Source organism: Trinickia terrae (assembly GCF_005144415.1).
Lineage (GTDB): Bacteria > Pseudomonadota > Gammaproteobacteria > Burkholderiales > Burkholderiaceae > Trinickia_A > Trinickia_A terrae.
In genome coordinates, this window is record NZ_SWJE01000029.1 from 1 (window position 1) to 51,564 (window position 51,564).

Annotated in this window: 43 protein-coding genes; 34 read left to right on the forward strand and 9 right to left on the reverse strand. The window is 65.0% G+C overall.

The window, feature by feature from the left end; genetic code table 11:
* Both FAZ69_RS33510 and FAZ69_RS32120 read left to right on the forward strand, forming a co-directional pair.
* On the forward strand, nucleotides 1–851 hold an 851-nt coding region (locus FAZ69_RS33510), incomplete at its 5' end, for a glycoside hydrolase family 19 protein (RefSeq protein WP_369407771.1).
* Nucleotides 852–862: 11 nt separating this feature from the next.
* On the forward strand, nucleotides 863–1,399 hold the full coding sequence (locus tag FAZ69_RS32120) for a hypothetical protein (protein ID WP_136899370.1): 537 nt from the start codon (nucleotides 863–865) through the stop codon (nucleotides 1,397–1,399).
* A gap of 163 nt (nucleotides 1,400–1,562) precedes the next feature.
* Here the strand turns inward: FAZ69_RS32120 and FAZ69_RS32125 are convergent, their stop codons facing one another.
* The 6 genes from FAZ69_RS32125 to FAZ69_RS32150 all read right to left on the reverse strand — a co-directional run bounded on the left by FAZ69_RS32125 (nucleotide 1,563) and on the right by FAZ69_RS32150 (nucleotide 6,231).
* Nucleotides 1,563–1,826 (reverse strand): hypothetical protein, encoded by a 264-nt coding sequence (locus FAZ69_RS32125; RefSeq protein ID WP_240702554.1) that lies wholly within the window; start codon nucleotides 1,824–1,826, stop codon nucleotides 1,563–1,565.
* Nucleotides 1,827–1,854: 28 nt separating this feature from the next.
* On the reverse strand, nucleotides 1,855–2,307 hold the full coding sequence (locus FAZ69_RS32130; protein WP_136899372.1) for a hypothetical protein: 453 nt from the start codon (nucleotides 2,305–2,307) through the stop codon (nucleotides 1,855–1,857).
* 57 nt (nucleotides 2,308–2,364) lie between these two features.
* On the reverse strand, nucleotides 2,365–3,147 hold the full coding sequence (locus FAZ69_RS32135) for a COG4705 family protein (protein ID WP_136899374.1): 783 nt from the start codon (nucleotides 3,145–3,147) through the stop codon (nucleotides 2,365–2,367).
* Between the two features lie 102 nt (nucleotides 3,148–3,249).
* Entirely contained in the window at nucleotides 3,250–3,588 is a 339-nt protein-coding gene (locus tag FAZ69_RS32140; RefSeq protein ID WP_136899376.1) for a hypothetical protein, read from the reverse strand.
* Between the two features lie 14 nt (nucleotides 3,589–3,602).
* Nucleotides 3,603–4,376 carry a DUF6566 family protein gene (locus FAZ69_RS32145; RefSeq protein WP_136899378.1) on the reverse strand — a complete coding sequence of 258 codons (774 nt, stop codon included), beginning with the start codon at nucleotides 4,374–4,376 and terminating at the stop codon, nucleotides 3,603–3,605.
* Nucleotides 4,377–5,124: 748 nt separating this feature from the next.
* Nucleotides 5,125–6,231, reverse strand: a complete 1,107-nt coding sequence (locus tag FAZ69_RS32150) for a LacI family DNA-binding transcriptional regulator (protein WP_240702555.1) — start codon at nucleotides 6,229–6,231, stop codon at nucleotides 5,125–5,127.
* Between the two features lie 396 nt (nucleotides 6,232–6,627).
* On the opposite strand from FAZ69_RS32150, the gene FAZ69_RS32155 reads away from it, so the two are divergent.
* From FAZ69_RS32155 to FAZ69_RS34285, 3 genes are read left to right on the forward strand one after another with little or no spacing between them, the layout of a single operon-like run.
* Entirely contained in the window at nucleotides 6,628–7,950 is a 1,323-nt protein-coding gene (locus FAZ69_RS32155; RefSeq protein WP_136899380.1) for an MFS transporter, read from the forward strand.
* Between the two features lie 46 nt (nucleotides 7,951–7,996).
* Nucleotides 7,997–8,992 (forward strand): dihydrodipicolinate synthase family protein, encoded by a 996-nt coding sequence (locus FAZ69_RS32160; protein WP_136899382.1) that lies wholly within the window; start codon nucleotides 7,997–7,999, stop codon nucleotides 8,990–8,992.
* Nucleotides 8,992–9,123 (forward strand): hypothetical protein, encoded by a 132-nt coding sequence (locus FAZ69_RS34285; RefSeq protein WP_255451597.1) that lies wholly within the window; start codon nucleotides 8,992–8,994, stop codon nucleotides 9,121–9,123. Before FAZ69_RS32160 ends, FAZ69_RS34285 begins: the two co-directional genes overlap by 1 nt.
* 56 nt (nucleotides 9,124–9,179) lie before the next feature.
* Here FAZ69_RS34285 and FAZ69_RS32165 read toward each other — a convergent pair whose 3' ends face one another.
* Nucleotides 9,180–10,988 (reverse strand): sensor histidine kinase, encoded by a 1,809-nt coding sequence (locus FAZ69_RS32165; RefSeq protein ID WP_240702556.1) that lies wholly within the window; start codon nucleotides 10,986–10,988, stop codon nucleotides 9,180–9,182.
* Entirely contained in the window at nucleotides 10,988–12,097 is a 1,110-nt protein-coding gene (locus FAZ69_RS32170; protein ID WP_136899384.1) for an ABC transporter substrate-binding protein, read from the reverse strand. The genes FAZ69_RS32165 and FAZ69_RS32170 overlap by 1 nt, the downstream gene beginning before the upstream one ends.
* A gap of 438 nt (nucleotides 12,098–12,535) precedes the next feature.
* Here FAZ69_RS32170 and FAZ69_RS32175 point away from each other — a divergent pair, with 438 nt between their 5' ends.
* On the forward strand, nucleotides 12,536–13,957 hold the full coding sequence (locus tag FAZ69_RS32175; protein ID WP_136899386.1) for a DNA-binding protein: 1,422 nt from the start codon (nucleotides 12,536–12,538) through the stop codon (nucleotides 13,955–13,957).
* A 79-nt stretch (nucleotides 13,958–14,036) separates the two neighbouring features.
* Here FAZ69_RS32175 and FAZ69_RS32180 read toward each other — a convergent pair whose 3' ends face one another.
* Entirely contained in the window at nucleotides 14,037–14,810 is a 774-nt protein-coding gene (locus FAZ69_RS32180) for a YkgJ family cysteine cluster protein (protein WP_136899388.1), read from the reverse strand.
* A gap of 275 nt (nucleotides 14,811–15,085) precedes the next feature.
* Between FAZ69_RS32180 and FAZ69_RS32185 the strand changes: the two genes are divergently transcribed.
* The 28 genes from FAZ69_RS32185 to FAZ69_RS32320 all read left to right on the forward strand — a co-directional run bounded on the left by FAZ69_RS32185 (nucleotide 15,086) and on the right by FAZ69_RS32320 (nucleotide 51,360).
* Nucleotides 15,086–15,517, forward strand: a complete 432-nt coding sequence (locus FAZ69_RS32185; protein ID WP_136899390.1) for a hypothetical protein — start codon at nucleotides 15,086–15,088, stop codon at nucleotides 15,515–15,517.
* 210 nt (nucleotides 15,518–15,727) lie between these two features.
* Nucleotides 15,728–18,067: a UDP-forming cellulose synthase catalytic subunit gene (bcsA, locus tag FAZ69_RS32190; RefSeq protein ID WP_136899392.1), complete on the forward strand. Its 2,340-nt coding sequence runs from the start codon at nucleotides 15,728–15,730 to the stop codon at nucleotides 18,065–18,067.
* A 4-nt stretch (nucleotides 18,068–18,071) separates the two neighbouring features.
* Nucleotides 18,072–20,375, forward strand: coding sequence for a cellulose biosynthesis cyclic di-GMP-binding regulatory protein BcsB (locus FAZ69_RS32195; protein WP_136899394.1), 2,304 nt, complete (start codon nucleotides 18,072–18,074; stop codon nucleotides 20,373–20,375).
* Nucleotides 20,356–23,010: a cellulose synthase subunit BcsC-related outer membrane protein gene (locus tag FAZ69_RS32200; RefSeq protein WP_136899396.1), complete on the forward strand. Its 2,655-nt coding sequence runs from the start codon at nucleotides 20,356–20,358 to the stop codon at nucleotides 23,008–23,010. Before FAZ69_RS32195 ends, FAZ69_RS32200 begins: the two co-directional genes overlap by 20 nt.
* A 132-nt stretch (nucleotides 23,011–23,142) precedes the next feature.
* Nucleotides 23,143–23,880, forward strand: a complete 738-nt coding sequence (locus tag FAZ69_RS32205) for a FadR/GntR family transcriptional regulator (RefSeq protein WP_136899398.1) — start codon at nucleotides 23,143–23,145, stop codon at nucleotides 23,878–23,880.
* 328 nt (nucleotides 23,881–24,208) lie between these two features.
* The gene (gene garL / locus FAZ69_RS32210; RefSeq protein WP_136899400.1) at nucleotides 24,209–24,994 is read left to right on the forward strand and encodes a 2-dehydro-3-deoxyglucarate aldolase; all 786 of its coding nucleotides are present in this window, start codon (nucleotides 24,209–24,211) and stop codon (nucleotides 24,992–24,994) included.
* A 46-nt stretch (nucleotides 24,995–25,040) separates the two neighbouring features.
* Nucleotides 25,041–25,934, forward strand: coding sequence for a 2-hydroxy-3-oxopropionate reductase (locus FAZ69_RS32215; RefSeq protein ID WP_136899402.1), 894 nt, complete (start codon nucleotides 25,041–25,043; stop codon nucleotides 25,932–25,934).
* 239 nt (nucleotides 25,935–26,173) lie between these two features.
* The gene (locus FAZ69_RS32220; protein WP_439654818.1) at nucleotides 26,174–27,508 is read left to right on the forward strand and encodes an MFS transporter; all 1,335 of its coding nucleotides are present in this window, start codon (nucleotides 26,174–26,176) and stop codon (nucleotides 27,506–27,508) included.
* Between the two features lie 40 nt (nucleotides 27,509–27,548).
* Nucleotides 27,549–28,898, forward strand: coding sequence for a glucarate dehydratase (gene gudD / locus FAZ69_RS32225; RefSeq protein ID WP_136899406.1), 1,350 nt, complete (start codon nucleotides 27,549–27,551; stop codon nucleotides 28,896–28,898).
* A gap of 51 nt (nucleotides 28,899–28,949) precedes the next feature.
* Nucleotides 28,950–29,867, forward strand: coding sequence for a 5-dehydro-4-deoxyglucarate dehydratase (kdgD, locus tag FAZ69_RS32230; RefSeq protein WP_136899408.1), 918 nt, complete (start codon nucleotides 28,950–28,952; stop codon nucleotides 29,865–29,867).
* Between the two features lie 405 nt (nucleotides 29,868–30,272).
* The gene (locus tag FAZ69_RS32235) at nucleotides 30,273–31,562 is read left to right on the forward strand and encodes a quaternary amine ABC transporter ATP-binding protein (protein ID WP_136899410.1); all 1,290 of its coding nucleotides are present in this window, start codon (nucleotides 30,273–30,275) and stop codon (nucleotides 31,560–31,562) included.
* Nucleotides 31,559–32,443 carry an ABC transporter permease gene (locus tag FAZ69_RS32240; protein ID WP_136899412.1) on the forward strand — a complete coding sequence of 295 codons (885 nt, stop codon included), beginning with the start codon at nucleotides 31,559–31,561 and terminating at the stop codon, nucleotides 32,441–32,443. Before FAZ69_RS32235 ends, FAZ69_RS32240 begins: the two co-directional genes overlap by 4 nt.
* A 151-nt stretch (nucleotides 32,444–32,594) precedes the next feature.
* Nucleotides 32,595–33,476 (forward strand): glycine betaine ABC transporter substrate-binding protein, encoded by an 882-nt coding sequence (locus FAZ69_RS32245; protein WP_136899414.1) that lies wholly within the window; start codon nucleotides 32,595–32,597, stop codon nucleotides 33,474–33,476.
* 154 nt (nucleotides 33,477–33,630) lie between these two features.
* The gene (glyA, locus tag FAZ69_RS32250) at nucleotides 33,631–34,944 is read left to right on the forward strand and encodes a serine hydroxymethyltransferase (RefSeq protein WP_136899416.1); all 1,314 of its coding nucleotides are present in this window, start codon (nucleotides 33,631–33,633) and stop codon (nucleotides 34,942–34,944) included.
* Between the two features lie 48 nt (nucleotides 34,945–34,992).
* Nucleotides 34,993–35,880 (forward strand): dihydrodipicolinate synthase family protein, encoded by an 888-nt coding sequence (locus FAZ69_RS32255; protein ID WP_136899418.1) that lies wholly within the window; start codon nucleotides 34,993–34,995, stop codon nucleotides 35,878–35,880.
* A 5-nt stretch (nucleotides 35,881–35,885) separates the two neighbouring features.
* Nucleotides 35,886–37,217, forward strand: a complete 1,332-nt coding sequence (locus FAZ69_RS32260) for an NAD(P)/FAD-dependent oxidoreductase (protein ID WP_136899420.1) — start codon at nucleotides 35,886–35,888, stop codon at nucleotides 37,215–37,217.
* Nucleotides 37,218–37,234: 17 nt separating this feature from the next.
* Entirely contained in the window at nucleotides 37,235–38,728 is a 1,494-nt protein-coding gene (locus tag FAZ69_RS32265) for an aldehyde dehydrogenase (protein ID WP_136899422.1), read from the forward strand.
* A gap of 11 nt (nucleotides 38,729–38,739) precedes the next feature.
* Nucleotides 38,740–39,510: a pyrroline-5-carboxylate reductase gene (locus tag FAZ69_RS32270; protein ID WP_136899424.1), complete on the forward strand. Its 771-nt coding sequence runs from the start codon at nucleotides 38,740–38,742 to the stop codon at nucleotides 39,508–39,510.
* 184 nt (nucleotides 39,511–39,694) lie between these two features.
* The gene (locus tag FAZ69_RS32275) at nucleotides 39,695–40,696 is read left to right on the forward strand and encodes a LysR substrate-binding domain-containing protein (RefSeq protein WP_136899426.1); all 1,002 of its coding nucleotides are present in this window, start codon (nucleotides 39,695–39,697) and stop codon (nucleotides 40,694–40,696) included.
* 31 nt (nucleotides 40,697–40,727) lie between these two features.
* The gene (locus FAZ69_RS32280; RefSeq protein WP_136899428.1) at nucleotides 40,728–41,762 is read left to right on the forward strand and encodes a GlxA family transcriptional regulator; all 1,035 of its coding nucleotides are present in this window, start codon (nucleotides 40,728–40,730) and stop codon (nucleotides 41,760–41,762) included.
* A 75-nt stretch (nucleotides 41,763–41,837) separates the two neighbouring features.
* Nucleotides 41,838–42,239 carry a cupin domain-containing protein gene (locus FAZ69_RS32285; protein ID WP_136899430.1) on the forward strand — a complete coding sequence of 134 codons (402 nt, stop codon included), beginning with the start codon at nucleotides 41,838–41,840 and terminating at the stop codon, nucleotides 42,237–42,239.
* 62 nt (nucleotides 42,240–42,301) lie between these two features.
* Nucleotides 42,302–43,180, forward strand: a complete 879-nt coding sequence (locus FAZ69_RS32290; protein ID WP_169708839.1) for a LysR substrate-binding domain-containing protein — start codon at nucleotides 42,302–42,304, stop codon at nucleotides 43,178–43,180.
* 168 nt (nucleotides 43,181–43,348) lie between these two features.
* Entirely contained in the window at nucleotides 43,349–44,620 is a 1,272-nt protein-coding gene (locus FAZ69_RS32295) for an aromatic ring-hydroxylating oxygenase subunit alpha (protein WP_136899432.1), read from the forward strand.
* Nucleotides 44,617–45,774, forward strand: a complete 1,158-nt coding sequence (locus FAZ69_RS32300; RefSeq protein ID WP_136899447.1) for an FAD-binding oxidoreductase — start codon at nucleotides 44,617–44,619, stop codon at nucleotides 45,772–45,774. Before FAZ69_RS32295 ends, FAZ69_RS32300 begins: the two co-directional genes overlap by 4 nt.
* 86 nt (nucleotides 45,775–45,860) lie before the next feature.
* Complete coding sequence (locus tag FAZ69_RS32305) at nucleotides 45,861–47,105, forward strand: M24 family metallopeptidase (protein WP_136899434.1); 1,245 nt, start codon at nucleotides 45,861–45,863, stop codon at nucleotides 47,103–47,105.
* A gap of 297 nt (nucleotides 47,106–47,402) precedes the next feature.
* Nucleotides 47,403–48,554: a porin gene (locus FAZ69_RS32310; protein ID WP_136899436.1), complete on the forward strand. Its 1,152-nt coding sequence runs from the start codon at nucleotides 47,403–47,405 to the stop codon at nucleotides 48,552–48,554.
* Nucleotides 48,555–48,623: 69 nt separating this feature from the next.
* The gene (locus FAZ69_RS32315) at nucleotides 48,624–50,186 is read left to right on the forward strand and encodes a methyl-accepting chemotaxis protein (protein ID WP_136899438.1); all 1,563 of its coding nucleotides are present in this window, start codon (nucleotides 48,624–48,626) and stop codon (nucleotides 50,184–50,186) included.
* A gap of 85 nt (nucleotides 50,187–50,271) precedes the next feature.
* Complete coding sequence (locus tag FAZ69_RS32320) at nucleotides 50,272–51,360, forward strand: zinc-binding dehydrogenase (protein ID WP_136899440.1); 1,089 nt, start codon at nucleotides 50,272–50,274, stop codon at nucleotides 51,358–51,360.
* Nucleotides 51,361–51,564 lie beyond the last annotated feature (204 nt).

Here is a 51,564-nt window from a genome sequence, read left to right on the forward strand (position 1 = left end):
TGCGGCGCGTGGCGAAGGAGCCGTATCACGATGCGGAGATCGAGCGGGTCAAGAAGCTGGTGTGGTGGGATGAGGTGCGCAACGCGGTGAAGGGGGAGTTTCCGGCGAGTCCGGATGTGTTTCATATTCACCCCGTCGCGATGGTGGGGAATTTTCCACGAGTAACCGGAAAAATAACCGTTGAAATGTTGCGGCTGATTTTTGATCTGGCATCGACTGATCAATTGCAAACCATTGCTGACGAGCTGAATCCGCGCCTTGCTGACTACAAACTTGATTCGAAACTTCGCGTCACCCATTTTTTCGCCCAAATTCGACAAGAAGCAGGTCGTCACCTTAATACCTCGGAAAATTTAAACTACCGGTCGGACATTCTGACGCAGAAATTCTCCTATTTCTCCACCCATCCCCACGAAGCAGATCTGTATGGCCGAACAGTGTTGCACTCCGCGCAACCCGAGGCAATTGCTAACCGAGCCTATGCAAATAGGATCGGCAATGGATCTGTTGAAAGCGGTGATGGCTGGAAATATAGGGGTAGAGGATTAAAACAGCTTACGGGAAAATCTAATTATTCTAGATTTCAGAGCTTTTACCCCACCTTATGGTCGAATGGCGATGTAAATTTCCTAGGGAATCCAGATTTGGTTTCAGAAATGATCTACGCCGTTCGATCTTCAATTTATTTCTGGATCTCTCACCAACTTCCAGCAATCGCTGACGAAGGGGCTACCAATGCAGCGGTGGATAAAATTACAGCTGTTATTAATTTTCACACGGATAGCTATGGCGCCAGGAGAGATAACTTCCACTCGATCTGGAACTCTGGAATTTTTGACAAATTAAATTAACGACAACCCACATGAAACTCAACCTATTTCGCAAGTCGATTCTGCTGATTTGCAGCTTGACTTTAGTTTTCACTTGTGAAGTTTGCTGGGCAGCAACAAAGAGCGTAACCATTTCGTTCCTGGGAGAGCAAGTTTCAGTCAACCTTGAACCAAGGCAATCCCAAGATGGCGAGGGGGTGGAGCTGTACCTGACAAATACGCCGGAAAATCAGAAAATCTACGTCGACTTTTACGAACCCGAAGGCGGTGCAACTCCGGAAATAAAGAGCATATTCGTCAGCGGCAAGAATCCGAAGAAGCTATTCGTGATTGTAGCGTGGAATGGCGATGATTCGGCCATTGGTACCGGAGGCAGCATCTATGAAGTATCTGCTTATGATGAATTGATTGAGCGAAGTGAAACACAAATTCGACTACATCAGGATACGACACTAACCAAGCGATTCGGCGTCGGCTTCGACGGTGTTCGAGAAGGTAAGCGCTTGAGATACAAGTATAAAACAGCGTCATCTGTAAGACATCAGCTTATTGAGTGGGGATACCGGTAGGTTATAACGGCTAACATACCCATAAATTTCGGATCAGGATATAGCACAATTGGCAGATATTGATTTCGAGGCCCATGACAGCAATCCGAACCCGCATGGGCAGTCTTAAGAGGTTCGAGCGGTTCGAAAGAGCTGTTCACTCCCCCGCGCTTCGCGTGACCGATCAACGAGTGACAAGCAAAGCCGCCTCGTCAACCCCCTCGTGTTTGCCCCGCACGCGATAAATCCAAATGCTCGCCACGAGCGTCACCATTTCCGTCGCCGCAGCCGTCATCCGGATGCCGCGCTCGCCGAGCCACAGCGTCAACAGCCACAGCAGGCCGAGCAGCAGCACCCAGCTGCGCAGCAACGCGACGATCATCGACGCAAGCGGCGCTTCGATCGCGGTCAGATAGCCGCTGATGCTCAGGTTGAGCGGGGCGGGCACGAAGGCGAGCGCGCACCAAGGCAGCGCCTCAGGCCTTGCCTTGCAGCGTATCGAAGGTTTTCATCAGCGCCGTCATGGCCGCTTTGCAATCGGTCTGCGTGGGCGCATCGGCACGCAAGGCGGCCAACGCACGGTCGATGGCTTTGTCGAGCACGTGCCAGTCATCGGCCGCGCGCGGCTTCAGGCCCGCTTCGGCCGAATCCCATGCGACTTCGAGATCCTTGATGCGCGTCTTCGCCGCGGGCAGGTCGCCCTTGTCCACGGTGGCGGCGACGTCGGCAGCGATGTTGCGGAACGGAGTCAGGTCGCCGAGCTTGGAGGCCGCTTTGGCCGGTTGCGCCGTGGCGGCGGGAGCCGAGGCCACAGGTGCCGCATTGGCCGCCGCTGAATCGGCAGGCTTGGAGCAGCCAGCGGCCAAAGCGAGGAGCAAGGCTGCGGAAACGGCAGCGGCAGGGCGAGTGAGCGAGTGAAGATAACGCATGATTTTTCCTTTCTTGGTGTGTATCGGGCAAATGAAGCAAAGTGGGTGAGCCAAGGCTCAATTGACAGTGCCGCTCGTTCTGCGCATGCCGGAATCGAGCTGCGCAACGGCCACGAGCATGACGATCACGGTCAGGAACAGGGCGCTGGTCCACATGGCTCCCATGCCGAGACCGCCATAGGTCTTGGCCTGCGTGAGCAGATCGCCGAGCGCGGCGCCGAAGGGGCGGGTCAGGATGTAGGCGATCCAGAACGTCAGCACGGCGTTGCCGCCCATGCGCCAGATCGCCCAAACGAGGCCGATCGATGCGCCGAACGCGACGGCGCCCCAGGTGAAGCCGAGCCCCAGCGCTTCGGTCGCCAGATCGCCGGCAGCGGTGCCGAGCGCGAACGTGCAGAGGATGGCGGCCCAATAGAACAGCTCGCGGCTGCGCGTCGTGATGTCGTGGATGGACAGCGTGCGTTCGACGCGATGCCAGACCATGAAGATGACGGCGAGCGCGGCGGCGAACACCGGCGTGCTGACGTACAGGCTGACGCCGAGGCCATCGGTCAGGAGATCCGTGATCTGCGTGCCGACGACGCTCACCAGCACCACCGTGAGCCAGTAGATCCACGGCGTATGGCGCCGGGTGCGCAATTGCGCGAACAAGGCGGCGGCGAGCAGCGCACCCATGATTGCGCGGGTCGCGCCTTGGCCCCAGCCCGCATTGACCGCCAGGAAGTCCGCACCCGTTTCGCCCACCGTGGTGGACATGATCTTGATGATCCAGAACGCGAGCGTGACTTCGGGGACTTTGTTGAGCCACCGGGCGGACCCGGCGGCAGGCAATGTGTTCAAGGCGCCTCTCCAAGTGAGCGCAGGAATTTGCGCAAGGGAGAGGCTACGCAGGCAGACTTAGCTCGTGCTGAGCTTGCCGGCGGGTTTTATCGAATCGGCGAATCAGTATTCGCGGCGCACCGTCATGCAGAGGGCCGCGCGCTCGCGCATTTCGTTTTCGTAGTTGGAGAGCACTTCGGTGAGACGCCGGCCGATGTCGCGCGCTTGCGCGACTTGTGGCGACTGCGCGGCGCGCAAGAGGAAACGATGTTCGCGCGCATGCTCGTCGAAACGCATCCGCAACTGGCCGCTCTCGACCATCTGGTCCAGCAGGCGCCGCACCTCCTTGCTGCTCACGCCCAACGACTGCGCGATGAAGCCGGCGCGGTAATCGCGATCCGGGCGCATCGCCGCCAGAATGCCTTCGGCCGAAAACTCGGTGAAAGTCCGTGTACGTGACATGCGATCTTCCTCGTTCAACGCACCCCGAGCCGGGCTTCTTCTTCGAAGCGGCTCGGCGTGCTCTTGCCGCTATCGTCCTCGATCCATTGCTGCGCCCACTCGAGCGCGTATTGCTGCGCGGCCGCGAGGTCCGTGAACGGCTGGCCGATGAGGCCCGAGCGCGCCACCCGCTTGCCGTGCTTCATGATTTCCGCCCAGGCGCGATACATCCTTCCGCCGATCAAGTCGGCCGCGGTGTAGATCACGTAGCCGCGCTCGTCCGTCACGCTCGTGCCGTGGGAGGCGAGGCCCATCCACAGCGGCCCCGATGCGTGCTCGGTACGCCGGGGCGCCGCCGTATGCCGTTGGGGCGCTCCCGTATGCGAGGCCGGCGCGGGCGATGGCGCGCGCCATGAATCGGGGTTGCTCCAGAACACTTGCGGCGCCGCGGCAAGCCGGACGCTGTCCGGGCCGGCGGGGTCGCGCGCGGCGACTGGCGCAGCCCGGCCCGACTGGCTGATGCGCTTGGGAAACTTGCGTCCTGCATGGGTGAGCAGCTTGATCGCTTGGTCGAGCGAACCGCTTGCGCGCCACTCCTCGTAGCGGCCGCGGCAGGTCGGAATCGAGGGCGAGCCTTGCGGCAGGCGCGTCCAGGGCCTGCCCGTCGCGATGACCCACAGCACGGCGTTGGCGACCTCGCGCGGCTCAGCGCGCGGCCTGCCGCGCTGGCTGAGCCGCACGGGCAGGGTGTCGGAGAAAAGCGGAGCCACCATCGCCCATTCCTCGTCGGTCAGAGTTTCGAATTCCATGCGCCTTCCTACAAGGCACAGGACGAACTGTGCCGTCGAAACCCCGAGTTCATCGAATCTTGATTTATCGTCGCACGTCGGTCATTTACCGACGGATCCATCGTAGGCGCACGATTTACCTGTCGCACTCGGGAAGCGCCGAACGTGTGATCGGCGTGACCTGATTCGAGCGTCGGAAAATCCTTAGGGCGTGCAGAGGACTCGAAAAAAGCGGCCCGGTATCGCGGGAGACCGGGCCTCAACGCTAGAGATTTTGATGCAAAAACAGACTGCGTCACTGCACTTGCTTACTACACTTGCCTACTGCTGCCACCACTACCCCCCCTGCTCACTGCGCCTGCTGCCTACCTTCGAGAAAACCGCACGACGCGAGGCTGCCTGGTGCGGATGGCGCGATGCGTTGCGCCATGAACGTCACGATACCGCTCATGGGGCACGGACAATTGGGCAAAGAGAGGCAGGATTGCCGCCAACTTCAGCAATTGGCGCGCCTGGGCGAAGGCCGCTGCGCGAAGTTTCGCGAAGCCGCCGCTGACGAAATTTTCAGGAAATCCCGACAGGCTCCGGACTAGGATCGGGCTCGCCTCTCGACGTACACTCGTGCCGTGTACAGGCGATAAGCGGGTGCGCTCCAACGGACGGAAGCATGAGTGGCTTCCGGCTCGCGCTCCATCGTCACGTCCTCTCAATCTCTGGTGCCCTGGAAGCCAGAGTGCTTAACGCGTCGTGCTTGCATGACGCGTTTTTTTTAGGCTTTGCCATGGCGGACGGGAGAAGGCGCACGCGCGGCCGATTCTCGCAACGTCAGCGCCGCCTTCACTTCATGACCCGTCATGCCGCGCTCCGCGCCGCCGCTGCCGTTCAGCGTGTCGACGAGGCGCTGCGCGGCGAGCCGGCCGATCAGCTCCGTATCGACGCGCATCGTCGTGAGGGCGGGCCGGATTTCCTTCGCAAACGCGATGTCGTCGAAGCCTGTGACCGAAAGCTGGCGCGGCACGTCGATGCCGAGCGCGTGCGCTTCGAGGAGCACGCCGATTGCCAGCAGGTCGTTGCCGCAGACGATGGCCGTCGGCCGCGCGGACGATTGCTGCCAGATCGAGCGCAGGCTCTCGCGGCCGAACGCAATCGAGGGAGCGCCTTCGCGCACGTTGTCCGGGCGCACGGCGAGGCCATGCCGCTCGAGCGCCTGCCGGATGCCGAGCAAGCGCGCCTGCACGCGGTCGTTATCGCTGGCAGGCGGCATCACGACGCCGAAGTTGCAATGGCCGAGCTCGACCAGATGGCTGGTGAGATCGAAGAACGCTTTGCGGTTGTCGAAACCAACGCACGGATGCGGGCTGTCGGGCCGGTAGGCATACGTCACGACGTAGGGCACGCGATATTGCCGCAGCGCATCGAACAGCTCCGGGCGATGCGCTTCCCCAACGATGGCGATCGCCTCGACGCCGCGCGTGAGCATCGCGCGGACCTGCGCGAGCGCCTGCTCGGGGTCGTAGTTCGAGACGCCGAGAAAGAGCGTGATGCCTGCTTCGGCGAATACGGTCTGCAGGCCCGCGACCTGCGAGGCGAACACCTGGTCGTCGAGTGTCGGGATGACCGCGCCGGCGATATGGGTGCGCTTCGAAGCGAGCGCGCGGCCCGCCGCGTTCGGAATCCAGTTCAGCTCGCGCGCGGCCTGGCGCACGCGCTCCTGGACTTCGGCGGACACTTTCTCCGGCTCGTTGTAGACGCGCGAAACGGTCGCCGTGGACACGCCGGCGCGCTTCGCGACATCGCCGAGCACGGCGCGGCCCGTGGCGCGGCGCGCACGGGCTGAGAGCGGCATCGAAGGAGAGGGGGGCGGGGAACGGCTCATCGGTGCGTCGGGTCTCGAGTGCCAACGGATCGTTGGTTGCGGTCAGTGAAAGGCGCTGTTGTTGTAAGCGCGCGACATCGCGAGCGCGCCGCCGCCATCTTACAGGCGATGCAGACGAAGCGCGCCGCAGCGTCGGCGCGGGCCGCCGGCGGGTTTTCCGGACCTCGGGATCCGGCCATCGTTTACCCCGAATCATGCCGGACCGGCTTGCGCAGAGATTGCGATCTCGTGAAAATGTAAGCGCTTTCATTTTAGCGCGACACAAGGGCGCGTGGGGCGCGTGCGGGATGCCCGTGAAAGGCGTGCTAAAAGACGACATGTGAAAGGGCCAGTTAACGAATTTGGCTCGGTCGCCCGCTTTTATGTAAGCGCTAACAAATACGGAGACAAACGAGCATGAGCGAAATCCGCAAGCAAACGGTCCCGCGCCGCATCCGCCGCGGCCAGACCGTCGCGATGGCGCTGTTGATGGTGAGCGGCATCGTCAACTATCTCGACCGCGGCACGCTTGCCGTCGCCAATCCCGCGATACGCGAGAGCCTGGGGCTCTCGCTCGGGCAAATGGGCCTCTTGCTATCGGCCTTTTCGTGGAGCTACGCGCTGTGCCAACTGCCGATCGGCGGCCTCGTCGACCGCATCGGGCCGCGCCGCCTGTTGGGCGCGGGCCTGATCGTATGGTCGCTCGCGCAGGTCGCGGGCGGTCTCGTCGGCACGTTCGGCGCGTTCATCGTCGCGCGCATCGTGCTCGGCATCGGCGAAGCGCCGCAGTTTCCGTCCGCGGCGCGCGTCGTCACCAACTGGTTCCCGCTGCGCGAGCGCGGCACCCCGACCGGCATCTTCAACTCGGCCTCGCCGCTCGGCACGGCGCTCGCGCCGCTGTGCCTGTCGGTGCTCATCGCCTCGTTCAACTGGCGCTGGGCGTTCATCTCGACCGGCGCGCTCGGTCTCGCCGTCGCGTTCGTCTGGCTGATGCTGTATCGCGATCCGCACAATCTCGAGTTGACCGGCGAGGAACGCCGCTATCTGCAAGGCGACGGTGAAGACGTTGTCGCCGTCAAACGCAAGCTGACCTTCGCCGAGTGGCGCGCGCTGTTCTCGCATGGCACGACCTGGGGGATGCTGATCGGCTTCTTCGGCTCCGTCTACCTCAACTGGGTCTACCTGACCTGGCTGCCGGGCTACCTGACCATGGAGCGGCACATGAGCCTCGTGCGCACGGGCTTCGCCGCTTCGGTGCCGTTCTTGTGCGGGTTCGGCGGCGCGCTCGCCGCCGGCTGGCTCTCGGACCTCATGACCAAGGACAGCCGCAATGCCGTCGCGAGCCGGCGCAACGCAGTCGTGCTGGCGATGCTCGGCATGGTCGCGTTCACGATTCCGGCCGCGCTCGTGGAAAGCAACGTGATCGCGCTCGCCTGCATCTCGGTGGTGATCTTCCTCGCGAACGCGGCGTCCGCGTGCTCATGGGCGCTCGCCACGGCCGCGGCGCCGGCCGACCGCGTCGCCTCGCTCGGCGCGATCCAGAACTTCGGCGGCTTCCTGGGCGGCGCGCTGGCGCCGATCCTGACGGGCTTCATCGCGCAGCGGGCGGCGTCGTTCGTGCCGGCGCTCCTGACGGCGGCGGGGCTTGCATTTGTCGGCGCGATGGCCTACCTGCTGCTCGTGCGCAAGCCGATTCCCGAACAAGACGCGGCCCAGGCCAGCGACGCCTTGCCTGCCTGAGACCGCGCTCATCGTCACTAGAGAGATGCATTGAGAAGGAGAACACATGACTGACCTACCGAACTCCGGCGCCGTGATCGAAGGCATCGTCCCGGTGATGCTCACGCCGTTCGACGAGGCGGGCGCGATCGACTACGCCGGCCTCGAGCGCCTGATCGAGTGGTATCTGGCGCACGGCTCGGACGCGCTCTTCGCCGTCGCGCAATCGAGCGAGATGCAGTTCCTGAGCCTCGCGGAGCGCCGCGCGCTGGCGCGCTTCGTCGTCGAGCGGGTGGCGGGGCGCGTGCCGGTGGTCGCGTCCGGCCACATCAGCGCCGACCCCGACGCGCAAGCCGAAGAGCTCAACGCCGCCGCCGAATCGGGCGCGCAGGGCGTCGTGCTCGTCACCAACCGGCTCGACCCCGAGCGCAAGGGCACCGAAGCCTTCCTCGCGAACCTGAAGCGTTTGCTCGCACGCCTGCCGGCGGACCTGCCGCTCGGCCTCTACGAATGCCCCGCGCCATACCGGCGCCTGTTGAGCGACGACGAACTGAAGGCCTGCATCGACACGGGCCGCTTCGTGATGCTGAAGGACGTGAGTTGCGACCTGCCGACCGTGAAGCGGCGCGTGAAGCTGGCCGAAGGCTCGCCGCTGAAGATCCTCAACGCCAACGCGGCGATTGCCTGGGACGCGATGAAAGCCGGCTCGGCCGGCTTCAACGGCGTGTTCACGAACTTTCACCCCGATCTCTACCAGTGGCTGCGCACGGAGAGCGCGACGGATCCGGCGCTTGCCGAGGAGCTGTCGACGTTCCTCGTGGTGGCCGCGGTGTCCGAAGCGCTCGGCTATCCGGCGCTCGCCAAGATTTACCACCAGCGGATCGGCACGTTCGCGTCGACCCGCTGCCGCGCGATCGATTACGACGTGCGCGAGCGCTTCTGGGCGCTCGACGCCGTGCTCGACAGGATCGTCGCGGGAACCGAGCACTTCCGCGCCCGCATTGCGGCGCGGCGGGCAGCTTCAGCCGCGGCTCGACCTGGAGCGCCGCGGCGCAATACCTGATGGGGCCGTTCGGCATCGCGGCGGGCTTCATGCGCATCAACAACGCGACGGAAGGCGACGGCAACAACAGCACGCCGTCGTCGGGGCGCTCGCAGTTCGCGGCCGGCGCGGGCATCATCCACAAGTTCTAAGCGGAGCTCCGGCGCGCGCTTCACTGGCGCGCCGGTTTATCCCGCGAATCCCGCGATCAGCCAGGCAGCACCGGCTGGCCGTTGCGGATCAGCACGCGAATCACGGAGCCGGCGTTCTTGCGGCTCTCGATCTGCAGCTCGGCGTCCGCCATGCGGGCGCGCTCGGTCATCCCGAGCAGTCCATACGAGTATCCCTGGCGCGCCGCACCGACGTCGAAGCCGCGTCCGTCGTCGCTGACGATGAGCTCGAGGTCCGTCTCGAGGTTGTTCAGCGTGACGTCCACGCGCGATGCGCCCGCATGGCGCGCGACGTTCGTCAGCGCTTCCTGCGCGATCCGGAAAATCGCCGTGGCGCGCGTTTCCGACAGTAAAGGCTCCGCTCCGCGCATCTCGAAGCGGCATGCGATCGGGCTGTGGCGGCCGAAGTCTTCGGCGAGCCATTCGAGCGCGGAGGCGAGGCCGTAGTTGAGCGCCGCGGGCCGCAGGTGGCTCGCGACGTTGCGCACGATCTGAATGGTTCGATCGACCAGCTCGCCGATCTGGTCGGCCTTGGGCCTTCCGGGCGTCCCGGGCGGCAGCGTCAGCTTCAGGAGCGACACGTCCATCTTCACGGCGGTCAGCAGCTGGCCGAGCTCGTCGTGAATCGCCATCGCGATGTGCTTTCTTTCCTCTTCGCGCACCGCCTCCAGGTGCGCCGTCAACTCGCGCAACTGCTCGCGCGAAGCGAGCAGGTCGCGCTCGGTGCGCTTGCGTTCGGACACTTCCTGCTCGAGCTGGTCGCGATGGCTGCGCAGGCTCTCGACGGCCTCCTTGCGCGCGGTGACATCGGTGAGCAGGCCCTCCATGCGCTGCGCCCGGAAGCCTTCGCGCAGCGCGCCGCGGGCGTTCAGCTGCACCCAGATCGGCGTGCCGTCGAGCCGCTGCAATTGCAGTTCGAGCGCGGCGATCACGCCTTCTTGATCGAGTGTGGCGAACAGGTGCGCGGCCTGCTTCGCTGAAAACGCGGGGCGCGGGATCCCGTCGAGCAGGTCCGCAAAGCTCGCATAGCCGAGCAGCTTCGCCATCGCGGGGTTCGCTTCATCGATGCGTCCGTCGCGATCGACGATGAAGATCCCTTCGGGCGAGTTCTCGACGATGCCGCGGTATTTTCTTTCGCTCTCGCGCAGCGATTCGGTGGATTCGCGCAGCCGTTGCGCCATGGCGTTGACGCGCATGGCGAGCCGGCCGAGCTCGTCGCCCGATTCGACCGGGCAGCGCGCGTCGAGGTCGCCGCCGGCGATCCGGTCGACCATCTCCTCGAGACGCGCGATCGGCCTGCGTACGATATGCCGCACCAGGAAGAAGGTCGCGCCGTACAGGGCCACGAGCGCCAGCGCCATCGTCCCGAGCACCGCCTGGCGCACGCTGGCGATGTCCCGCATGGCGACGGCCCGGGTCAGCACGATGCGGACCTCGCCGATCTTTTCGCGCGGCGCGGCGCCGGGCGGGTCGTATTCGATCGGCCGCACGCGCACGACATTGTCCTGGTCCGCCGCGTCGACGCGCTTCCTGATGTTCGACACGACGCCATAGTTGGCCGCCGTCACCGTGAACTCCACGACTTCGGGGTTCGGCGCGAGCGCGGCGAGCTGGTTGTCGATCGCGCCGCGATCGACGTTCCAGAGCGGCTGCGCGAGCGAGCGGCTGTAGAGCTCGGCGATGCGCGTCGCGCGCTCCTCCAGCACGGCGTAGCGCCGCGCGCGCTCGCGGTCCATCAGCTGGTACGCGGAACTGCCGGCGACCAGCGTGATCAGCACGATGAGCGACAGCATCAGCTTGGTATGCAGGCCCGGCGGCCAGAGCATGGGCTGGAAGGGCAGGCGCATCAGGACACCTTTGTGCGTGTGTTCAGCAGGCGCTGGAGATCGAAATCGTAACGCCCGGCCCGGGTGTGCCGGACGCGGGAGTATTGGGCGAAGTCCAGCATCGCGTCGCGCTTGAAAACGATTTCGTCGAAGCGCTCGGCGTTGCCGCGATGGATCACCTTCAGGAAGTCGAGCTTCTGGCGCGCGCCGCCGGCCGCGGCGAAATCGTTGCCCTGGTGATAGTCGTGGAGCAGCACCATCGCGAACGCGCCGATGAAGTAGTCGCCCGCGACCATCGCCGACAGATCGCCGCCGATCACGTCCCGCACCGCCTCCGGCAGCGCGCCCAGGCCGCCGACGAGGACCGGCGCGCGACGCTCCTTGACCGCCTGGAGCGCGCCGAGCGTCATCGCGTCGTTGGCGGCCCAGAGGATGTTCGCTTCGGGATAGCGCGCGAGCAGCACGCTCGCCTTCTCGTAGGCGTCTGCGTGGCTCCAGTCGCTGTTGACGAGCTGGAAGGTCCGGCCCTGCCCGGAGCCGGACAGCCACGCCTCGACGCCCGCAGCCCGCTCGTTCGACACCGGCGTGACCGGGTCGCCGGTGATGCCGAGCACGCGCGCGGGAGTCGGGCCGTGGGTGGCGCACAGGTATTGCATCAGGCGGCAGGCGCCGCGGCCGGCGTCGGCGGTCAGGGTGCCGATCCAGTTCGCGATCCGTTCGCGCTCGTTGCCGATCTGACCGCGCTGCTCGATCGTCAGGTCGTTGTGCATCACCAGCACGCGCGCGGGCGACTTGGCGAGGCTCGTCAGCATCTGCGCCGCCGTCATCTTCTCGTTGACGATCACCACGTAGTCGGGCGGATCGCCGCGCTGCGCCACCTGCTCGGCCTGGCGCAGCATCAGCAGATGGTCGCGCTCGGCGTACAGCACTTCGAGCTGCATGCCGAACGAGCGGGCCGCCGTCAGCATGAATTTCGACACCAGCTGCCATTGCTGTCCGGTGCCGCGCTCGACCGCCTCGCCCGGGTTCAGGAACACGACGCGGGGCGGCCGCTCAGCGGCGGCCACGGGCCGCACGACGGCCGACAGCACGGTCAGCGCGCCGGACAGCAGGGCGTCTCTGCGTTTCATCGTTGGGCTGGAGACGGCGGCGGCAGCCTGAAGCCGGATCGCACCTCGGACGCAGAGGTCCAGGCGGCGATGTCATCGGCGGTGAAATCCATGGAGCCTCGTGAAAAGGAGCGGGACAGGCGCAAGGTCCGTGAAAGCAACGCGCGGGCGACGGGCGCTCCCGTTCGCGGCAGGATAGCGGCGAAGAAATTCCCTGACAACGGGCGTCGAGCGGCGGCTAGAGGGCATGGGAGGGGAGCGGTGGCCGAACGCATCGAGAGACGATGAACGAACTTTGCACGCGTCCCGCGCGAATCAAATTCGCGAATTACTACCGTTAAATCAGGTTTTTCCGACGTTTGACCATCCTTGAGGTGACCGACAATCTGTAGTTGCGCGACGTGGGTCGCCGCATCGAACGCGTATTCGCCAACACTCCCGCCTTGCCGAGGTAGACACATGTCAAGCAGCGTAACCATCACCGACGAAATGGTTGCCGAAATCGCCAACCGGATGGCCGAAGAGGGTCAGAAGGTTTCTCCAGTCGCGATCTGGTCCGAAGTGCACTCCGGTTCGGTCGTCGCCGTGGCCGCCGCCCTGCGCAAGTGGCGCGAAACCCGCGCCCTGCGCGCTCCGCAGGTCGCCGAGCGCGCGGCGCTGCCGGAAGTCGTGACCGACACGATGCGCGACGCGCTCGACCGCCTCTGGACCGCGGCGCAGGACGAGGCCGAACGCGGGGTCAATCGCCGTCTGCTCACGCTGAGCCAGCGCCTCGAGGACGCGAGCAACGAGCGCGACGATGCGCTCGCGGAGCTGCAGAGCACGGTCGAGGAGCTCGAGACGGGGCGCCGGCAGCTGTTCGAGATGACGGAGGCCAGCCGCGCGAAAGCCGATGGGGCGGAGCGTCTGGCGGAAGAGATCACGCAGGCGATGGCGCACGCTGACGCGGCCGAACTGCGCGCGCAGGAGCTCGAGCAGCGCGTCGCGGCGCTCGAGGCCGAGCTGGAGCGCCTGGGCGCGGAGCTGGCCGACGAGCGCGAGGCGCGCACGCGTCTGGCCGCCGAGCTCGAGGCGGCGCTTGCCGCGGCGAGCGAGGCTGCCGCGGCAGCCGCCGCCGCGGCTGAAGCCGAGCCGGCGCCGTCGGCCAACGAGCTGGCGCAAGCGGAAGCGGTGGGCCGCCTCGAAAGCGAGCTGGCCGCGATTCGCGCGGTGCTGGAGAGCGAGCAGCAGGCGCACGCGGCCCGCACGGAAGAGGCGGCCGGCGCGCGCGCCGGCCTGGACGCGGCCCAGCGCGAACTGCAAGAAGCGCAGACGCAGCTCGCGAGCCTCGCCGAGGCGCACAGCGCCGGTGCGTCGGAAATCGAGCGGCTGTCGACGGATTTGTCGGCGGCACAGGAGCGTGCCGATGTCGCGGAGCTGCGCGCCGCCGAGCTCGCGCAAGCGCAGACGGCCGTGGCAGGCGAAAGCGCCGACGCCGCCGACGCCGCCCCGCCCGCAGCCGCCGACGCGCAGGAGCTCGAGGCCTTGAAGCTCCAGATCGCGCGCGATGCTGAAGCGCATGCGGCGGCGCTCGCCGAAGCCCGCACGAACATGAAGAAGTGGTCCGAGTACGCGAACGGCCTCAAGCAGCAACTGACGCAGGTCACCGAAAAGATGATCGTGATGAACGCGCGCGCCACCGGCGAAGCGTCGCTTGCCCGCCGGCTGGCCTCGGAGCTGAGCCAGCTGCAGCCGGAGCACGAGCTGCTGCGCCGCGAAGCCCAGCAGCAGCTGATCACCGACTCGATCAGCACCCAGCTCGAGCAGCAAGGCTACCGCTACAACGCGCAGACCGGCGCGGTGTCGAAGGCGGGTGCGGAGGGGCAGAGTCAGGCGGCTTGATCGGCGCCTCGCCCCGGCGCATCCGCGGCTACGCCCCGGCATGGCGCCGGGGCGCTCGCTCGGGTGCTGCGGACGGCCTCTACTCGGATGCCTCGAAAAACCCCAGGTATTCGAAGCCCGCGGTACCGGTCGCAGGAGCGAGAGACCCGAGCGCTCCAACCGACATCAACGTATCGACCGTCTTCCGGCGGTTGGATACGAAGCCCCATGCCGGAGGCTGCGCGGGCGCGGCAGGTTCGCTGCCGGCTTGACGCAGCGCTGCAAGCAGCCCGGCCCGATCCGGCGAATAGGCAGCAAAGCCCTCATTCCACACGGCGGCGCGATCGATCCCCAGCAGCGCACACACCCGCTGCTTGACGGGAACCTCCCTTGCATCGGTATCGCGCGACTGCTGGATCAGTGACAGCATGCCCGCGTCGGCCAGCTTGCCGCCGCGCCGCAGCGGCGGCAATCCAGGCGTCCACGCTTCAGGCGGACAGGCCTTGTGCGCGGGCGTCAGCTCGATGAACGGATTGATTTCCGCCGGATAGATCCGGCACACCAGCGGCCGTTGCTCATAGATGCCGCAGCGCATGTCGGGCTGCAGGTTCGGGCATGGGCCCGCAAACGCACCCGCCAGAATGACCACGACCCGCGCGGGCAGCGACCCGCTCAGCGCGGCAAAGGAGCGGCGGCGCCGATGCGCGGCCTGGATGTTGTCGGCGGGCGGCTCCTCGAGCCACGGCGCGGCGTCGCAGAGAATCTGCACGTCGTTGCCGCGCTCGAGCCAGACAACCGCCTCCGTCACGGTCAACGGCAAACGCAGATCGTGGCAGCACTTGCCGCACATCGTGCACGCGAAATCGAGATCCATCCTTAGTAGCCCCTTGTTCAAGTAACCAGCGGGGCTTAGTCGTTTGGATGGCGCGGATATTACGGGCAAGCCGCCTTTTCTTTCCGATTCTTACCTGTTGCGCGCCAAGCCCGTGGCCACGAATCGCTGAATGGTCAAAAAAAGACAAATCATCAGAAAAAAGATCAAGTTGGCGAGCACCGTGCCGTTAATGCACTCGTTGCCTAGCGGCTCACTGTTATTCCCTCTTAATGTCAACGCACACCCTTAAGCGATCGCAGAAGCGCCGTCAGCCCGTGCAGCTCTTCGACGGCGCGAGCCGCTTGCGTCCGATACCCGCTCAGGAATCGCAGCGTCTTCTGATCGGCTACTACTGGCAGCTCGACGAGCTGAAAGCCGGCCGGGGCGACGCGGCGATGATGGGCGCGATGGCGGGCGTGGTCGTCGCCACGTGCCTCCTCGTGAACGCCGGGTGGGGCGCGGCGCAGCCCGACGGCATGGACGAAGTGCAGGCGCGCCTCGTCGAGTGCAACGTCTGTGCGGCGCGCACCGGCCGCTGGAGCATCGATTCAGAGACCTACGCGCTCCTCTGCGAAGTCCTCCAGCTGCACGGCGATCAGCTGGAGACCGCGCCGCTGCACGAGGTCATCAAGGTCAGCCGGCATCTCGAGCGCATGCGGACCAGCGCCGCGCCGGGATCGGGCCAGCGCATGCTCGCCGCCGCTTGAGCGCGCCGCCCCGCAAACGTTTCACCGCCTATCTTCTGTGATCTCACTGGCGTTCGTCGCGAACGCCGCGTGATCGGGCTCAATTTTTCCTTCACGCTGCCGTTAAACAACCGTTCATCTAGAAAAGGCAGCGGGCAGGGGCGCTTTACCGCCTCCGACCTTCCGCACCGCTTCCTCGTCCGCGATTCTTTTCGCGGCCCTGAGAGCACTATGGAAAAACTCATCCGATCGACCTTGGGGGCATCTGCGGCCTCGACCGCGGGCGGCGGCCGCGTGGGCGCCGAGGGCCTCGCGGCGCTTGGGCGGCGCTTCGAGCTGCCACCCTGGGCGGCGGTGCTCGCATGGCTCGCGACGCTCGCGGCCGTGGCGATAGTCGTGACCGTCAAGATCGACCTCGCCGCGCAGTTCTGCCTGTCGTTCTCGGTGGTGGGCGCGATGATCCTGCTGCGCCGCACCCGCAACTACGAGCTCGCGCGCCTCTTCTTCCTGCTGTGCTCGGGCTTTCTGACGTTCCGCTACCTGTACTGGCGGACCACCTCGACGCTCACCTACTACGGCGTCGCCGACTTCACGTTCTCGCTGCTGCTCTACGGCGCCGAGATCTACGGCATCGTGGTGGCGTCGATCGGCCTGTTCATCAACAGCCGGCCGCTGACCCGGCGCGTCGCGCCGCTCGTGACGAACGCGGGCCCGCTGCCGAGCGTCGACGTCTTCATCCCGACCTACAACGAATCGCCCGAGCTGCTGGAGACGACGCTGCGCGCCGCGCTCGACATCCGCTATCCGCGCGAGCGCCTGAACGTCTACCTGCTCGACGACGGCGGCACCGCGCAGAAGCTCGCACAAGCCGACGCGACGAAAGCGGCCGAGGCCCGGGCGCGCGCCGAGGCGCTGCGCGAGATGACGGCGCGCCACGGCGGCATCTACCTGACGCGCGAGCGGAACGAGCACGCGAAGGCGGGCAACATCAATGCCGGGCTCGCGCTGACGAGCGGCGATCTGATCGTGATCTTCGACGCTGACCACGTGCCGACCGCCGACTTCCTCGAAAAGACCGTGGGCTTCTTCCAGCGCGACGAGCAGTTGTGCCTCGTGCAGACGCCGCACTTCTTCATCAATCCCGACCCGCTCGAAAAGAACCTGGGCATGTTCGGCAAGATGCCGCCCGAGAGCGAGATGTTCTACTCGGTGATCCAGCCGGGGCTCGACTTCTGGAATGCGTCGTTCTTCTGCGGCTCGGCTGCCGTGCTCAGGCGCCGCTGCGTGATGGAGATCGGCGGCATCACGGGCCAGTCGATCACCGAGGACGCGGAGACGGCGCTCACGCTGCATTCGCGCGGCTATCGCAGCCTCTATCTCAACGAGCCGCTGATCTCGGGGCTGCAGCCCGAGACCTTCGCGAGCTTCGTCGTGCAGCGCGTGCGCTGGGCGCAGGGGATGATCCAGCTGTTGCTGCTGCGCAATCCGTTGCGCATGAAGGGGCTCACGCTGCCGCAGCGCATCTGCTACTTCTCCAACGCGTTCTTCTGGTTCTTCTGCTATGCGCGCGTGGTGTTCCTGATCGCGCCGGCGATGTACCTGCTGTTCGGCCTGCAGTTCTATCACGCGACGATTCCGCAGTTCTTCGCCTACGGCCTGCCGCAGATGCTCGGGGCGATCCTCACCACCGACTACCTGTTCGGCCGCCACCGCTGGACGCTGATCTCGGAGATCTACGAGCTCTTGATCTCGATGTTTTCGCTGCGCGGCGTGCTCTCGGTGCTCATCAAGCCGCGCGCGCCCACCTTCAAGGTGACGCCCAAGGGCGAGCAGCTCGACGCGGATGCAATCTCGGAGCTCGCCGGCCCGTTCTACGTGGTGTATCTCTGCGTGCTCGTTTCGGCGGTCACCGGCGTCTGGAAGCTGCTGCACGACTTTCCGCACAAGGACGTGATCGCCGCCTCGCTCGGCTGGAGCATGCTGAACCTGATCCTGCTCAACGCGTGCATCGGCGTGCTCTACGAGCGCAAGCAGCGCCGCGCGGCGCCGCGCATTCCGGCGGACCTGCCCGCGACGCTGCATATCGACGGCCGCGCGAGCGGCACGAACGGCACGCTCGCGGGGCGCATCGTCGACATGTCGGCCGGCGGCGTGAAGCTGATGATTCCGGGCGGCGCGCCTTCGAGTCCGCTCGCCCATACCAGCGCGATTCTCGAAGTCTTCAACCCGTCGCTCGGACGCACGAGCCGCATCGCGATCGCGATCCGCGCGTCGTTCCGCGTGCAGAGCGGCGCGCTTGCGGTCGGTGCGCAATTCGCCGATCGCAGCGTCGCGGGCCTCTCGGAGCAGGTCGCGCTCGTGTACGGCGACAGCGCCCGCTGGCGCGAATTCCGCGCGAGCCGCAACCAGCGCATCGGCATCCTGCGCAGCCTCGCGCTCGTGGTGCGCCTCGGCACCGTGCATGCGCTCCATCACCACCTCGCCTTCTTCGCCGGCATGCGCGAGTGCGCGCTGGGGCGGCTCGCCGCGGTCAAGCGCGCTTTCCAATCGTGGTTCCTATCGCGTTCGTAACCTCATGACTTTTCCGATCTCTCTGCGTGTCTTCGTCTGCGTCTGGTTCGCGCTTGCCGCCGGCAGCGCATCGGCCGCATATGCGAGCGATGCAGGCACGGCGAAAGCACCCGCCGGCGCGACGCCGCCGGCGGCGCTCGCCGATGCGCCCAACGCGCCGGTGCCGCTCGCGACCCTCGGCAATCTCCCGGGACCGATGCGGCTTTCCGGCGAAGCGGGCTCGGGCGCGCTCTCCGTGCCGGTGTCGGCGCGCGAGCAGGTGCGCTCGGCGACGCTGCACCTCGTCGCGACCAATTCGGTCGCGCTCCTCAACGCGCGCTCGGCGCTCGCGGTGCGCGTGAACGACCGCACGATCGCGCAGATGCAGCTGTCGCCGCGCCAGCCCGAGCTCACGGCCGACATCCGCATTCCCGCGGATTTGCTGCGCGCCGGCTACAACACGCTGGCGTTTTCCGTCGCGCAGCATTCGACGGAGAACTGCGAAGACCCCGACTCGCCCGAGCTGTGGACCGAGATCGATACGAGCGCCTCGACGCTGCAGGTGCAAACGGAGCTCAAGCCGCTCGCGCCGATGCTTTCGGATCTCGACGGCCTGATCGACCCGAAGGAAGCGCATGCGGGCTCGATCGCGATCGTCGCCGCTGCGCATCCGAAGAGCGACCTGCAGCTCGAGAGCGGCGCGCTGCTCGCCGAAGGCGTGGCGCTGCGGCTGCGCTATCTCGTGGCGCATCCGAAGGTGCAGGACGCGCACCAGGGCGCGGGCGGCGGCGTGCTGCCGGGCATGGCGCTCGGCTCGCTCGCCGGCGCCGATGTGCTGCTGTTCGGCACACGCGATGCGCTGCGTCCCTATCTGGATCCGCGCGTCGCCGCGCATATCGGCGGCGCGTTTCTCGGCATCTATCCGAAGCCCGACGATCCGCGCCATTTCGTGCTCGTCGTGAGCGGGGCCGATGACGCGCAGGTGGCGCTGGCGGCGCGCGCGTTCGCCCACGCGGAGCTGCCGCAGCCGAGGCGCAACGAAATGACGGTGAACGCGTTCGACGAAGCGCGCATCGGGCGCTACGCGGCGCACGGCGTGGTCTCGGGGACGCAGCCGCATTCGTTCAAGGAGCTCGGCTTCACCTCGCGCACGCTGGGGGCCGCGGACCGCATCGAGCTCGGCGTGACGCTGCCCGCCGACATCTACGCGCCCGAAGACGCGCAGGTGATGCTCGATTTGAACTTCACCGAAGGCGCCAAGATGCGCCAGGACTCGGTGCTGGGCATCTACCTGAACAACCGCTTCGAGCAGGTGATCGCGCTCGACCAGCAGCAGGGCGCGGTGCTGCGCCATTACCGCGTGAGCATCCCGCTGCGCAGCTTCCGGCCCGGCGCCAACGTGTTGTCGCTGCGGCCGATCCTGGTGCCGCTCGTCTCCGATCACTGCATGCTGCGCGAAACGCGCAATCTCCAGCTCACGGTGTTCGACGATTCGTCGCTGAAGCTGCCGCCGGCCTCGCATTTCACGACCTTGCCCGACCTCCAGCGCTTCGCGCAAAGCGTGTTTCCGTACGCGGTGAAGCCGGACGGCGCGGATCTGGCGCTGCAAGTGGCCGCGCGCGACAACGATACGCTCGCGGCCGCCTGGACGCTGATGGGCAAGCTCGCGCAAAAGCAGGGCTGGCCGTTGACCGCGGCTCAGGTGACCGCGGGCGGCGTCGAGCCTGGGCGGCAGGAGATCCTGGTCGGCGGCGCGGGCGGCCTCTCGCATGCGGCGTGGAGCGGCGCGCCCTGGGAGCCGGGGCGCGTGATGACGGTCGCCTACGATCCGGGCGCGCAGGCAGCGGCGGCCGGCGGACGCGACGACGCGGGCCTCTGGCAGTCCTTGCGGACGCGCTTCGGCGGTTCGGAGCGCGATGGGGCGCCGCCGTCGGAATCGATGCTGAGCGCCGATACGACGCTCTCTCGCCAGTTGCTGGTGATGCAATACCGGGGCAGCGCGGGTAACACGGTCACGCTGTTCACTGCCGCGAACCCGGCCGAGCTGGCCGAGGGCGTCGGCCGGATGGTCGAGCCGAACGACTGGGACAACCTCGGCGGCGACGTGAGCCTGGTGAGCTTCGACCGCCCCGACGTCTGGACCGGCCGCAGCGGCGCGAGCTATGACTTCGGCGGCCTGTCGGCCTACGACCGGCTGGGCTACGAGCTGTCGAGCCATCCGTGGTGGGGCTACGCGGCGCTCGTCGGCTTGCTCGCGCTGCTGGCCGCGCTGACGGCCGTGCTGCTGCGCCGCCGCTACCGGAAGCATCATGCCGGCTCGCAGGACTGAGCGCCGCCGGCGGCTTGCGCTCGGCGGATGGCGATGGGGCGTGGTGTGGCTGTCGATTGCGCTGCCCGGGCTGGCGCTTGCCGCGCAGGACAACGTCTTGAGCATCGGGCGAAGCGCCTCGCCTGTCGAGGCGGCGTCGCGGGCTGTGACCCAGGGGGCGGCGAGCGCGGGACAGCGGGCGCTGACGAGCGAGCGCGTGCAAGCTGGCGGCGTGCGCGTGAGGCAGGACGAGCAGCAGGGGTTCGTCGTGCCGTCTCTGGCATCGAGTCCGGCGACGGGCGGCGGCGCGAAGGCCGCTGCGGCTGGTGTTGTCGCGCCGCCCGCGGCGCCCGACGAGCGCCCGCTATGGAATCTCCTGAAGGCCAGCCAGCTCGCCGCCTACGATGCCGAGGTGACGCGTCTCACCGGTCAATTCGCATTGTGGAAGCCTGGCGCGGCGCTGGCCGCCGAGCGCGAGCGCCGGCAGCGCGAGCAGGACGTCGCCGCCGCGCTCAAGGGCGGGCCTGACGCGCTGCGCTCGATGATCGCGCGTGCGCCCGGGGAATTTGGTTGCGCGCACATCGATCGCGCATGGAAGGCCGCCGACGTGTTCGCGCACGCGGGCGATCGCGACGCGGTCGTCTCGCTCTATCGGACGATCGTTCCGTCGTGCCAGCCGGCAGGCAATCGCATCGCGACGCTTTATCTGGCGGAGCGCCAGGTGTCGGCTGCGCAGGTTGACGACTTGATCCGGGTCGAAGCCGAGGAGGGCAAGCGCGGGCCCGAAGCCGACGCCGCCTTCGCGCGGCTGCGCTATCAGCGCGCGCTGAGCGCGCTCGGGGCGCTGCCGCCGGGCGATCCGGCCGCGGCAATGCAACTGGCTGCGCTGGCTGCCGGCATTCGCGCCTATCGCGACGCGCCGGCGGCGACGCAAGCCGGCTGGATCGAGTTCGCGCAGCATCGGCTCGACGCCGCTGCCGGCTGGTTCGAGACGGCGCTGACGTTCGAGCCGCAGAGCGTGGACGGGGCGATCGGCCTCGCGCAGATTCGTGTGGGGCAGCGCGATTGGGACGCGGCTCAGGCGCTTCTGTCGCGAGAGCAGGTCGCGGCGGACCCGCGCGCGAAAGACCTGCTTGGGCAGATCGCCCTGGCGCGGGCCGACGAGGCTTACCGCGCGCGCCGCTATGCCGAAAGCCTTGGCGATCTGGGTCTCGCCGCGTCGCTCGGCGTGCCCGAGGCGAACACGGGTGCGCTGCGCGGCTGGAACCTCTATGCGCTGCACCGCTACGGCGAGGCGGAGCGGGCGTTCCGGGCGCGCTACGACGCGAGCCGCGACGACGATAGCGCGGAAGGCCTCGCGTTGAGCCTTGTTGCTGAAGGAAAGCCCGTGGCGCCGCACGACGGCGGTCCGCTCGGTGCTTATGGGCATGCGCTCGAAGCTCAGCGTCTCTACTACAGGAAGTCGTTCGTCGCGGCGCAAGCCGAACTGCGCGACGCGCAGCAAGGCCCGGCCGACGCCGCGCGCATCGCGCGCTACGTGCCCGCCGACCTTACGGGGATTGATGCTGCTTCGGTTTCCGCAGGGCTGACGTGGAGCGATCACGTCGGCTCAGCCGGACAAGGCCGCCTCAACGTCCTCGCCCCCGCTGTGCGCGCCGAATGGATCGACGGGACGCGGCAGTACGAATTGCGCTATCGGCAACTGTTCCTGAATGACGGCGTTACGTCGGCGCGTGCGGAAGAGCTGCAGACGATGATGGCGGACACGCTGAGGCTCGGCGGCGACCGCGCGCTCGACTGGCGCGCCTCGCTGGGCGCGGCGCAGGGGTCTCCTGTGGGCGCGACAGTCGACGGCCAGGCCCGCATCGGACAGCAAGCGGCGTGGGGCGCATGGTCTGTGTACGCGGGCGTGAACCCGGTGCGCGATTCGCTGCTGTCGTGGCGCGGCCAGATGTTGTCCGATGACGGCTACAAATGGGGCGCCGTCAGGCGCGCGGCCAGCGGCGCGCAGGCGCGCTGGCAAATCAGCCCGCGCTGGAGCATCGGCGCAGCGGCCGAGGCGCAATGGCTGACGGGCATGAACGTCGTCGGCAACGAGGGCGCCTCGGCGGACGTGTCGGCGGGCTATGCCTTCGACGTGCCCGGCTTCGACTACTTCAGCGCGGGGCCAGCGGTGCACGTGCTCGGCTATCGCCGCAACGAGAACTTCTACACGCCGGGCCAGGGCGGCTACTACAGTCCGCAGCGCTCGATCAGCGAGGGGCTGGCGCTGCAAATGCTGTCGAAGGAAGGCCGCACGTGGCAATGGCAGGGCAACTTCGAAGCAGGCTGGAACGACAGCCTGCAAGCAAACGAGCCTTGCCTGCCGCTCGGGCTGCCTCCCGGCGAAAGCGCGAGCCGCTTCCCCGAGACCTGCACCGGCGGCCACGACCACGGCCCCTACGCGCACGCGCAAGTATCGGCGACCGTAAAGCTTTCATCGCGCGTCCAAGCCGGCGCGCTCGCCGACGTCAACGTCACGCCGGGCCGCGACAAGCAGTTCGCCGCGCTCGCCTTCGTGCGTTTCTTCTTCGAGCCGCGCGCGGCGGTCTTCAGTCGCGACCTCGCGCGCAACACGCGGGACTTCTACCTGCAGCTCGACGACGATCACCCGTGATCGCGAGCGGGAGTCGTCGGATGTCCGCGCGCTGCCGCTCACAGCGGGCGCCTCTATGGTTGTCCGACAACGTATAATGAAACCCGGTCTCAACCAGTGCCACAGTGCCAATAGCCAGCCAAGGAGGGTCCGATGGCAGATTCGCTTGCCACGCCCATGCCCGCACGCAATCGCAACCTCGCCGAGCAAGTCGTCGCCTACCTCACCGATCAGATCGCTTCGCGCGCCCTGAAACCTGGCGACAAACTGCCGACGGAATCCAACCTGATGTCGCAACTGGGCGTGAGCCGCACCGTCGTGCGCGAGGCGATCTCGCGCCTGCAGGCGATGTCGGTGATCGAGACGCGCCACGGCATCGGCAGCTTCGTGCTCGAGCCGCGCCGCGAGCCGCTCGATCTCGACATGGTCCCCGCGAGCACCTTGAACGACCTGCTCTCGGTGCTGGAGCTGCGCATCAGCCTAGAGACGGAATGCGCGGGCCTTGCCGCCCAGCGCGCGTCGGAGCGCGATCTCGCGAACATCCGCAGCGCGCTCGACGCCATCGACGAAGCCACGCGCGCCGGCGGCGACAGCTCGGCCGCCGACCTGCAGTTCCATATTTCCGTCGCCCGCGCCACGGGCAACCGCTATTTCGTCGACATCCTCACGCAGATGGGCACGGCGCTGATTCCGCGCCATCGGATCGATTCGGCCGGCATCGCGCACAGCGACCCGAAGGCCTACGCGGAGCTCGTGAACCGCGAGCACGAGAGCATTCTCGACGCCATCGCGCGGCGTGATCCCGAAGGCGCGCGCGCCGCGATGCGCATTCATCTGTCGAGCAGCCGCGAGCGTCTGCGCCGCGCCGCGGCGGCGAGCGAGAATCGCTGACGGTGCGAAACTGAAAAGCAGCATTCCGAAACGAAAACAGCGGCCCTTCGCGGCCGCTGTTTTCGTTTACCGGCGTGCTGTGATTGCCTCAACCGCGCACCATCTTCCCATCCTTTCGATATGGGTCATCGTATAACGTAAGAGGTTGGCGAGACTATCCTGCAGATAGCGAGTTTCCGGCGGGAAATGCCGTTTGTATCTGTATCGGCATATTGCCTGACGCCCGTTTGTCGGGATAAGATCCGGCTAGTTGTACGATGACTAACGTGATTCGCTGGATAGCTCGATGCGGCAAGTCAGCGAGCCCAAGTGCGAAGGAGGAGGCGTCATGACAGTGTCAAGACCGTATCAACCGTTGCCCAACGCGTTCCGGGCGTCCGTCGTGAAGAGGGAGCGGCAGATCGGCTGCTGGGCGTCGCTCGCCAGCCCGATCACCACCGAATTGCTCGGCACGATCGGCTTCGATTGGCTCCTGCTCGACGCCGAGCACGCGCCGAACGACGAGCTCACGCTGATCCCGCAGCTGATGGCGCTCAAGGACAGCGTCACCGCGCCGATGGTCCGCCCGCCCTCGAACGACAGCGTCGTCATCAAGCGGCTGCTCGACGCCGGATTCTTCAACCTGCTGATTCCATTCGTCGACAGCGCCGCCGACGCGCGGCGCGCCGTCGCCGCGACACGCTATCCGCCGCAGGGGATGCGCGGCGTCTCGGTCGGACAGCGCGGCAATCGGTATGGCGCGGTCGCCGACTACCTCGAAGTCGCCAACGACAACATCTGCGTCGCCGTGCAGATCGAAAGCCGCGCGGCGGTCGAGGCGATCGACGAGATCGCGGCCGTCGACGGCGTCGACGCCGTGTTCATCGGCCCTTCCGATCTCGCCGCGTCCTACGGCCATCTCGGCAATGCGAGCCATCCGGATGTGCAGCAGGCCATCGCGCACGTATTCGAGCGCGCGAAGGCTGCGGCCAAGGCGAGCGGCATTCTCGCGCCCGTGCGGGAGGACGCCGAGCGCTATCTGGCGATGGGCGGCACGCTGGTCGCCGTATGTGCGGACATGGGGCTGCTCAGGGGAGCCGCGCAGGCCGTCAAGAACCACTTCATCAAGGGCTAGGCGAGCGCCGGTCACTTCTTTCTCTACCTGGAATCTGGAGCGAAACATGCAAAAAGCCGGTTTCATCGGACTCGGCATCATGGGCAATCCCATGGCGGCCAATCTTCTCAAGGGCGGCGTCGAACTCTATGCGTTCAGCCGCCGCGGCGTGCCCGGCGAGCTCACGAGCGCGGGCGCCGTCGCTTGCGCCAGCGCGGCTGAAGTCGCCGCCAAGGCCGACGTCGTGTTCGTCATGGTGCCCGACACGCCGGACGTCGAGCGCGTGCTGTTCGGCGAGAACGGCGTCGCCGCAAGCCTGCGGGCGGGGCAGGCGGTCGTCGACCTGAGCTCCATCTCGCCGATCGCCACGCGCGAGTTCGCCGCGCGCGTGCGCGAGCGCGGCGCCGACTATCTCGACGCGCCCGTCTCGGGCGGCGAGGTCGGCGCGAAGGCGGGGATGCTCTCGATCATGGTCGGCGGCGCGCAAGCGACCTTCGATGCGGTCAAGCCGCTCTTCGACATGATGGGCAAGAACGTCTCGCTGATCGGCGAGGTCGGGGCGGGGCAGGTCTGCAAGGTCGCCAATCAGGTGATCGTCGCGGCGACGATCGAGGCGGTGGGCGAGGCGCTCGTGCTGGCGTCGAAGGCCGGCGTCGATGCCGAGCGGGTGCGCCGTGCGCTGATGGGCGGTTTTGCGTCGTCGCGGATTCTCGAGGTGCATGGCGAGCGGATGACGAAGCGCACGTTCAATCCCGGCTTCCGGATCGAGCTGCATCAGAAGGATTTGAATCTGGCGCTGTCGACCGCGCAGGCGCTGGGGGTGTCGTTGCCCAATACCGCGACGTGCCAGGCGCTTTTCAACGCGTGCGTGGCGCATGGCGGCAAGGCCTGGGATCACTCGGGCATGGTGCGCGCGCTCGAGGGGATGGCCAATCACGAGATCGGGCAGGCCGTGGAGTAAGGCGCTGGATGTCTTCTGGTTATACGATGTCTCATGTTAAAGCGTGAGACATCGACTGGATGGAACGCCTTTGCACCATCACTCAAACGTAGATGTGCAAGGGTTAGCGGGTTTTGGTGAGGGTAAACGCTAGATTGGAAGCTTTATCCCGGAAACATAGAATGTCGTCAGACAACGTATAACATAATCTGCTGGCAAGCCGGATACGTTGCGATTCGATTGAGGCTATGGAGACAACCTTGACGTCCACACCCGCCACCCGCCCCGACGACCTGCTGGAATCCGCCAGCTCGAAGGTCAAGCGCCACGTGCTGCCGCTCTTCCTCATCATGTTCATCGCGAACTACATCGACCGCGTGAACGTCGGCTTCGTCAACACCTACATGCAGACCGATCTCGGCCTCTCCGCGGCGGCATACGGGTTGGGCGCGGGGCTCTTCTTCGTCGGCTACGCGATCTTCGAAGTGCCGTCGAACATCCTGATGCAGAAGTACGGCGCGCGCGCATGGCTCACGCGGATCATGGGCACCTGGGGCGTCGTCGCGGCAGCGATGGCCTTCGTCCACGACGACACCTCGTTCTACGCGCTGCGCTTCCTGCTCGGCGTCGCGGAAGCGGGCTTCTTCCCGGGCGTGGTGTTCTACTTCGCCCAATGGCTGCCGCAGAAGGAGCGCGGCAAGGCGGTCGCGATCTTTCTCGCGGGGTCGGCTTTCGCATCGGTGCTGTCGGGCCCGATCACGGGCGCGCTGCTCTCGATTCGCGGGTTCGGGCTGCACGGCTGGCAATGGATGTTCCTGATCGAAGGCGGCTTCTCGATCGTGTTGTGCGGCGCGAGCTGGGTGTTCCTGAAATCGCGCATCCGCGACGCCGATTGGCTCACCTCCGGCGAGCAGGCCGCGCTCGAGCGCTACCTCGCCGACGAGCAGGCCGAGCGCGAAGCGGCCACGGGCCACGACATCCCCGCCGTCAAGCTGCTGAAGGATCCACAGATCCTGCTCTTCTGCTTCCTCTATTTCGCGATCCAGCTCACGATTTACGCGGCGACCTTCTGGCTGCCGACGATCATCCGCAAGATGGGCGGGCTTTCCGATTTCCAGGTCGGCTTGTATAACGCGGTGCCGTGGCTGATCGCCATCGTCGCGATGTACTGCTTCGCGCTGCTGTCGGCGAAGTGGCGCTTTCAGCAGGCGTGGCTTGCGCTGGCGCTCGTGATCGCGGCCTGCGGGCTCTTCGTTTCCACTTCGACCGACCCCGTCGTCTCGTTCGTCGCGATCTGCTTTTCGGCGATCGGCTTCAAAGCGGCGTCGTCGCTGTTCTGGCCGATTCCGCAGGGCTATCTCGACACGCGCATCGCAGCCGGCGTCATCGCGCTCATCAATTCGCTCGGCAATCTGGGCGGCTTCTTCGCACCGGCCACGTTCGGCTACTTGCAGCAGCACACGGGTTCCATCACCGGCGGCTTGTACGGGCTTGCCGTGAGCTCGCTGATCGCGGCCGCGGCGAGCTTCCTCGCGCGCAACAAGCCGTCGCGCCGCGGTCCGATGGAGCCTGCTTTCCACGGCAACGCGCATTGACCGCGACGGACTCCTTCTCACTTTTCCAGGTACGACACCGATGTCAACGCAATCCCTTTCCTCGAACGCCACACCTGCTGTCATCGAGCTGCGCGTGGTGCCCGTCGCGGGCCGCGACAGCATGCTGCTGAATCTCAGCGGCGCGCATGGGCCTTTCTTCACGCGCAACGTGGTGATCCTGCGCGACAGCGCGGGCCATACCGGCATCGGCGAAGTGCCGGGCGGCGAGGCCATCCGCAAGACCATCGAAGATGCGCGGCCCTTCGTGGTCGGCCAGTCGATCGGCAACCCGCAGGCGGTGCTCAACCAGGCGCGCAAGCAATTCGCCGACCGCGACGCAGGCGGCCGGGGCCTGCAGACCTTCGACCTGCGCACCACGATTCACGCCGTGACCGCGCTCGAAGCGGCGCTCCTGGACCTGCTCGGCCAGCACCTCGGCGTGCCGGTCGCGGCGCTGCTGGGCGAAGGCCAGCAGCGCGACGAAGTCGAGATGCTCGGCTACCTGTTCTATATCGGCGACCGCAAGAAGACCGATCTGCCCTACGCGAGCGGAGCGGACGGAAGCGACGACTGGGAGCGCCTGCGCACCGAGGAAGCCATGACGCCCGAGGCCGTCGTGCGTCTCGCGGAAGCCGCGCAGGCCCGCTACGGCTTCAACGACTTCAAGTTGAAGGGCGGCGTGCTGTCGGGCGACGCCGAGATCGAAGCGGTGACCGCGCTCGCCGAGCGCTTCCCGAGCGCGCGTGTGACGCTCGACCCGAACGGCGCGTGGCCGCTTGCCGAGGCGATCCGTCTGTGCCGCGATCAGCACGACGTCCTCGCCTACGCGGAGGACCCGTGCGGCGCGGAAAACGGCTATTCGGGCCGCGAGGTGATGGCGGAATTCCGCCGCGCGACGGGCCTGCCGACGGCCACCAACATGATCGCCACCGACTGGCGCCAGATGGGCCACGCGATCCAGCTGCAATCGGTCGACATCCCGCTCGCGGACCCGCATTTCTGGACCATGCAGGGCTCGGTGCGCGTCGCGCAGATGTGCAACGACTGGGGCCTGACCTGGGGCTCGCATTCGAACAATCACTTCGATATTTCGCTCGCGATGTTCACGCACGTGGCCGCCGCGGCTCCCGGCAAGATCACCGCCATCGACACGCATTGGATCTGGCAGGACGGCCAGCGCCTGACGCGCGAGCCGCTGCAAATCGTCGGCGGCAAGGTGAAGGTGCCTCGGAAGCCGGGGCTCGGCATCGAGATCGACATGGACGAGCTCGAGAAGGCGCATGCGCTCTACCAGCAGCACGGCCTCGGCGCGCGCGACGACGCCATCGCCATGCAATACCTGATTCCGAACTGGCAGTTCGACAACAAGCGTCCGTGCCTCGTGCGCTGACCACGAGCTGCACCCTCCATCCAACATCACACGAATCACACGACGTTACCCATGACTACGCCACAAGAACTCAAGACGATCATCTCCGAAGGGCTGCTGTCCTTTCCGGTCACCGACTTCGATGCGCAGGGCGACTTCCGCGCAGACACCTACGCCGCGCGCCTCGAATGGCTTGCGCCCTACGGCGCGAGCGCATTGTTCGCCGCGGGCGGCACGGGCGAATTCTTCTCGCTGACCAAGAGCGAGTACTCGAACGTGATCCGCACGGCCACCGAGACCTGCAAGGGCAAGGTGCCGATCCTGGCCGGCGCGGGCGGCCCGACGCGCGTGGCGATCGAGTACGCGCAGGAGGCGGAGCGCAACGGCGCGCAGGGCATCCTGCTGATGCCGCACTATCTGACCGAGGCGTCGCAGGAAGGGATTGCGGCGCACGTCGAGCAGGTGTGCCGCGCCGTGCCGAAGATGGGCGTGATCGTCTACAACCGCGCGAACTCGAAGCTCAACGCCGACCTGCTCGAGCAGCTGGCGGATCGCTGCCAGAACCTGATCGGCTTCAAGGACGGCGTCGGCGAGATCGAGGCGATGGTGACGATCCGCCGGCGTCTCGGCGACCGCTTCGCCTACCTGGGCGGCCTGCCGACGGCCGAGGTCTACGCGGCGGCGTACAAGGCGCTGGGCGTGCCCGTGTATTCGTCGGCGGTGTTCAACTTCATTCCGAAGACGGCGATGCAGTTCTATCGCGCGATCGCTTCGGACGACCACGCGACCGTGGGCCGCCTGCTCGACGAGTTCTTTCTGCCTTACCTCAAGATCCGCAATCGCTGCCCGGGCTACGCGGTGAGCATCGTGAAGGCGGGCGCGAAGCTCGTGGGCCGCGATGCGGGGCCGGTGCGCGCGCCGCTCACGGATCTGACCGATGACGAGATGGCGCAGCTCGATGCGCTCATCGAGAAGCTTGGCGCGCAGTGACGTGATGCGTGCGTCGTGAAGTTGTGACGAATCCGATCCGCAACTGGCGCCTCGCGCAGCCCTGTTGCGGATCAACCTGCCTCACCTCGAGCGCCTCGAGCGCGCCGAACCGCGTCAGTACCCCTACAAAAAATCATGAGATAGGGCTGCGGATCGGGATATTCCCTAGGGCGCGGACTCGGGCGAGCACACGGCTGCATCGGCCCCAGCCCCGGCTTCCAGCCTGAAACCCGCGCAGATATTGGCTTCCCCGAAATCCCCTCGGCGCGATCGCTATCCGGCGAACGCGACACGCCGGGCATGCATTACCAGAGGTATGGAAAAAGGCGCAGAAAATGTAGCTGGAGGGGGCAAATTGGCTTGATACGCTGGGATCCATGCACTGAACACCTAAGGGATGCCAGCATGACCCCGAATCTGACATTCGCGCCTGAAGACGTGATACCGCCAGGCGCGATCAATGCGGAAGCCGTCCCCTCGGCAGCCCGATCCATCGCGGTTTCCGGGACCGATATCCTGACAGTGAGACACCTGTCGAAGATCTTCGGCCCGAAACCCGAGCGTGCTGCCGAGTTGATCAAAGAGGGGCTCGGAAGAAACGAAATCTTCGAGCGCACCGGCAACATGGTGGCGGTCAACGACGTCAGCCTCAACGTCAAGGCGGGCGAGATTTTCGTCATCATGGGCCTCTCCGGTTCCGGGAAGTCGACGCTCGTCCGGCTGCTCAACCGGCTGATCGAGCCGACCTCCGGCCAAGTCGTTCTCGAAGGCCGCGACATCGCGCCGATGTCCACGCTGGAGCTGCGCGATGTCCGCCGCAAGAAGATGGCGATGGTGTTCCAGTCGTTCGCGCTCCTGCCGAATCGCACGGTGCTCGACAACATCTCGTACGGGCTCGAAGTGGCCGGCATGAAGAAGGCGGAGCGCTACGAAATCGCGCGGACCGCGCTCACGCGCGTCGGCCTCGGTTCGTACGAAAAGCTGCTGCCCGGCGAGCTGTCGGGGGGCATGCAGCAGCGGGTCGGCCTTGCGCGCGCCCTGGCGGTGAATCCTTCGGTGCTGTTGATGGACGAAGCGTTCTCCGCGCTCGATCCGCTGATCCGCTTCGAAATGCAGAGCGAACTGCTGCGGCTGCAGAAGGAGGAGCAGCGGACCATCGTCTTCATCTCGCACGACATCGAAGAGGCCATCAAGATCGGCGGCCGCATCGGCATCATGAAGGACGGTTGCCTGATTCAGGTCGGCACGCCAGCCGAGCTCATCCAGTCGCCGGCGAACGACTACGTGCGGGACTTTTTCCGCCATGTCGACGTGTCGCGCTTCCTCAAGGCTTCCAGTCTGCTGACGAGGGTCGATCGGGGGCTGATCTCCTGCGACGCCGGCGCGCCCGCGGAGCGCTACCTCAATCAACTGATCGACAGCGGCGCCGAGTGTGGCTACGTCTGCGACGAAGCGGGCCGGTACCAGGGCGGCGTCACGCCGGCGTCGCTGCACAAGGCCGGTTCGCGTCCGATCCGAGAAGCGTTGCTTCCGGACCTGAAGGCGGTGTCGCTGGATGCGGATCTGCATGAGCTCGCGGCGATCGCCCTGAGCCAGGAGCATGACGTGCCGGTCACCGACACGGCAGGCAAGCTCGCAGGCGTGGTGTCCTGCCGGACGATACTCAAGCAAGTCATGGAGCGGAGAGCAGCATGAATTCGTCAGTCATCGGCAAGTTTGCAGAGGATGCCGTCAACTTCCTCTTCCATCATTTCCGGGGCGGCTTCGACGCGTTCTCCGCCGCACTGGGGGCGGTGGTCAAGCTGCTGGAGGATGGGCTCGGGGCGATTCCGTTCGTCGCCATGCTGGTCATCCTGGTGGCGTTCGCGTTGTGGCGCCGCGGCATCGTGTTTTCGGTGTTCGTCGGCCTCGCGCTGCTGGCGATTCACTACATGGGTTTGTGGACCCAGACCGTCTCCACGCTGGCGCTCGTCATTGCCGCGACCTTCTTCAGTTTGATCATCGGCGTGCCGCTCGGCATCTGGGGCGCTCGAAACAAGCGGGTGGAAATGATTCTGCGCTCGCTGCTCGACTTCATGCAGACGATGCCGGCATTCGTCTATCTGATTCCGGCCGTCATCCTGTTCGGCTTGGGGAGGGTTCCGGCGGTGATCGCAACCGTCGTGTTTTCGATGCCGCCGGTGGTGCGCCTCACGACGCTGGGCATTCGGCAGGTTCGCGAGGAGCTGCTGGAGGCTGGGCGCTCGTTCGGCAGCACAGATGCGCAACTTCTCTGGAAAATCCAGCTGCCGAACGCGATGCCGTCGATCATGGCCGGTGTGAACCAGACCATCATGATGGCGCTTTCGATGGTCGTGATTGCCTCGATGATCGGTGCGGGCGGCCTCGGCGAGTACGTTCTGAGCGGCATTCAGCGCCTCGACATCGGCATCGGCTTCGAGGGCGGCCTGGGCGTCGTGCTGCTTGCGATCGTGCTGGACCGCTTGACCGAGAGTTTCGGCGTCAAGGCGAAGAAGAAAGCGAAATCCGTTTCGCGAGCGCCGAAAACGGGAGCAAGCGGTGCGGCTCATACCTGACGGGACGTCGGCAAGTCGAGTAGGACTGATGGTGCAGTGAAGTTGAAGAGGCCTCGTTGACAGAGGCCTTGAAGAGGCGGGGGACCCGATACGCTACGTGGCAGCGTCCGTCACATTGTTGAATCGTTAATCGATAAAGAAGGAGTACTACATGGAACGCGGTTTATTGAAGTCGCTTCTCGCGAAGCTTGCGATATCGGCGGTCGTTGCCTTGGGCGCCGGCGGTGCGCCTGCGATGGCCGCCGAGCCGGTGAAAATGGCGGTGACGAATTGGGCCGACGTCCTGGCCGTGGCCAACGTCGCCAAGTACGTGCTCGAGACCAAGCTCAGTCAGCCGGTTCAGTTCGTGCAGGCCGACATCGGCATCCAGTATCAAGGCGTCGCCCGGGGAGACCTGGACATCATGGTGGGCGGCTGGCTGCCGGTCACGCATGCGACCTACTACGCCCGCTACAAGAACGACATGGACGACGTCAGCGTCATCTACACGGGCGGCAAGAACGGCTGGGCCGTTCCGGCCTACATCCCGGAGTCCGAGCTGTCGTCGATTTCCGACCTTAACAAGCCGGAGGTCAAGAGCAAGCTCAGCGCCACCATCCAGGGCATCGAGCCCGGCGGCGGCTTGATGCAGGCGTCGGAGAAGACGATCCAGTCCTACGACCTGGCTGGCTACAACCTGCAATCGTCAAGCGAAGCCGGCATGCTCGCCGGGGTGTCGCGCGCTTACCAGTCGAACCAATGGATCGTGGCGACGGTATGGAGCCCGCATTGGCTCTTCCAGAAGTGGAAGATGCGCTACCTGAAGGATCCGAAAGGCACGCTGGGCGGTGAAGAGCAGGTCCATGCGTTTGCGTCGAAGCAGTTTGCCGGCAAGTTTTCTCGGGCAGACGTGTTCTTCAAGCACTTCAAGCTGACGCTGGCCGATGTCGAAGCCGTCGAATTCGACGGCAACAGCTCGAACGACTACGCGGCCGCGGCGAAGAAGTTCGTCGACGCGCATCCGGACAAGCTGAAAGCCTGGTTGCAGCAATAAGCCGAAGGTTCGCTCTCCGTGGGCCGGGGCATTGCCGAGGCTCGCGGAGAGGCAGCGTTTTGCTTGTAGTCGGGCGGGCTTGAGAGGGCCCGCCGCGCCAATGATTTCTCAGTTTTCCAGGGCCTGTTTCACACGATTCTTTCCGGAGTGACCAGTGAACGAGAACTCGCGTTTTTTTTCTGAAACGCTCCAGAGCCGCGACCCCGTCATCGCATCGGAGATTGCGCTGGAGTTGCGCCGCCAGCAGACCCAGATCGAATTGATCGCTTCCGAGAACATCGTCTCGGCCGCCGTGATGGAGGCGCAAGGCACGGTGCTCACCAACAAGTACGCGGAAGGCTATCCGGGCAAGCGGTATTACGGCGGCTGCGAGCACGTCGATCGCGTAGAGGCGTTGGCCATCGATCGTGTGAAGGCGCTGTTCGAAGCCGAGTACGCCAACGTGCAGCCGCATTCCGGCGCGCAGGCCAACGGCGCGGTGATGCTCGCGCTCGTCAAGCCGGGCGAAACGGTCATGGGCATGTCGCTGGATGCGGGCGGCCACCTTACGCACGGCGCCCGGCCGGCGCTTTCCGGCAAGTGGTTCAACGCCGTCCAGTACGGCGTGAGCCCGGAAACCTACCGCATCGACTACGACCAGGTTCGCAGGCTGGCGCAGGAGCACCGTCCGAAGCTCATCATCGCGGGCTACTCGGCCTATCCGCGGGCGCTCGATTTTGCCGCTTTCCGCGAGATCGCAGATAGCGTCGACGCCATGCTGATGGTCGACATGGCCCATATTGCCGGCATCGTCGCAGCCGGAAGGCATGCGAATCCACTCCGTTTTGCAGACGTGGTGACGTCGACCACGCACAAGACGCTGCGCGGGCCGCGCGGCGGCTTCATCCTCACCAACAACGGCGACATCGCCAAGAAGATCAACTCGGCCGTGTTCCCCGGATTGCAAGGCGGCCCGCTCATGCATGTCATCGCGGGCAAGGCGGTGGCGTTCGGTGAAGCGCTTCGTCCGGAGTTCAAGAGCTATATCGACCAGGTGCTGTGCAACGCCCAGGTGCTCGGCGATGTCCTGAAGTCCGGCGGACTGGACCTCGTCACGGGCGGAACCGACAACCACCTGTTGCTCGTCGACCTGCGCGCCAAACGGATCACGGGCACGCAGGCCGAAAAGGCGCTGGAGCGCGCCGGCATCACCTGCAACAAGAACGGCATCCCGTTCGACACGGAAAACCCGACCGTGACCTCCGGAATCCGGCTCGGCACGCCCGCCGGCACGACGCGCGGATTCCGCACCGCTCAGTTCGAGCAGGTCGGTGAAATGATTCTTGAAGTCCTGTCGGCGCTCGCGCGCGAGCCCGACGGCGACGAGCAGGTCGAGCGCGCAGTGCGCGCCCGCGTGAGAGACCTGTGCAGCCAGTTCCCCATCTACTCACATGCGGAGGCGTTCGCGGCCGCAAGCAGCGGCCGATAGCGGCCGTGTCGATGACCTGTTTGACGATAACCGAAGAGAGAAACCGAAATGAGCTTCGAGGGCGTACATACCCCGCTGGTGACACCGTTCAAGGCGGACGGTGAAATCGACCATGATTTGCTCGGCAGGCACGCCGCCGATCTCGCAGGCCGGGTTTCGGGCCTAGGGGTCGGTGGAACCACAGGCGAATACTACGCACTGAGTTTCGAGGAGCGAGTCAAGACATTCAACACGGTTGCCGAGGCAGCCGGCGGCAAGACGTATCTGACCGCGGGTATCAACGCGACCACGACTCGGGAAGTGATCCGGCTCGGCCAGGAGGCGAAGCGTGCGGGCCTGCCCGCGTTGCTGGTTGCCGCTCCTTATTATGCTCAGCCGACGCAGGAAGAACTCCTCGCCCATCTGCTGAAGGTGGACGATGCGCTCGACATGCCGATCATGCTGTACAACTTCCCGGCCCGCACCGGGACGGAGATCAGCGACGGCGTCCTCGCGACGCTGCTCGAGCGGCCGAACTTCATCGCCATGAAGGAAAGCACGGGGGACGTTTCGCATCTGCATTACCTCGCCACCCATTTCAAGGACAAGCTGGTGCTCAGCTGCGGGATGGACGACCAGGCGCTCGAGTTCTTTGCGTGGGGCGCGAAGAGCTGGGTCGGCGGGGCCTCGAATTTCTTGCCGGAAGCGCACACGGCGCTCTTCGATGCGTGCGTCGAGCAAGGCGACTTTGCATTGGGCCGCGAGCTGATGGCGCAACTGCTGCCCGTGCTCGAACTGCTGGAGCGCAGCGGGAAATTCATTCAATACGTTCGCTACGGTTGCGAGCTGGCGGGAGTGCCCGTTGGTGTCGCCCGTGCGCCGCTCGGCACGCTGTCCGACGACGAGCGCAGCGCGTTTGCGAAGCTCGTCAAACCGCTGTTGCGCAACGTTCAGTAATTTGCATGGCCTCGAAACTGGAATTCATGCGGTTTCCCGCTCCGGACGGCGTGAACGGGTGGTGGGAGAGTCTGCCGCCGCCCGCGCCCGCCGAGGCGGTGTCGTCCGAGCGCCGATATGACTGGGTTGTCATCGGCGGGGGCATTACGGGGCTATGCGCGGCCCGCCGCCTGGCGGAGCTTGCACCCGAGGCCTCGATCGCGCTGGTCGAGGCGGACCGCATCGGACGCACCACCGCCGGGCGCAATTCCGGCTTCTTCGTGGACCTGCCGCACGACATCAGCAGCGAGAGCTACTCGCGAAGCGTGGAAGCGGACAAGGCGGACGTGCGGCTGCAACGGCATGGAATCGACTACGTGCGTTCGGTCGTGCGTCAGCACGGCATCGAATGCGACTGGCGGGACGACGGCAAGTTTCATGCGTCGGTGAACAAGAAGGGGCAGGCGGCGCTTGCCCAGTTCGCCGAAGGCTTGACCCGTATCGGCGAGGCATTCGATTGGCTCGACGAGGCGGCCATCGCCAAGGTCACCGGCACCGGCTTTTACTGCGGCGCGCTGTTTACGCCGGGGTGCAGCACGGTTCAGCCGGCTGCCCTGATGCGCGGCCTGGCGTCGACCTTGCCGTCAAGCGTGAAGGTCTTCGAGTTGAGCGCGGTAAAGGGAATCGAGCATCGCGGCGATACCAAAGTGCTGAGCTTCGCCAGCGGCAAGATCACGACGAAGCGGGTGATTCTCTGCACCAACGCCTACGCGGCGACGTTCGGGGGACATCCAAATGGTTTGCTGCCCGTCTACACGTTTGCGTCCATGACGCGCGTGATGAACCCGGACGAGGTCATGAAGCTCGGCGGCGCGCGGTCGTGGGCGCTGATTCCGGCAGATCCGATGGGCACGACCGTGCGCCGTTTGATCACCGGCCGCATTTGCGTGCGCAACCACTTCGCGTTCAGGCCGAGCCTCGAAGTGTCCGAGGCCGACCTCGCGAAGGCAAAGAGTCTGCATCAACGCTCATTCGACCGGCGCTTTCCGATGCTGAAGAACGTTGAACTGGAATACACGTGGGGCGGGCCGCTGTGCCTGTCCACCAACAACGGCGCACTGTTCGGACAGCGAGGCGACGGTGTTTTCGAAGCGGTCGGCTGCAATGGCCTCGGTCTGAGCCGAGGGTCCGCGTCGGGCAAGCTCATCGCGGAGTACGCGCTCGGGCAATCGAGCGACCTCGTGCGTCAGCTTCTGAATCAGCCGCATCCGCGTTCACTGCCGGTGCGTCCGATTGCCGACGTCGCCGTATCCGCTGCAATCTGGGTCAAGGAATTCACGGCAGGAGCCGAGCTTTAATTTTCGAGGACAAGACAATGGCGACTTATCAGGAATGGAAGCAGAAGGCGGAAACGCTGTCGCTGGATGGCCGGGCGTTCATCGCCGGGCGACGATGCGCGGCCGCTTCGGATGAGACGTTCCGGACGCTCAACCCGTCGACCGGCAAGGTATTGGCCGATATCGCGAAGTGCGATGCCAAGGATGTCGACCGGGCGGTCGTCGCGGCTAGAGAGGCGTTCGAAAGCGGCGTGTGGTCGAAGGCCGCGCCTGCACAGCGGAAAGCCGTGCTGCTCCGGCTGGCGCAGTTGATCGAGGAGAACGCCGGGCAGCTCGCGCTTCTCGAAGCGCTCGAAGCGGGCAAGCCGATCAGCGAGTGCCTCGGTCTGGACATTCCCGAGTCGGCGGCCTGCATCCGCTGGCACGCCGAAGCCACCGACAAGCGCTACGACGCGCTGTCGCCGTCGGGCCCGAGCGTGGTGAGCATGATCACCCGCGAGCCTATCGGTGTCGTGGGCGCGGTGCTGCCCTGGAACTTCCCGGCGCTCATGCTGGCCTGGAAGATCGGCCCGGCGCTATCGGTGGGCAACAGCGTCATCGTGAAGCCTGCCGAGCAGACGTCGCTGTCGACGCTGCGCATCGCCGACCTCGCGTTGGAAGCCGGCGTGCCTGCGGGTGTCTTCAGCGTCGTCACCGGCTTCGGAGAAGATGCGGGTCAGGCGATCGGGCGCCATGCCGACATCGACCTGGTCGCCTTCACCGGCTCCACGGAAACGGGCAAGCGCTTCCTGCGCTACTCCGCCGACACGAACCTGAAGCGTGTCGTACTGGAATGCGGCGGCAAGAATCCTCAGGTCGTGCTGCCCGACGTCGCGAATCTCGACCCCGTCGCCGAGAATGCGGTTGCCGCCGCGTTCTGGAACATGGGCGAGAACTGCAGCGCCGGGTCGCGCATTCTGGTGCCCGCGAGCAGGAAGGCCGAATTGCTGCAGAAAGTCCAGGCCGTGCTGGAAGGCTGGAAGACCGGCGATCCGCTCGACCCCGACGTGAAGCTGGGTTCCCTGATCGAAGCGCAGCACTATGAAAAAGTGCTCGCTCACATCGAGAAGGCGAAGGCGGAAGGCGCGCGCGTGGTGTGCGGCGGCAAGGCGACGCTGACCGAAACCGGAGGGTGGTTCGTCGAGCCGACCATCTTCGACAACGTGACGCCCGAGATGAGCATCGCGCGCGAAGAAGTGTTCGGCCCGGTCGTCTGCTTTATCGAATACGGCGACGTCGACGACGCGGTGCGGATCGCCAATGACACATGCTACGGCTTGGCTGCGTCGCTCTGGACGGACAACGTCAACCACGCGCACAAGATCGCGGCGCGCATCCGGGCGGGTACGGTGACGGTGAACTGCTTCGGCGAGGGCGACCTGTCCACGCCGTTCGGCGGCTTCAAGCAATCGGGCTTCGGCGGCCGCGACAAATCGATCTACGCCCATGACCAGTATTGCGAGCTGAAGACCACTTGGCTCAAGCTCGACTGAAGGCATTCGACATGCGACTTGGATTCATCGGAACCGGCGTCATCACGCAAGCGGTCGTTACCGGCCTGATCCGGTTCGGCGTTCCATTCGAGCGGATCGCGCTGTCGCCCCGCAATGCGGAAACCGCCGCGGGGCTCGCTGAGCTCGATGCGCGCGTGCATGTTTGCGCAAGCAACCAGGAAGTGCTGGCAACATCCGACGCGATCTGCCTTGCCGTCGTGCCGCAAATCGCGGCCGGCGTGCTGAGCGGACTCGAGTTCGACGCACGCCATCACGTCATCAGCTTCATTGCAGGGATCAAGATCGATGAAGTGCGCAGGCTGGTCCGCACGGCGAGCAAGGTCGTGCGCGCCATCCCGTTGCCGGCGGTCGCCGAGGGCAAGGGCAGCACGGTGATCTGTCCGGCAGACGATCTCGCGAAATCGCTTTTCTTGCCTCTGGGCGAGGCGGTCGAAGTCGATAGCGAAGGCAAGTTCGACGCGCTGTCTGCCGCGACGGCGACCATGGCGAGCTTCTATGCGGTCCTCGAAGCCCAAGCGTCGTGGCTGGTCCGGCAAGGGCTCCGGTATGAAGACGCGCGCGCCTTTCTGTCGGGCTACTGCGTGGGCCTGGCGCACGGCACCACGCGGACAGCGCAACCCTTTTCGCTCATGGCCGAAAGTTGCATGACGCCGGGCGGCATCAACGAGCAGGTTCATGCCGAGCTATCGCAGCGGGGAACCTACGCGCACTATGGCGACGCGCTCGGCCGGGTCCTCGATCGGATCGAAGGCCGCGCGTAGAGGGCCGGGCCCGGCCTCGGGTTGACCTCTCTTGCCAGCAAGCGGGGGGACTAGCAAACTATTTTCGTCTGAGGTGTCTCGGCTGGGGCGCGATCGCCGCGTTGTCACGGGGCAATGCGGTTGCATCGACCGGCAAAGAGCCCGTAGGACGCTCTCGCGCGTATCCGCTTGGAAGGTGATAGCCATGCAAAAGAAGCAGTTGTTCGCCGACAGACTCCTAGCCCAGATGCCGTCGTTGCGGGCGCTGAGATGCTTTGTCACCGCGGCGCGATATGAGAGCTTCACGCAGGCGGCGGAGGTGCTGTGCGTGACCCAGGCGGCAATCAGCAGGCAAATCAAGGAGCTCGAGGATTCGCTCGATGTCGCGCTGTTCGAGCGCACCGGCCGGCACATTGCGCTGACCGACGCCGGCCGCATTCTCTACAACGCGTCGTATCTCTCGATCATGAACATCGCGGAGGCGGCCGAGGCCGTGCGCCGCTCGGACAAGCATGCGCTGACGATCTGCGTCTCGCACACTTTCTCCGCCTTGTGGCTCTCGTTCAGACTGCCGCTGTTCCGCAAGCGGTTTCCGGATCTCCGGTTGCACGTGATGGTGACGGAGCATTTCATGGAGCTGGATGAGCTCATGGAACCCGACATCATCATCACCAAGAATCCTCCACGCGAGGCGGAGTACGAAGTCGAGCCGCTTTTCCACGACATCGTCTATCCGGTCTGCAGTCAATCGTTCCATGAACGCCATTTCCGTGGCAGGTCGCTGAAGCCGCTGGACCTGCTGTCGCATCCCACCTTGAATCTCTCCTTGCTGGGGCGAGCCCAGGTTTGTGAGCATGTCGATTGGCGCGTATGGCGAAACTGGTTTCAGCAAAGCGATGGCTCGGACCGGCTAGTCGAGAACGAGCATCTGGAGAGCAACGACTATCGCCTCCTGGTTGCGCAAGCCGAAGCAGGCGAAGGCACCCTGCTTGGCTGGCATCACCTCGTGCATCGTCAGGTGGAGCAGGGACTTCTGATTCGGCCGGTTCAGGATGCGCTCGTGTTTCACGATCGTCATCACTACCTGATCACGCACAAGAACGCCAAGCTGCGGCCCGAGTACCTGCAGTTTCGCGAATGGCTCGGCGAGGAAGTCGGCGCGATGATGCGCGAATGGCACGGCGCCGAAGCGGAAATCGTCAAATAGCGCTTGCCGGCATCGAGTCGCAGGCAGTCCCATGCTCAGCCACCCTATCGCTTCCCAAGCCGAAACCGCCCGGAGAATCCGCTTTGGAATCGTGCTATTGCCCAACTTCACGCTGACCGCGTTTTCCGGCTTCGTCGACCTTCTCAGGCTCGCAAGCGACGAAGGCGACATGAGCCGGCCGGTTCGCTGCTCATGGACCATCGTCGGGGAATCTCTTGTCCCGGTCAGAGCCAGCTGCGGAATCCAGATTGCGCCTTGGACGACTTACGAGGAAGCCGGGTCGTTCGATTACGTCGTGGTCGTAGGGGGCTTGCTGCATTCGGGGCCATCGGCAAGCGAAGCGACGCTGCGGTTCATTCGCGCAGCGGCCGATACGTCCGCGACGCTGGTCGGCATCTGCACCGGCGTGTTCGCCTTGATGCGAGCCGGCGTGATGGACGGGTACCGCATGTGCGTCAGCTGGTTCCATTACTGGGACTTTGTCGAACGCTTTCCAGGGGCCGACGAGCGCAAGCTGGTGGCGGACCGGCTGTTCGTCATCGACGGGCGGCGCATCACGTGCTCGGGAGGCCGGGCATCGATCGACGTGGCTGCGGCCATCCTGCTGCGGCACGTCGAAGCGACGATCGTGCAAAAGGCGCTTCGTATCCTGCTTGTGGACGATGCGCAAAAGAGCCATGCCCCGCAGCCCTATCCGCCGGGACTCGAGCCCGCGACCCATCCCAAGGTGAGGCGAGCGATCTTGCTGATGGAGCAGCACATCGGTCAGCCGCTGAGTCTGGTGGAGCTTGCGCGGCGTCTGGAGGTATCGGTGCGGCAGCTCGAGCGCCTGTTCACGCTCGAAACGGGGAAATCCCCAAACGCATACGGGCGGCAGATTCGAATCCGGATGGCGTCCTGGCTGCTGACGAGTTCCGATCGGACGGTCGCCGATATCGCAACGTCCTGCGGCTTCTCGGATGCTTCGCATCTTGGCCGCGAGTTCAGAAAGGAGTTTGGCGAATCGCCGCATGCCTATCGTGTGGCGCGAATGCAGAGTCATGCGCCTGCATTGGCCGCTATCTAGCGCAAGAGCCCAAAAGCCCTTGGCGCTCAACCGGCAAGTTTTTCCTTTACACAATCCCATCAAGGAAACGACACGATGACCACGAAGCACGTCGGCGATGACATGGAGCCTCTCGCCGGATTGAAGGTGAAGGATGGACGCCGCTGGTATTCGATCGACGCGCGCGACTGGCGGCCGATGATGATCGGCGATACGGCACTTCCCGGCTTTTCCTGGATTCCGGTTGCGGAGGACGAGGGCGGCGCCTGGACCAGCTACTGGATGCGTCTCGAAGCCGGCGCGCGCTCGTTCGAGCATCGGCACGACTCGACCGAGCTGATTCTGATTCTCGACGGCGTGTTCACCGACGACGACGGCACCGATTTTCATCCGGGTCAGACGGTGTCCTATCCCGCCGGCTCGCGGCATAGCACTTCTTCGGCGGAGGGATGCACGGTGCTGGTCGTTGCGCGCACCGATTCGTCGATCGTCGCCTAGCGAGCCTCACCTTGAAAGCGATAAGCACAAGAACAAAGGGATACCGGCGGCTGATCCCGTCGATGACGGCTCTGGTCGAGTTCGAGGCGGTCGCGCGGCTAAGCAGCTTCACCGTCGCCGCCGACGAACTCGGCGTCACGCAAGCCGCGGTGAGCCGCCAGGTCAGGCTTCTGGAGGAGACACTCGGCGTCCGGCTTTTTCACCGGCTGCACCGGTCGATCGTGCTCACCCCCGAAGGCGAGGCCTTGTACCTTGTCGTGGCCGAATCCATGCAGAAAATCGCCGGTGTGTTCGACCGGTTGTCGAGCGGCACCGAACAGCAGGAGCTGGTGCTGGCGGCCACTGCCGCGTTCTCGCATTTCCGTCTCTTACCCAGGCTGGCAGCGCTGAAAAAATCTCAGCCGCACATGCAGTTACGGCTGATCACACAAATGTTCACGGCCGACTTGCGGCACAAGGAGGTCGACGTCGCAGTCCGGTTCGGCAATGGCAGATGGAGCGACGGCACGGCGACCTTGCTGTTCGACGAAGAGGTGTTTCCGGTTTGCTCGCCGGGCTGGCTCGCGGCGAACACGATGCCGGACTCGCTTGCGGACCTCGCCGGTACCGCGCTCATCGAGTCCGACTCCACGTCGGAAGGCTGGATGGGATGGGAAGAATGGTTTCATGCCGTCGGCGTTCGACCGCCGAGACTGCATTTCGCATTCAGTTTCAGCTTGTACACCGACGCGATTCAGGCCGCGCGCTACGGACAAGGTATCGCGCTCGGCTGGGGACGCCTGGTTCACGATCTGCTGGCTGCGGGCGAGCTCGTGCGGCTGCCGACGGCCTCCTTCAAGGTCAGCGATGCGTACTTCGCCGTCGTTCCCCATGGCCGCACGATCACTCCGGCAATCGGCGGCCTGATCGACTGGTTGCGCGAGGACGTCGTTGCACATTGAGGCGTGCCGCCTCGGACTGCGAAGCTCGCGGGCGATCCGCTCTTCGCATAACTTCAAGTCATGCGAACTGGAAAATATAGCGCGTTGACGCTCTTTTTCGTTCCTCCAATACTGAAATCGTAACGGGATGCATGGGCATCGCGGCAATTCAAAACGTTGGAGAGAACGATGTCTGAGACGCTGATCAGAACGCACGGCGAACTCGTGCGCAGCCGTCGACCCGGTCACGGCATGCCTGGCGAGCTATTCGGACGCCAGGACGTCTTCGAGAAAGACGTCGAGATTTTCTTCCACAAGCACTGGATTCTCGTAGGCGTGACGGCGGACGTTCCCGAACCGGGCGACGTCTCGGCGGTCGACATCGGAAGCGCTTCCATTCTCATCGTGCGCGACGACGACGAAAACATCCGGACCTATCGCAACATTTGCCGGCATCGTGGTGCTCGCCTGAAAGAAGCGGGGAAGTCGACGGTCGGCATGCTGGTTTGCCGCTACCATCAGTGGACCTACGGCCTCGACGGCAGCCTCCGTCATGCCACCCACATGGGAAAGGACTTCGACGCGGCATGCCGCAGCCTGATTCCGGTGCATACCAGGATAGTCGGCACGCACATTTTCATCTGTCTCGACGACAATCCGCCGAAGGACATTGCGAGGCTCGAGGAGGTCATGGCCCCGCGCTTCGCGCCGTATGACCTTCAGTACACGAAGATTGCCCATGAAGCGGAGATCATCGAGAACGGCAACTGGAAACTGGTGATCGAGAACAACCGCGAGTGCTATCACTGCGCGGGCACTCACCCGGAGCTGACCGCATCCTTTTTGCCGGAGGACTTCGGTTTCTGTCCGGACAACCTCAGTGAGGAATCGCAACGGGCTCTCGATGCCTATCACGCCCGCAATGCAGCGTGTCAGGAAAGCTGGGGGAGAGAGGGCTTCGTCGGCGATGCGGTCGAATGTCTGGACGAGGGCGTCGCAACGCAGTTCAGAACGCAGCGGCTCGTGATCGCTGGGAACGGCGAGTCGCAGACGCTGAACACCAAAGTCGCGAGCACCAAGCTCTTCGGCAACCTCCAACGCCGCGACCTCGGCGACACTCACCTGTGGACCCACAATTCGTGGACTCATGTCATGAGCGATCACGCGGTGATCTCGTACATCATCCCGCTCGCTCCGGACAAGACGCTGGTGCGCACGAAGTGGCTCGTCCATGCGGATGCCGTCGAGGGTATCGACTACCGGCTTTCCGATCTGACGGAAGTCTGGGTCGCAACGAATGCACAAGACGCTGATCTCGTCGCCATCACGCATCGCGGAACACAAGACCCGGGTTACATCCCGGGACAGTTCTCGCCGTTCACCGAAACGTACGTCGAGCAGTTCTCGCGGTGGTATGCATCGCGGCTGAACGCGCACGGCATTTGCGCCGCATTGCCATGACTTCCGCTGCAAGCCTTTGCATTGTCGAGCCGGTGCAGGCCGAAGCCGATCGCTTCACGAGCGCCGGCACGTGGGAGCGTGCCGGCGCTGCGTGGACCAGCGAACAGAAAAAGCGGTTGATCTGTTGCCGAGTGTTTGCGGAGACGCACGACGTGAGGACCTTTGTGTTCAGTACCGAGGAGGGTTTGCCAATCAGCTTCGAGCCTGGGCAGTTCATCACCGTGTCCGCCGAAATCAAGGGACAGCCGGTCACGCGCTGCTACACGATTTCGTCGCCTCCCACCCGGCCGTACACACTGTCCATTACGGTCAAGCGCGTGCCGGGGGGCGCGATGTCGAACTGGCTGCATGACAGCCTGAAGCCAGGCGGCGTCTTGCAGGCCCATGGTCCTTCAGGGGTGTTTACGCCAACGTCGCATCCGGCTGCGAAATCTCTCTATCTGTCGGCCGGCTCCGGGGTGACGCCGCTGATGTCGATGACGCGCGCCAGCATCGACCTCGGGCTCGACCGGGATATCGTGTTCGTTCACAGCTCGAGGACGCCGGAGGACATCATCTTTCGCGACGAGTTGCGGAGGCTCGCGGCCGAGTCGAGCCGGCTCGAGGTCATCCACGTGTGCGAAGCCGTCGGCAACGAGCCGGACTGGAAGGGACCCGTCGGCCGGTTGAGCCTGGAACTCCTGCTGCAAAGGGTGCCCGATTTCAAAGAGCGCGAGGTCTTCACGTGCGGGCCGGCCGGCTACATGAACGCTGCGAAAGATATCCTGCGCCGCGGCGGCCATGATCCGTCCCGCTACCATCAGGAGAGCTTCGACATTGGCGCGGCAGAGGTCGAGCGCGATGCGCGGCAGGCGGCCGCGACGTCAAATCCGGTTGCCGCGGAACGCCGGCAGACCTACACCGTCCGCCTTGCCCGCTCCTCGTCGACCTTCACGATCGACGATTCCCAGACCGTGCTTGCGGCCGCGAAGCAAGCCGGCGTCGCCGTGGCGTCGTCATGCAGCCAGGGAATATGCGGCACCTGCAAGACCAGGCTCATCGAGGGCACCGTGGACATGCGGCACAACGGCGGCATACGTCAGCGCGAGATCGACAAAGGCATGCGCTTGCTTTGCTGCAGCCGGGCAACATCGGATCTCGTGCTCGACCTGTAGGCGCTTTGCGCTACGAGCCGGCATTGCCTAAATGACGGCTTCGCAACCAGGCGAGTGGTTGGCATTCGACGCAAAGCGGAGAAGCGATGTTCAGCGCAGAACACATCAATAACGCCGAAGCGGTAGATGCGGCCGGCGGATCGGCCGATCCGGAAAACGATCTTCCGGGACGCGTGAGGTCATATCGTCTTGGCCGGGTTCGCAAGCAACTGCTGGATCACGCGTGTCCTGCGGTTTTGCTGTATGACTCTGTCAATATCCGCTACGCGACCGATTCGTCCAATATGCAGATCTGGACAGGGCGAAATCCGTCACGCTACGTGCTGATATTTGCGGAGGGCCCCATTGTCGCTTGGGAATTCCATAACTGCGAGCACGTGTGGAACGGACTTGATCCCATCGACGAACTCCGGAGTGCGACCTGCTGGAATTACTTTAGCGCCGGTCCGGAGTCCGCGCGGCGAGCCAAGCAGTGGGCGCGGGAAATCGCCGACCTGATGCGGCGGCATGCGCCGATGGACACGCGCATTGCGGTCGACAGGCTCGATCCCGAGGGGACGCACTGCCTGCGCGAACTCGGCATCGAGGTCCTGGACGGACAAGCCATGCTCGAGCAGGCCCGTTCGGTCAAGTCGGATGACGAGTTGGTGCTCGTCATGGAGTCGATTGCGGCGTGCGAGCACGGCATGCAGCGCATGTATGAGGAACTCAGGCCCGGAATGACGGAGCAGGAGCTATGGGCGTATCTGCATTTCGAGAGCATCCGGCGGGGAGGGGAATGGATTGAAACGCGCCTGCTGTCATCGGGACATCGCACGAACCCCTGGATGCAGGAGTGCAGCGGAAAGATCATGAACGAGGGCGAGTTGCTGGCCTTCGATACCGACCTTGTCGGCCCCAACGGATATTGCGCCGATATTTCCCGCACGTGGACCGTCGGCCATGTACGTCCGACGGACGAACAGCGGCGTCTCTACGCCACGGCATACGCCCAGATTCACATCAACATGGAGCTTCTGCGGCCCGGCATGACGTTCCGCGAATTTTCCGAGCGGAGTTTCAGGATTCCAGAGCGCTATCTGAAGAACAGATACAGCTGCATCGCACACGGCATCGGCATGGTGGACGAGTATCCGTCGATTGCTCATCGGATCGATTGGGCTGGATCCGGATACGACGGGAGCTTCGAAGCGGGGATGACGATCTGCTTGGAAAGCTATATCGGAGCAGAAGACGGAAGGGAAGGCGTGAAGCTCGAACAGCAGGTCTTGCTGACGGAGAGCGGTTGCATGCCGCTTTCTACGTTCCGATTCGAAAGCGATTGGTTGTGACAGGCTTTTCGGCGAATGCCGTACTGCCGCCATGCATTACCCGATGTATGGCAAAGCACTAAGAAAATGTAGCGGGATAGGCTAATTTGTCTTGATACGCTGCCATCCACCTATTGATGATCAGGCGCGCTTTGGCGCAACGTCAAAGCTTCCGACGCCCGGCACGACATTCCAGGAAACGTTGAGCACGGCTTCGCGATTCAGGATAACTACCTGAACGAGGGACGCCGGTTTGTGTTCGCGGGTGGCAAATCGCTGTTGATCGGAAATTCAATATTCTTGTTTGGAGACTCCAATATGCAAAAAATAAAGCTGCTGGCATCGGCATTGACGATGACGCTTTCGGTCCCAGTTTTTGCGCAGAACAGCGTCACGCTATACGGGGTGATCGACGAAGGTCTCGTCTACACGAACAACGCGGGTACGGGGCACGCCTATCAACTGGAAAGCGGCTATGTGCAAGGCAGCCGTTGGGGCCTGAAAGGCTCGGAGGATCTGGGCGGCGGCCTCAAGGCGGTCTTTCAGCTCGAGAACGGGTTCGACCTGAACACCGGCAAGCTCGGCCAGGGCAGCCTGGAATTCGGCCGGCAGGCGTACGTGGGTCTTGCGCAAGACACGTACGGCACGGTCGCGCTCGGGCGGCAATACGATTCGCTGGTCGACTATCTGGCGCAGACCACGGCGAACGGGAACTGGGCCGGCTATCTGTTTTCGCACCCGTACGACAACGACAATACGGACAACACGTTCCGCGTGAACAATACGGTCAAGTACACGAGTCCCACCTTCGCGGGGTTCCAGTTCGGCGGCACCTACAGCTTCAGCAACGCAACGAACTTCGCGAACAACCGCCAGTACAGCGTGGGTGCGCAATATGCAACCGGCGGCCTGTTGCTTGCGGCCGCCTATCTGCAGGCGAACAACCCTTCGTCGACGGCTTCGGGCGCGATCAACAACGGCGGCGACGAGAACTTTGTCGCAACGCGCCTGCGCGTGTTCGGCGCGGGCGTCAACTACACGTTCGGCAGCGCCACGCTCGGGTTCGTCTACACCAATACCGACGTTGACCAGCCGCTGAGTTCCGGCTATGTAGGCACGATTACTCCGGCTAACGGCGCAACCCTGTCGTCCCTCAAGTTCAACAATTTCGAAGTCAACGCGAAATACCAGTTCACGCCAGCGTTCTACGTCGGGGCCGAATATACCTACACGCGAACGAGCTTCAACGCGACGAGTGGGACGTTGCACCCGAACTACCAGTCGGCCGGCCTGATGGCGGACTACAACCTGTCGAAGCGCACCGATGTCTATGCCCAGGGAGCGTACCAGCACGTCGGCGGCGACGAGACCGGCACGGTTCTCGACGAGGCTTATGTTCCCGGGGCTGCCTCGACGTCGTCGACGCGCTCGCAACTCGTCCTTCGGGTCGGCCTGCGCCACAAGTTCTGAGCGGCCGTGCCGATGCCGGGATTGCCGCCTGCCCGGGATGCAGGCGGCGCAGCCCCATCAACGGAGGGGATGGTGAAACGTTTCTTGCAAAGCATCAGGTTCAAGATCTTTGTCACGTTCGGCGTGTCCGTGACGCTGATTGCGGTCGTCGGTGTTTTCGGTGCAGCGGGCCTGTCGAGGGTGAACTCGAACATGCGCGATTCCTATGCCGGGAACACAGGCCCGATCGCGGACCTGTCGGACGTGCGTGCGGCGCAGCTCGATATCCGGCTCCAGCTTCACCTCATCGAGATGTTTCGCGATCCGGGCCGCACCAAGGCCGGCATCGAACAGATTCGCGGCGACCAGAAAGCCATCGACAGAGCGTGGAAGCACTACTATCCGGACGGCGTTTCGGGCGAGAAGGAGCATGCCGTCGCCGATCGAATCAAGAACCTCTTGCCGCAGTTCAATGACTTGACCGAGCAAGTGATCCATGAGCTGGCTGCCGGCAGCTACTTCGGCGCCATGCCGCTGGTGGACAGCCACGAGGAGATCGCCGGATCGCTGGCGAAACTGATCGATGAAAACGCCGCGCTGAACAAGGAGCAGGCGCAGCAGTTCGCGGAGGACAGCGATTCGATTTACCGGGCCATTCTTGTGACCTCTATCGCGCTCGTGAGCTTAGGCATTGTCACGGGAGCGGGTCTGGCTTTCTATCTTTCGGGCGCCGTGACCAGACCGCTCGAAAGGGCGGTGTGGGTAGCGGATCGGATCGCCGGCGGAACGTTGGGAAACCCGTTCGACGGAAAGGTCTCCCAGGACGAGTTCGGGCAGTTGCTTCAGGCGTTGAAGAAAATGGATCGGCAACTCGGCGATACGGTGAGCGGCATCATGGCCAGTACCGAAACGGTCAATGTGGCGGCGCGGGAAATCTCGAGCGGGAATGCCGATCTGTCCGTGCGAACGGAGGAGCAGGCGGCGTCATTGGGAGAGACCGCATCGAGCATGACGCAATTGACCGAGACCGTCAGACAGAATGCCGACAATGCGCGGCAGGCCAACGTACTCGCTGCGCGCGCGAGCGATATGGCCGACGCGGGCAACGGCGCCATGCAGGGGATGGTCAGAACGATCGAAAGCATCAGCGGAAGCTCGACGAGAATTTCGGAGATCACCGGCGTCATCGAGGCGATTGCATTCCAGACCAACATTCTCGCCTTGAACGCGGCGGTGGAGGCCGCGCGCGCCGGAGAGCAAGGGCGCGGCTTCGCGGTCGTGGCGAGCGAGGTGCGCAGCCTCGCGCAGCGCTCGGCGGCTGCGGCGAAGGAAATCAAGGAACTGCTCGGCTCTTCCGTGGAGACGATTCAGGTCGGCGCGAAACAGGCGATGGAAGTTGGGGCAACGATCGGCGAAGTGATGCAGGCGATCAAGCAGGTGTCGGACATCGTGGGTGAAATCGCTTCGGCTTCTGAAGAGCAAAGCCGGGGCATCGAGCAAATCCACTTGGCCGTGGTGCAGATGGACGAGGTGACGCAGCAAAACGCGGCACTGGTGGAGCAGGCCGCCGCCGCGGCGGAATCGCTTCAGGAGCAGGCGATGAACCTCGGTCATGCCGTGGCTGTCTTTAAGCTCGCGGATGCGAGCGTTTAGACGTCGAAAGCTGCGATTCCACTTTTAACTTCGGTAGCTGCCGCCTAAAGTTCTACGGTCTCCTTGACCCGAAGCGGAGAACCCGATGAAAGCCTGGCTATTGGACGAACCTGGCAAGCCGCTCGCATTGCGCGACATTCCCGAACCGGCGACGCGCCCCGGCGCGGTGCTGGTCCGGATGGAGGCGGTGCCGCTCCTCACCTACACGCGTGCGTATCTCTCCGGCAAGCTGCCCTACGCCTACCCGCCGGCGCCGTTCTCGCCCGGCACCAACGGCATCGGGCGCGTGTCGGCGGTGGGCGAGGGCGTGCGCTCGTTTCGCGCCGGCCAGCGCGTGCTCGTGAATCCGTACTGGATCGCGAACGAAACGGTGCGCGACCCGGCGCAGGTGCTGATCGGCCTGACCGGCATCAGCCCGGACAGCGCGCCGCTGCAGGCCGATTTCCCGCACGGCACGCTGCGCGAGCTCGCGGAGTTTCCCGCTTCGACGATCGTTCCGCTCGCTGGCCTCGAAGACGTCGCACCCGAACGCCTCGCCGCGCTCGCCAAGTTCGCGGTGCCGTTCGGCGGCTTGCGGCGCGGCAGGCTGGCCGCGGGCGAGACGGTCGCGATCAACGGCGCGACCGGCTACTTCGGCTCGGCCGCCGTGCTCGGGGCGCTCGCGATGGGCGCGAGCCGCGTCGTCGTGCTCGGGCGGCGCCGCGAGGCGCTGAGCCCGCTCACGCGCTTCGGCGGCGGCAGGGTGGTGCCGGTCGCGCTGACGGGCGACACCGAGCGCGACGCGGCCGCGATACGCGAGCACAGTCAGGGCGGCGTGGATCTCGCATTCGATATGGTCGGCCAGGCGAGCGACGCGAGCTCGACCGTCGCCGCGCTCATGAGCCTGCGCCGCGCCGGACGTCTCGTGCTGATGGGCAGCATGCAGGTGCCGCTGCCGGTCCCCTACGCGCAGATGCTGCGCAACAACTGGGAGATCATCGGCCACTTCATGTACACGCCGGCCGACTATCTCGCGCTGGTGGCGCTCGCGGCGTCGGGGCAATTGCCGCTCGATGCGGTGGAAGTGCGCACGTTCGCGTTCGCGGATCTCGAAGCGGCGATCGATGAGGCCGAGCATATTCAAGGGCTGCAATCGGTGGTGGTCAGCGCGTCGGTGGGGCGGGCATGGGGGTGAGGGGCCGGTCTTCGCTTCGATGACGCTCATCCCGTCCGCGTGCTGCGCCGTGTGAACGAGCCGGACTGCCTCAAGCCCAGCCGAACGCCGTCAGGACCATGTCGATCAGCTTGATGAACGGGAACGGCAGCAGGATGCCGCCAAGGCCGTAGACCAGCAGATTGCGGCGCAGCAGCGACGCGGCGCCGAGCGGACGGTACTTCA

Coding starts and splice junctions, on each gene's coding strand:
- FAZ69_RS32120 (WP_136899370.1), top strand. CDS start 863: ATGAAACTCAACCTATTTCGCAAGTCGATTCTGCTGATTTGCAGCTTG.
- FAZ69_RS32130 (WP_136899372.1), bottom strand. CDS start 2,307: ATGCGTTATCTTCACTCGCTCACTCGCCCTGCCGCTGCCGTTTCCGCA.
- FAZ69_RS32140 (WP_136899376.1), bottom strand. CDS start 3,588: ATGTCACGTACACGGACTTTCACCGAGTTTTCGGCCGAAGGCATTCTG.
- FAZ69_RS32145 (WP_136899378.1), bottom strand. CDS start 4,376: ATGGAATTCGAAACTCTGACCGACGAGGAATGGGCGATGGTGGCTCCG.
- FAZ69_RS32150 (WP_240702555.1), bottom strand. CDS start 6,231: ATGAGCCGTTCCCCGCCCCCCTCTCCTTCGATGCCGCTCTCAGCCCGT.
- FAZ69_RS32155 (WP_136899380.1), top strand. CDS start 6,628: ATGAGCGAAATCCGCAAGCAAACGGTCCCGCGCCGCATCCGCCGCGGC.
- FAZ69_RS32160 (WP_136899382.1), top strand. CDS start 7,997: ATGACTGACCTACCGAACTCCGGCGCCGTGATCGAAGGCATCGTCCCG.
- FAZ69_RS34285 (WP_255451597.1), top strand. CDS start 8,992: ATGGGGCCGTTCGGCATCGCGGCGGGCTTCATGCGCATCAACAACGCG.
- FAZ69_RS32165 (WP_240702556.1), bottom strand. CDS start 10,988: ATGCGCCTGCCCTTCCAGCCCATGCTCTGGCCGCCGGGCCTGCATACC.
- FAZ69_RS32170 (WP_136899384.1), bottom strand. CDS start 12,097: ATGAAACGCAGAGACGCCCTGCTGTCCGGCGCGCTGACCGTGCTGTCG.
- FAZ69_RS32175 (WP_136899386.1), top strand. CDS start 12,536: ATGTCAAGCAGCGTAACCATCACCGACGAAATGGTTGCCGAAATCGCC.
- FAZ69_RS32180 (WP_136899388.1), bottom strand. CDS start 14,810: ATGGATCTCGATTTCGCGTGCACGATGTGCGGCAAGTGCTGCCACGAT.
- bcsA (WP_136899392.1), top strand. CDS start 15,728: ATGGAAAAACTCATCCGATCGACCTTGGGGGCATCTGCGGCCTCGACC.
- FAZ69_RS32195 (WP_136899394.1), top strand. CDS start 18,072: ATGACTTTTCCGATCTCTCTGCGTGTCTTCGTCTGCGTCTGGTTCGCG.
- FAZ69_RS32200 (WP_136899396.1), top strand. CDS start 20,356: ATGCCGGCTCGCAGGACTGAGCGCCGCCGGCGGCTTGCGCTCGGCGGA.
- FAZ69_RS32205 (WP_136899398.1), top strand. CDS start 23,143: ATGGCAGATTCGCTTGCCACGCCCATGCCCGCACGCAATCGCAACCTC.
- garL (WP_136899400.1), top strand. CDS start 24,209: ATGACAGTGTCAAGACCGTATCAACCGTTGCCCAACGCGTTCCGGGCG.
- FAZ69_RS32215 (WP_136899402.1), top strand. CDS start 25,041: ATGCAAAAAGCCGGTTTCATCGGACTCGGCATCATGGGCAATCCCATG.
- gudD (WP_136899406.1), top strand. CDS start 27,549: ATGTCAACGCAATCCCTTTCCTCGAACGCCACACCTGCTGTCATCGAG.
- kdgD (WP_136899408.1), top strand. CDS start 28,950: ATGACTACGCCACAAGAACTCAAGACGATCATCTCCGAAGGGCTGCTG.
- FAZ69_RS32235 (WP_136899410.1), top strand. CDS start 30,273: ATGACCCCGAATCTGACATTCGCGCCTGAAGACGTGATACCGCCAGGC.
- FAZ69_RS32240 (WP_136899412.1), top strand. CDS start 31,559: ATGAATTCGTCAGTCATCGGCAAGTTTGCAGAGGATGCCGTCAACTTC.
- FAZ69_RS32245 (WP_136899414.1), top strand. CDS start 32,595: ATGGAACGCGGTTTATTGAAGTCGCTTCTCGCGAAGCTTGCGATATCG.
- FAZ69_RS32255 (WP_136899418.1), top strand. CDS start 34,993: ATGAGCTTCGAGGGCGTACATACCCCGCTGGTGACACCGTTCAAGGCG.
- FAZ69_RS32260 (WP_136899420.1), top strand. CDS start 35,886: ATGGCCTCGAAACTGGAATTCATGCGGTTTCCCGCTCCGGACGGCGTG.
- FAZ69_RS32265 (WP_136899422.1), top strand. CDS start 37,235: ATGGCGACTTATCAGGAATGGAAGCAGAAGGCGGAAACGCTGTCGCTG.
- FAZ69_RS32270 (WP_136899424.1), top strand. CDS start 38,740: ATGCGACTTGGATTCATCGGAACCGGCGTCATCACGCAAGCGGTCGTT.
- FAZ69_RS32275 (WP_136899426.1), top strand. CDS start 39,695: ATGCAAAAGAAGCAGTTGTTCGCCGACAGACTCCTAGCCCAGATGCCG.
- FAZ69_RS32280 (WP_136899428.1), top strand. CDS start 40,728: ATGCTCAGCCACCCTATCGCTTCCCAAGCCGAAACCGCCCGGAGAATC.
- FAZ69_RS32285 (WP_136899430.1), top strand. CDS start 41,838: ATGACCACGAAGCACGTCGGCGATGACATGGAGCCTCTCGCCGGATTG.
- FAZ69_RS32290 (WP_169708839.1), top strand. CDS start 42,302: ATGACGGCTCTGGTCGAGTTCGAGGCGGTCGCGCGGCTAAGCAGCTTC.
- FAZ69_RS32295 (WP_136899432.1), top strand. CDS start 43,349: ATGTCTGAGACGCTGATCAGAACGCACGGCGAACTCGTGCGCAGCCGT.
- FAZ69_RS32300 (WP_136899447.1), top strand. CDS start 44,617: ATGACTTCCGCTGCAAGCCTTTGCATTGTCGAGCCGGTGCAGGCCGAA.
- FAZ69_RS32305 (WP_136899434.1), top strand. CDS start 45,861: ATGTTCAGCGCAGAACACATCAATAACGCCGAAGCGGTAGATGCGGCC.
- FAZ69_RS32310 (WP_136899436.1), top strand. CDS start 47,403: ATGCAAAAAATAAAGCTGCTGGCATCGGCATTGACGATGACGCTTTCG.
- FAZ69_RS32315 (WP_136899438.1), top strand. CDS start 48,624: ATGGTGAAACGTTTCTTGCAAAGCATCAGGTTCAAGATCTTTGTCACG.
- FAZ69_RS32320 (WP_136899440.1), top strand. CDS start 50,272: ATGAAAGCCTGGCTATTGGACGAACCTGGCAAGCCGCTCGCATTGCGC.